The sequence below is a fragment of the Nocardia sp. NPDC057272 genome (assembly GCF_042668615.1).
GTDB lineage: Bacteria > Actinomycetota > Actinomycetes > Mycobacteriales > Mycobacteriaceae > Nocardia.
The window spans coordinates 230,687-288,357 of record NZ_JBHUYK010000001.1; the positions used below are offsets into that span (position 1 = coordinate 230,687).

The following is a 57,671-nucleotide window of genomic DNA, read 5'->3' on the forward strand; positions in this document are numbered from 1 at the left end:
GCCCAGCTTGCCGACCTGACCGAACGCGCCGCACGCCGGTCGATGACCATCACATCCACCCCGGAAGGCTGGCAACTCGCCTCGGCTTGGAGGGTGGTTGTTGTGGGTGACGTGGACGCCATCGCCGCATGGTTGAGCGCCGCAGAAACCTACGACCGCCGCCCCCGGCAGTACTTCCCGGCCGGATGCCAGGCGGACACGTGATCGTGATCGGGTGGGCGATCGTGATCGGCCTACCAGCCATCGTGTTCGTCGCAGCCGTGTGGCCAAAGCGCGACCAGTGAACATAGGTCTTGTTCGGCCACCCGAAGCGTGTGTGCGCCGATACCCTGAGCACTCAGTATCAGGGGAGTGATCGTCACCGTGGATAACAGCCGTTGTCCTACCGATCCTTACGTTCTACTTCGATGAGCTGATCCAGACAGCCGAGTGCGTGATTCTCGCCGTGGCGCTGGGGAGACTTGCTGCCGCAGGATGTGGGCAAAGTGTGGGCAGCAGGCTGAATCTGCCCGTACTCAGCGCATAAAAAAAGTCCCTGACCTGCGTTAACAGGCCAGAGACTCTTTGGTGGAGCTGCCGGGAATCGAACCCGGGTCCTCCGCCGCGTCTTCAGGGCTTCTCCGTGTGCAGTTCGCTATGTCTCTGCTCGGATCTCCAAGTCTCGCGAACAAGCCTGGATGACGATCCCAGTCGCTGTTAGATGTCCCATCCGACTCCGCGACCGAGCCGAACGGTAATTCCCTCTAGCTGATGCCAGTACCCGGGTCGAGGGACGAACCCGGACTGACAGAGACGACCTGGCTACTTAGGCAGCGAGGGCGTACTCGCGCTGATTGGAATCGGCGCTTAATTGGTTGCAGCGACGCTTACGGTGGTCTCTTGCCTGCACCGACACGCTTCCCCTGAATCAACGTACGCAGTCGAAACCGTTCAGCCCCGTACGTGCCCGCACCGTGCGGGCTAGTCATATTAACACCGGCGCGGCGTGAGATCTTCCCATTATTTCTGCCAGCTCGCGGTGTCGCCTGAGTGATCTTGTAGCGAACCCCGCCAGATGGCCTCGACGAATCCGGGTGGGGCCGCCGGTGGTGACGGGTACTGTTCTCGTTCGGCCGCCCCGGAACGGTCAAATGTCCTGGGCGACTGGAGCAAGGAGTTATCTCATGGCATTCACCAGTCACCGTGGACTGCGCCGATTCGCGGCGATCCCGGCTGTTGCGAGTCTCGTGCTGGCCGCGGCCTGCTCGTCGGGCGAGTCCACCGCCGCGCCGGGCGTCACCAGCACGCCCTGTCCCGGTTCGCCGAACACCGATAACGGCTGCATCTATCTCGGGGTGCTCTCGGATCTGGCGAACGGGCCGTTCACCCCGCTCGGTGCCTCGATGAACGACGGTCAGGTGGCGTTCTGGAAGCAGGTGAACGCGGCGGGCGGCATCGGCGGCTACGACATCGACATCAGCACCTACACCCGCAACACCTCCTACGATCCGCGCACCCATCGCAGCGCGTACGAGGAGATCGAGCCGAACGTGCTCGCGTTGTCGATGAGTTTCGGGACCGCGCAGACCGTCGCGATGCTCAACCAGATGGACGCCGACGACATGGTGAGCACCGCGGCCACCCAGTGGTCGGGCTGGAACTATCGCAGCGCCGACCGCAATCTGGTGCTCAGCGCGGGCTACTCCTACTGCACCGAAGCGGTGACCGGCCTCGACTGGTTCGCCGAAACCCATTACGCGCCGCGCAATATCGCCGTGGTCGCCTATCGCGGCAACTACGGCGGCGACTACGCCAGCGGCGCGCTGAAGTGGGCGCTGGCCAACGACGCCACCATCGCCGATCGCATCGACACCGGACCCAATGCCGAGGTCGGCAACCAGGACGGGCCCGTGGCTGAGATCCTGGCCGCGGCGCCGGACCTGGTGATGCTGGCCACCGGACCCGCCGAGACCGCGGAGATCGTGGGCAAGCTCGTGAAGTCGGGTTTCACCGGGCGATTCCTCGGCTCGCTGCCCACCTGGAACGCGGCACTGCTGCAATCGGCGGCCGCACCGGCGCTGACCGCGCTCTACAACTACACGACCCCGGTCGACAGCTGGGCCGGCGACAGCGTGGGCGCCAAGCACGCCCGCGACGCGATCACCGGCGAACCGGCCAACTTCGGCTATTCGCTGGGCTGGGCGATCACCTATCCACTCAAAGCCCTGCTCACCGCGGCGGCGGCGAACGGCGAACTCACCCGCGCCGGCCTGCGCCGCAGCGTCGGCGCGATGAAACCCGACGGTGAGGGCATGGTCGTGATCCACCCGGCGGGTGCGGCCGAACCGGATCTGGAGACGGAGTGGTCGGCGGTGTTCGAACCGGACCGGGAGGCGCCGATGGGCGCCAGAGCGGTGAGTGTCGGCTATCAGGGCAAGACGCTGGGTCGGCTGAACCTGCACGAGCCCTGCACCCGGTTGTAGGGAATCAGCTCGCGGCGATCATGGCGACCGCCGTGAGCGCGAGCACCATACCGACCTTCTGGGTGGCGCTGATGCGTTCGCCGAGCAGGACCATCGCCAGCAGCACGGTCGCCGCCGGATACAGCGAGCCGATCACGCTCACCACCGACAGCATCGCGCCGTGGAAGGCGTAGAGCAGCGCGGCATTGGCGATCACATCGAGCACGCCGACCGCCAGGGCCAAGCGCAAGGGTTCACCGTGCAGTCCGCGGAATTCGCCTGCCGCCAGCGCCGATGTCCACACGACCGCGGTGGCCGCCACCCGCTGGGCGAGCAGGGGCCACAGTCCGGCGCTCGCGCTCGTTTCGTGCAGGAAGTAGAACGCGAAACCGAACGCGGCGCCCGACCCGATCGTGAGGAGCGCGACCCGGCGGGTGAAACGCAGTTGCCTGCCGCCGGTGATCTCCTCGGTGGTTTCGTCGGGTGCCTCCCGGCTCACGAGCACCACCGCGACCAGGGCCACGGCGATGCCCGCGATCGCGATCGAGCCGGGCCGTTCGCCGAGAAAGAACCCGGCGATGACCGGTATCCCCGCGACCAGCACCGCGGTCAGCGGCGACACCACCGACATCGGACCGTCGGCGAGCGCGGCGTAGAACCACCACACCGCCAAGCCGCTGGCCACACCGGCGGCCAGACCCCACAGCACCGACGCCGTGTCGGCATGCCCGCCCACCAGCGGCGCGATCAGCAAGACCAGCAGCACGGAAAACGGGTACGACACCACAACCACACGCAGCGCCGTGACCCTGCGCGCGGCGATCCCGCCGAAGAAGTCGCTGACTCCGTAGCCCGCCGCCGCGACGAGGGCGAGCACTACGGAGATCAACGCATGCCTTTGACCCGCCGACCTACTTCACGGGTGACCTCGCGCTCGGCCTGCTTGCGGGCCAGATCCTGACGCTTGTCGTAGTCCTGCTTGCCCTTGGCGAGGGCGAGCTCCACTTTCACCTTGCCGTCGGAGAAGTACATCGACAGCGGCACCAGCGTCTGGTTGCCCTCGCGCGACTTGCCGACCAGGTGCTCGATCTCACGCTTGTGCAGCAGCAGCTTGCGGGTGCGGCGCGGCGAATGATTGGTCCAGGTGCCGTGGCTGAACTCCGGGATGTGCAACCCGCGCAACCAGACCTCACCGTGGTCGACGGTCGCGAAGGCGTCGACCAGCGAGGCCTTGCCCTCACGCAGGCTCTTCACCTCGGTGCCGACCAGCGCGATCCCCGCCTCATAGGTGTCGAGGATCGTGTAGTTGTGCCGCGCCCGGCGGTTGGTCGCGATGACCTTGCGCCCCTTTTCCTTCATAACGGTCAACTGTAAGTGACGGCGCCAGCGCTTTATTCCATGGCTGACTCAGACCCGGGCGGCCGCCCTGGCCAGTGCGCGGTCGCGCTGCTCCTCGAAACGGGCCGCCTTGACCTCGAGGTCGAGCAGGTAGGTGTGCAGCTCGTCGCGGGCGATCTCGCCTTCGGGACCGAAATCGGTGCGCTCGAAGATTCGCCAGATCCGCAGGGTCGGGCGCAAGACGACATCGAGGTGCTGGCGCAGGTCGTACACGCCGTGCTTGGCGAGCAGCACCGCGTTGCGGCGGAAGTTGGGCTGGTTGAGGCCGGGCATCTGGAAACGCAGGATCACGTCGGTGATGGCCCGCATGGCCTCGTCGGGCGTGAGGTCGAGGGCCGCCGCGCAGAGCTTGCGGTAGAAGATCATGTGCAGGTTCTCGTCGGCCGCGATCCGGGCCAGCATGCGATCGGCGACCGGGTCGTCGCACAGCGCGCCGGTGTTGCGGTGGCTGATTCTGGTCGCGAGCTCCTGCAACGTGACGTAGGCGACGCCCTTGAGGAACTGCGAACCCTTCTCCGGCTTGGCGATGCCCGCGGTCATGTGCGACATCCTGGCCTCTTCGAGCGCGACCGGGTCGACGGCGCGGGTCACGACGAGGTAGTCACGCAAAACGATGCCGTGGCGGTTCTCCTCGGCGGTCCACCGGCCGACCCAGGTGCCCCAGGCGTTGTCGAAGCCGAAGGTGTCGGCGAGTTCGCGGTGGTAGGAGGGCAGGTTGTCCTCGGTGAGCAGGTTGGTGATCATCGCCGCCTTGGCGACCTCGCTCAGTCGCGACTGCTCGGGATCCCAGTCGTCGCCGCCCATGGCCGCGAAGTTGCGGCCCTCGTCCCACGGCACGTAGTCGTGGGGGTGCCACATCTTGGCCTTGGACAGGTGGTCGTTGAGATTGGCTTCGGCCGTCGGCTCGAGCTCGGCGAGGATGTCGCTGTCGGACAGGTGGAGCGTCATGGGTCGACGCTACGAGGCGAAGGGTGGGTTCTCGGGGGTATTGCCGAGATTTCCGCGACTACTCATCACAACTGCCGACGTGCGGCGATGATCGGTCACAGCGGTGCGGGGCCGAAGCTGCCGACGTGCAGTGGCACCGAATCCCACTGGGCGCGGTCGGGCGTGAGGTCGCCGACAACCAGGACGCCCGCGTCGGCGAATGCGCCTCTGGCCCGGGCGATGTGGTCCTCGGAGGTGACCAGAACGACCGAGCGCAAGCCCTTGTCGGCGAGCACTGCCGCGGTGTTACGAGCGTTGGCCACCGTCGAGTCGGCCTCGGATTCGCGCAGGATCCGGCTCTCGTCGATGCCGGCGCCGATCAGCCACTCGGCCATGGCGTCGGCTTCGGACAGACCGGCTTGCGGGTTGCCGCCGGTGACGATGATCGGCGACCACGGCGCGAAGACGGCTTGGGCCAGGCCCGCGCGCAGTCGTCGCACGAGTTCCTCGCGCATCGTGCCCTCCGGGGTCAGGCCGTAGCCGAGGACCACGACGGCGGTGTCGGGGCCGTAGATGCCGGGCAGGGTCGGTGTGCCCAGCGCCCGCGCGAAGTCGAGACCGGGTGGGGCCGGAAAGTCGGCACCGGCGGGTACCGGCACGCAGGCCAATCCCGTGACCGCTATCGCCGCGCACACCACACGCTTGCCCCAAGTCCACCGCACCATTGCCGTCGCCTCCTCGAGCTCGGGCCGATCTCCGTGATCGGTCCCGCTCGGCAACGGTGCGCCGGGTCGTCGACGTCAGGTATCCCTTTGACCTGCGGCTACGACAACTCACATGCGTATGTCGGCCACCGCTGGTGCGTGGCATCGCAAAATTTCCGGAATCGGACGCCGGGGCATACGAGGACGTGGCGAGCACGCGATCGATCGGCGGGCAGCGAGGGCGATCGCTGGAACACGGCCGTCAGTGACACAGCACTGGATCCGGCAGCGGTGTCTGGGACGTTGTCGAACTCGGCCGATCGGGCGGCGGCGGAACGTCAGCCGGGGCTCAGTACGAGGTAGAGGACCAAGGCGGCGGTGAAGATGGCGATCAGCGCGAGGGTCGACCAGCGTGGCCTGCCACGGTGGATCGCGCCGTGGTGGGCGCCGAGGAGGGTGGGTGCGACGACCGGGTCGATGTGGCGGTGCGGCATCGGGGGTGTCGGAGTATCGGCTCCCGCACTCGGGCTGCTGCCCGACGTATCGTCGTCCGAGCCTTCACCGTTCGCCATGACTCGACAGTAACTCGGCGTCGTCCGATTCGGTGCGGGTTCCTCGCCGCCGCGCGTGTACCCCCTGCTGGGCGGGGAGGCGCAGGTGCACCGCTACTCCCCGGCCAGTGTGGTCAGCACCCCCTCGCCGTAGCGAGCCAACTTGTTCTCGCCGACGCCGGCGACGGTGCCGAGCGCGGCGAGGTCGGCGGGTTTGCGCGCGGCGATCTCGCGCAGGGTGGCGTCGTGGAACACCACGTAGGCGGGCACGCCCTGTTCCTTCGCCGTCGCGGCACGCCAGGCCCGCAGGCGCTCGAACACTCCGACGTCCGCTGCGGGCAGGTCGGCGGTCGCCTTGGCCGATTTCGCGCTGCGCGCGGGGCGGGCGGCGCGTTCGGGCTCGCGCCGCATCGGCACCTTCCTGCCCTCGAACAGCACCTCGTTGCTCTCGTCGGTCAGTGCGAGGACACCGTATTCGCCCTGTACCGCCAGCAGGCCGCCCGCGAGCAGCTGCCGCACCACCCCGCGCCATTCGGTATCGCGCAGATCGGTGCCGATGCCGAACACCGACAGCTCGTTGTGCCGATGCTGGGTGATCTTCTGGTTGGTCTTGCCGAGCAGGATGTCGACGAGGTGGCCCGCGCCGAACGATTGTCCGCGTTCGCGTTTGAGCCGCAGCACCGTGGACAGCAGCTTCTGCGCGGGCACCGTGCCGTCCCAGGTCTCGGGCGGGTTCAGGCACACATCGCAGTTGCCGCAGGCGCCACCGGTCTGACCGAAATAGTTGAGCAGCCGCGCGCGACGGCAGCCGACGGTCTCGCACAGGGCGAGCATGGCATCGAGGTGTAGTTGCAGCTGTCTGCGATGTGCCGCGTCGCCCTCGCTGGAGTCGATCATCTTGCGTTGCTGCACAACATCATTGAGGCCGTAGACCATCCAGGCTGTCGACGGCAGGCCGTCGCGGCCCGCGCGGCCGGTCTCCTGGTAGTACCCCTCGACCGATTTCGGCAGGTCGAGGTGGGCCACGAAGCGCACGTCGGGTTTGTCGATGCCCATGCCGAAGGCGATGGTGGCGACGACGATCAGGCCGTCCTCGCGCAGGAATCTGGACTGGTTCTCGGCACGGGTGCGGAAATCCAGGCCCGCGTGATAGGGCACCGCGCGGATGCCGTTCTCGTTGAGCATGGCCGCGGTCTTCTCCACCGAATTGCGCGAGAGGCAGTAGACGATGCCCGCGTCGCCGGGATGCTCGGCGCGGATGAAGTCGAGCAGCTGACGGTCGGCGCGGTTCTTCGATTCGATCCGGTACTGGATGTTGGGCCTGTCGAAGCTGGAGATGAACTGTTTCGCGGCGCCCAGATCCAGCCGTTCGACGATCTCGGCGGCGGTCTTCTCGGTGGCGGTCGCGGTGAGCGCGATGCGCGGGACATCGGGCCAGCGTTCGTGCACCAGCGACAGCGCGAGGTAGTCGGGCCGGAAGTCGTGGCCCCACTGCGACACGCAGTGCGCCTCGTCGATCGCGAACAGGGCGATCTTGCCGCGATCGAGCAGCCGTAGCGTGGCTTCCAGTCGTAGGCGTTCCGGCGCCAGGTACAGCAAGTCCAGATCGCCCGACACGAACTGCGCCTCCACGGTCCGCCGCTGATCCGGCGACTGGGTGGAGTTGAGAAAACCGGCCCGCACACCGAGGGCGCTCAGCGCGTCGACCTGGTCCTGCATGAGGGCGATCAGCGGTGAGACGACGACGCCGACGCCCTCGCGGACCAGCGAGGGGACCTGGTAGCAGAGGGATTTGCCGCCACCGGTCGGCATCAGTACCAGCGCGTCGCCACCGCCGACGACCTGTTCGACGATGGCCGCCTGGTCGCCGCGGAAACTGTCGTAGCCGAAGACGCGGCGTAGTACCTCGTCGGCTGTCTCAGCGCGATCGGGAGCCGCGACCCGGCCCGGGGTGGCCGGGGCGAGATCGTCGAAGTGGAAGCCGCCGGTATCGGCGAAATCGTGCTCGGAGACGTACCCGCCGTCGGACGGGTACGCGTCGTCGGGTGGGAAGTCCTCGGGCGGGAAGTCGTCGACATCGGGGGCTGTGGCGCCGGAATTGCTCACCGGGCCATCCTACGAGCGAGCGCCGGTCGCGCAGCCCGTCGACCGGAGCCGACGGCGGCGGATGCCGAAGTTGCGCACCTGTGGATAACTTCGATTCACCCGCGCAAACGGCCGAGGACCTCGTCTTGGAGCAGGCCGTTGGAGGCCATCGCGTCGCCGCCGTGCGGGCCGGAGCGCCCGTCCAGGGAGGTGAACGCGCCACCCGCCTCACGGACCAGGATGTCGAGGGCGGCCAGGTCCCACAGGGAGACCTCCGGCTCGGCCGCGATATCGACCGCACCCTCCGCGACCAGGCAATAGTTGAAGAAGTCGCCGTAACCGCGGACTCGCCAGACGGCATCGGTGAGGTCGATGAACTTCTCGCGTAGACCGCGCTCGTGCCAGCCGGACAGACTGGAGAAGGCCAGGCTCGCGGCGTCGAGGTCGGCGACCGCGGATACCGAGATCGGCTTGGGCGCTCCGGGGTGGACCTGTACCCATGCACCCGAACCGGCGGCGGCCCACCACCGCCTGCCCAGTGCGGGCGCGCTCACCACGCCGACCACCGGGACACCGTCCTCCAGCAGGGAGATCAGGCTGGCCCACACCGGTACGCCGCGAACGAAGTTCTTGGTGCCGTCGATCGGGTCGACCACCCATTGCCTGCCGCTGAACTCGGCGTCACCGCCGAACTCCTCACCGAGCACGGCGTCGGCGGGGCGTTCGTCGGCGAGTACGCGGCGGATCAGCTGTTCTACCGCGAGATCGGCGTCCGAGACCGGGGTGAGGTCCGGTTTCGAGTCGACTTTGAGGTCGACGGCGCCGAAGCGCTCGAGGGAGATGGCGTCGGCCTGGTCGGCCAGTCGCAGGGCAAGGTCCAGGTCAGCGGAGTAGGCAGCCACGGTGGGAGTGTATTCGCCGAGCCGGCGCGCTCGAGTTCGCGGCGCGGTGAACATCGCTGCCGTTGCCCGCCCCAGCTCAGCGGCTCCGGCCGGGTGCGTGAGAACGTGCGAAAGCCGCCCGGTCAGGCCACGACCTGGGCTGTTTTCGCTGCGACCAGAGCACTTGTCCACCAGTGCAGCTGGTCGAGCAGGGCCGTGGCGGCGGCTTCTGGTTCCTGCGGGTCGTGGAGTTGGCCGGTCTCGTCGAAGAGCATGTAGTAGCGCGGGAACGAGACGTAGTGGCGCACAGTGTGGGCGTTGAGTTCGTTGAACACCTGGCGGAGGTGTTCGATGGCCAGGAGTCCGCCGGAGCCGCCGCTGTAACCGACGAAGCCGATCGCCTTGGCGTCCCACTGGGTGAAGTGCCAGTCGATGGCGGCTTTGAGGGCGGCGGGGTAGCTGCGGTTGTAATCGGGTGTGACGATGACGTAGGCGTCGGCCGCGGCCAGGCGGTCGGTGAGGTCGCGCATACCGGCGGGGCGGACCGGGTCGGGGTCGAGGGCGGGCGGCACGGTGGGCAGGGCGGGCAGGGCGGTGTCGGCGAGGTCGATGATGTCGACCTCGAAGCGATCGTCGACCTGCTGGGCGAACCAGTTCGCGACGACGGGGCCGAATCGTCCGTCACGGACACTGCCGATGATGATCGCGAGCTTCAGCGTGGACACGATGTTCTCCTGTTCGTCGTACCGGCTCGATCAGCCGGTACGACCAAATCTCGCGGACCGCGAGCGTCGCAGGGAGACCACGCTGAGAGTGGTAGTGGCACGGCCACTCTGCGTGGCGCCGCGCTGGGTACCGTCGAAGAGGTGAGCGACAACGAACTCGGGCTGTTCCTGCGGACCCGCCGCGAAGCGGTCTCCCCCGCCGAGGTCGGGCTGCCCGCCGGACAACGCAGGCGCACGCCGGGTCTGCGTCGCGCCGAGGTCGCGATGCTGGCGGGTGTCAGCGTCGAATATCTGATCCGGCTCGAGCAGGGCCGCGACAGCCATCCCTCCGCTCAGGTGTTGTCCGCGCTGGCCGAGACGTTGCGGCTGAGTCCTCGCGAACGCGTTCACCTGCATCAACTCAGCAAAGGCGTGTCCGGTTTCAGTTGTGGCGCTGCCGAGAACGGTCCCAACCGCACGGTGCGTCCGACGATCCTGGCGATCCTCGCCCAGCTGGAACCGGCGCCCGCCGCGATCACCAACCGCTTCACCGAGATCCTGGCCTGCACCGAGGGCTACCGGAAGTTGATGGCGCCCGCGGGACTGTTCGAGCAGGGCGAGCCCGCCAACGTCGCCCGATTCGTGTTCACCCACCCGGGCGCCCGCGCGCTGTACCCGGAGTGGGGATCGGCTGCCGACAAGCTGGTCGCTTCGCTCAAGCAGGGCCCGTTCCGCGCCGATCCGATGGTCGCCGCCCTGGTCGACGAGCTCACCGTGACGGCGGGCAGCGCCTTCACCGATCGCCTCGCGACGCTGCCCGGTCTGCCCCCGTCGGGCGGGATCAACCGCATCGATCACCCCGAGGCGGGCACGCTGCGGCTGGCCTACGAATCGCTGGATCTGTCCATCGACGACGACCAGTCGCTCTACGTCCTGCTCCCGGCCGACGAGGCCAGCGCGAACGCCCTCGACCGGCTGGTCGGACGCCGCCCGGGGGGCCTGCGGTCCATCGCAAGCTGACCGAATAGGCACTGTGTCGGACGGGACCGGTAGCCTAGGACATCGTGCATCCTGACGTTATCGCCGACCTCGCAGAACTCGACACCACGCTCAAGACGGTCGAGTCGGTCCTCGATGTCGAGGAACTACGCCGCCGCATCGATGAACTCGAGCACCAGGCCGCCGATCCCGAGTTGTGGAACAACCAGGAGCACGCCCAGCAGGTGACCAGTGAGCTCTCGCACGCGCAGAGCGAATTGCGCCGTGTCGAGGATCTGCGCCAGCGGCTCGAGGACCTGCCGGTGCTCTACGAACTGGCCGAGGCCGAAGAGGACGCGGCCGCCGCCGAAGCCACCGCCGACGCCGATGCCGAGCGCGCCGCACTGCGCGTGGACGTCGAGGCGATGGAAGTGCGCACCCTGCTCTCGGGCGAATACGACAAGCGTGACGCGCTGGTCAACATCCGTTCCGGCGCCGGCGGCGTCGACGCCGCCGACTGGGCGATGATGCTGATGCGCATGTACATCCGCTGGGCCGAGCGGCACAAGTTCCCCGTCGAGGTCTACGACACCTCTTACGCCGAGGAGGCGGGCCTCAAGAGCGCCACCTTCGCGGTCAAGGCGCCCTACGCCTACGGCACGCTGTCGGTGGAGATGGGCACGCACCGCCTGGTCCGGATCAGCCCGTTCGACAACCAGGGCCGTCGCCAGACCTCCTTCGCCGAGGTCGAGGTCCTGCCGGTGGTGGAGACGACCGACCACATCGAGATCCCCGAGGGCGAGATCCGGGTCGACGTGTACCGCTCGTCGGGCCCCGGCGGCCAGTCGGTCAACACCACCGACTCCGCGGTGCGCCTGACCCACATTCCCACCGGCATCGTCGTGACCTGCCAGAACGAGAAGTCGCAGCTGCAGAACAAGATCTCGGCCATGCGCGTGCTGCAGGCCAAGCTGCTCGAGCGCAAGCGCCAGGAGGAGCGCGCCACGATGGACGCGCTCAAGACCAACGAGGGCGCGTCGTGGGGCAACCAGATGCGTTCCTACGTGCTGCACCCGTACCAGATGGTCAAGGACCTGCGCACCAACCACGAAGTCAACAATCCGACCGCGGTCCTCGACGGCGACATCGACGGCTTCATCGAGTCCGGAATCCGTTGGCGCATGCGCGATCAGGACGACGCGTAGCCAGCTGTTCGCTCACAAACCGTGCGCTTCAGCACGTTTGACCGCACGCCGTGACCGACCTGTAACCTTTCTGGTGTGCGTTCGACCGAACCGAAACTGTGCCTGTGCAGGTCCATGAAGGAGACGCGATGACCGACGTCCTCGCGGCCAGCAGCGGACCCGAGATCAGCGACTGGATGCGTTCCAGTGGGCTGGAAATCGTCCTGCTGATCGTCGGCGCGATGCTGTTCGGCCGGTTCGCCGCGTTCCTGCGCGATCGGGTGACCACCAAGATCGACTCGGGTTTCCAGACCAGTGACGCCCTGGTTCGCACCGAAGCGGCCAAGCACCGTCACGCGCTGGCACAGGTGGTCACGTGGGTGGTGCTGACCATCGTGTACGTGCTGGTCGGCATGGAGGTGTTGCGCAGGCTGGGCTTCGCGGTGACGGGTCTGGTCGCGCCGGCGGCGGTGCTCGGTGCCGCGCTCGGTTTCGGCGCGCAGCGCATCGTCCAGGACATTCTGGCCGGGTTCTTCCTGATCACCGAGCGCCAATACGGCTTCGGTGACGTGGTGCAGATCTCGGTCACCGGCTCCGCCGACCCGGCCGAGGGCACCGTCGAGGACGTGACGCTGCGCATCACCACGCTGCGTAACTCCGACGGCGAGGTGATCATCGTCCCCAACGGGCAGATCGTGAAAGTCACCAATCTGTCCAAGGATTGGGCGCGGGCCGCGATCGACGTCCCGGTGTCGGCGCAGGCCGATATCACCAAGATCAACGAGATCCTGCACGCGGTGTGCACCAAGGCCTACGAGGATCGCCGCCTCAAACCGCTGCTGCTCGACGAGCCGTCGGTGATGGGTGTCGAAGATCTCTCGCTCGACGTGATGAACATCCGGATGGTTGCCCGCACATTGCCAGGCAAACAATTCGAAGTGGGTCGCGAACTGCGCGTACGCGTCGCCGCGGCCCTGCGTAAGGAGGGAATCAGTGAAACCACGTAAGTCCACAGCGATCCTGATGGCGGCGTGGCTGTCGACGTTTGTCGTGTACCTGTTCGTCAAACCCACCGATACCGCCGCCGAGGGCCCGACGACGTTCCTCAACGCCGTACCGACCTGGGTGAATGCCGACCCCCAACCCTGATCGACGCGCCGCGTCCCGCTGAGACGGCTGGTTCGCTGGTTACACTGGCTCCCCGTGATCACCATGCGCAACGTGACCAAGTCGTACGAGACCTCGACGCGACCGGCGCTGGACAACGTTTCCGTCGATGTGGAAAAAGGCGAGTTCGTCTTCATCATCGGCCCGTCCGGTTCGGGCAAGTCGACCTTCATGCGACTCCTGCTCAAGGAAGAGGCGCCGACATCGGGCGAGATCCGGGTCGCGGATTTCCGCGTCGACCGCTTGCCCGGCCGGAAGGTGCCCAAGTTGCGGCAGCGGATCGGCTGCGTGTTCCAGGACTTCCGGCTGTTGCAGCAGAAGACCGTGGAACAGAACGTCGCGTTCGCGCTGGAGGTGATCGGCAAGCGGCGCCAGTTCATCGACCGGACGGTGCCCGAGGTGCTCGACATGGTCGGGCTCGGTGGTAAGGGACAGCGGTTGCCGTCGGAGCTGTCCGGTGGTGAGCAGCAGCGGGTCGCGATCGCGCGCGCGTTCGTCAACCGGCCGCTGGTCCTGCTCGCCGACGAGCCGACCGGCAACCTCGACCCCGACACCAGCGCCGACATCATGGCCCTGCTCGAACGGATCAATCGCGTCGGCACCACGGTGCTGATGGCCACCCACGACAATCACATCGTCGACGCCATGCGAAGGCGGGTGGTGGAACTCGACCACGGCAGACTCGTGCGCGACGAAGCGACCGGCGTCTACGGGGTGGGTCGATAATGCGACTGAGTTTCCTGTTCACCGAGGTCGTCGACGGCCTGCGCCGCAATCTCACGATGACCATCGCGATGATCCTGACCACGGCCGTGTCGCTGATGATGCTCGGCGGCGGCATGCTGTCGGTGCGGATGGCCGACAAGACCGAGAACTTCTTCATCGGCCGCCTCGAGGTGCGCTTCTATCTCGACGACGCGGTCTCCGACACCGATCCCGACTGCGCCGCCGACCCGTGCAAGTCGCTGCTCGCCGACCTCAAGCAGACCTCGGGTGTGGAGAGCGTGCAGTTCCTCAACCGCGCCGACGCGCTGGAAGAGGCGAAGAAGCTGTTCGCGGATCAGCCGGAGATGGTGCAGTACATCTCCGACTCGCCACTGCCTGCCTCGTTGCGGGTGAAGATGACCGACGCCGATCAGTATCAGCACATCTACGACAGTTTCGCGACGCGGCCGGGTGTGCGGATCGTGGCCAACGACAAGGAGTTCGTCGACCGGCTGACCAGCCTGTTCGACGGGCTGCGCAATGCCGCGTTCGGTTTGGCGCTGGTGATGGCGCTGGCCGCGATGCTGCTGGTGCTGAACATGGTGCAGATCGCCGCGTTCACGCGGCGCACGGAAGTCGGCATCATGCGCCTGGTGGGCGCGACCCGCTGGTATACCCAGCTTCCGTTCCTGCTCGAAGCGGTCGCGGCCGCCTTCGTCGGTTCGGTACTCGCGATCCTCGGCCTGGTGATCGCCCGGCCGCTGGTGATCGACCGGGCGCTGGGCCCGCTGTTCGACAGCAATGTCTTCCCGCGCATCACCGGCGACGACATCGCCGTGGTTGCCCTGACGATCGCGCCCGTCGGCATCGTCTTCGCCGCCGTCACCGCCTACCTGACCCTGCGCTACTACGTGCGCGAATAAGGTTTGGGCGCGGCGGGCCCAGCTCGATCGGTCCCGCCGCGTCGACGGCAGACGACACCAAGCGTGCTGGTTACGTCAAGCCCGTCCCGGCGTGGGCGAGGCTGGCGCCGAGTTGAGCGGCGAGTCGGGATCGCTGGCGGTCGAGGTCGGCGATGCGTCGGTCCAGTTCGGCGGTTCTATCGGCCATGATCCGCACCGACATCTCGCAGGCTTGCACCGGTCCCGCGTCCTCGGCGCACGGCATGAGCAGGGCGATGTCATCGGTGTTCAGTCCCGCGGCCAGCAGTTCCCTGATCCGGGCGACCGCCGCTACCGCCGATGCCGGATAACTGCGGTAACCGTTGCTGTCGCGGTGCGGATGCAGCAGACCCTGTTCCTCGTAGTAGCGCAGCAGCCGGGTGGCGACCCCGGTGCGTCGCGCCAATTCGCCGATCAGCATGTGACCACCGGCACCTTCGGCTTGACCTTCACATCCATGTGAATCCCTAACGTCGCCCGTATGACAACCATTCCGCTCCAGACCAGCATCCACGGCGCCGGCCCCGGCATTCTCCTCGCGCACGGCGGGGGTGGCTCGATCGAGAGCAACTTCGGCACCGTGATCCCCGCGCTCGCGGCCGGGCACACCGTGGTCGCCCCCGACTACCCCGGCGACGACACCGCGCTGACGCTCGATGACCTCGCCGATGCCCTGGTAGCGGCCGCCACCGACGCCGGTGTCCCGACCTTCACCATCGTCGGTTTCTCCCTCGGCACCGCGGTGGCCGTGCGCGCTGCCGCACGTCATCCCGACCGTGTCACGGGCCTGCTGCTCACCGCCGGGTTGGCCGCACCCGACAATCGAGCCCGGTTGGCCGTGCAGGCCTGGCGGGACCTCCTCGACCGGGGCGCGCACGAATCCTTTGCCCGCTTGGTTCTGCTCACCGGTTTCTCCACGGATTTCGTCAACAGCCTTCCGGCACCGACAGTCGACGAGATGGTCCGGCAGACGGCCGGCTCGATCCCCGGCGGTACCCGCCAACAGGCGGCCCTGATCGAAACCGTCGACACCACCGCCGATCTCGCCACTGTCTCGGTCCCGACTCTCGTCGTCGCCACCACCGCCGATCTGCTCGTCGATCCGGAGAACTCGCGGGCACTCGCCGCGGGGATACCCGGCGCCGAATACGCGGAAATCGAAGCAGGCCATGTGGTCATGGTCGAGCGTCCCGACGAGTGGCAGAAGCTGCTCACCGATTTCCTCGATCGGCACGGGCTCTAGCACCCGCGAACCACCGATCACCCGAGCGTGCGCAGCTGCGGCCATAGCTGCGACCACGGCCGGATCGGGTTCCGGCAGACGAACATCGGCTCACCCTGTTCGTCGTTGTCGATGCCGAGACCGTTGTCGAGCACACCCGCGGGTTCGACGATCGAACACAGCTCGGTGAGTCGCCGATGGTCGATGCCGACGGTGAGGACCTCTGTCGCGGTGTCGGGCGGAGGTCCCCACCACCAGTAGGCGTTGTGGCCGGAATACGGTGTGGTCAGGTCATATTCAGGTCCGTAGTGCTCGATCGCACCCGCTTCGCCGTAGTTGGCGGTGAGGATGGGGACACCGGGTGGGCGGGCAGCGGCGATCTGTTCGACGTAGCGGGGCCAGGCGATGGTCTCGCCCGCGTCGTAGTTGATCGCGAGGACCGCGGAGTCGCGCAACCACGCGACCGGCAGCACCGGCAGGAACAACACCGCCGACATCACCGCGTTGACCGTGAGCACCGAAGTGACTGCCGCCCAGCGTTTTCGGTCCTCACCCAGCCACCGGAACACACCTACAGCACCCGCCGCGAACAGCACCGGGTACATCCCGCCGAGGTAGTAGGCCTTGCCGCCGGTCACGAGAAATACCACGAACAGCACCGCGTAGGTCAGCGCAAACGCCCGCCACCGCGAATTCCACAACCGCCACAATCCGTACCCCCACAGCGGAACCAGCAGCGGCCCGAACAGCCCGAACTGCAAGAGCACGAACATGATCGGCGTATCCGAGGTACCCGACGAACCACCGGCGATGGCTCTGCTCAGCTCCCACTGCGGCCACCCGTTGCCGGCCTGCCACCACAGATACGGCGACCACACCACCAGCGCAATGCCGACAGCGAACCCGAAGTACCTGGTCGCGAACAACTTTCGTTGTCCAGTCGATGCCAGGGTCGCGGCCAGCACACCGACCGGCACGATCAGCAGTACCTTGTTCTGGAGCCCGATCCCGACGACCGATCCGAGCACCAGCCACCATCGCGGATCCCGCCCGAGCTTCAGCACGAGCAGACAGATCAGCGACCAGGCCGCCAGATCGAACACCGTCGTCCCCAGCAGATGCCCCACGCCCATCATCAGCGCGGAACTCGCGACCGCACCGGCCGCCAGGGCTCGCGCGCCACGCCCACCACCCAACTCCCCCGCCATCAGGCCGGCACACACCACGACGAACGTCGCCGCGGCGATGGCGGGCAATCTCATGACACATAACGAATCGGGATCGACCGCAGCCATGAGTCTGGCCAGAAACGGCGACAACGGCGGCTGATCGGGGTAAGACCAGTCCAGCCGCCGACCCGCGGCCAGGAAGTACAGCTCGTCGCGGTGGTAGCCGTAGCGCCCCGAGGTCACCAGCAGGACGAGCGCGAAAACCGGCGCGATGACGGGCACCCGACCAGCGTGACAGAAACCGGCGATTCGACGACGGGTCAGCACACTTCTTACTCTGGAGTAAGATAGACTTACCGAAGAGTAAGATGGTGGGGTCGAAGGCACCCCGACAGCCGAGGAAATCAGGTGATGATGAGCACTCGAGACAGCGCGACGAAGCGACGTCCGAACGACACGTCCGCGGTCGGCCTCAGCCAGCCCAAACGGGACTGGATGGGCGCCGCGATGCGCGCTTTGACGACCATTACCGGGTCGGAGCTCGCGGGCAAGTACAACCTGCGCAAGCCGATCGAGCGCGTCACCTACGAGGGCACCAAGACCGGGTTCCGTACCCTGGGCGCGGCCACTCGTACGTTCGCCAAGGTCGCGGGCGGCGGTGAGCCCAAGCGTCTGGTCGACAACGAGTCCAAGACCAAGGACTACTTCGATCTCACCCCGTCCGACGAGCAGCAGATGATCGTCGAGACGGTGCGTGATTTCGCGGGCGAGATCCTGCGTCCCGCGGCCTACGACGCCGACAATGCCGCCAAGGCCCCGCGCGACCTGCTCGAGCGCGCCGCCGAACTCGGCATCACCCTGATCAACGTGCCCGAGGAGCTGGAAGGCGCGGCTTCCGAGCGCGGCGCCGTCACCAACTCCCTGGTCGCCGAGGCGCTGGCGCACGGTGACATGGGCCTGGCGCTGCCGATTCTGGCGCCGAGCGGTGTCACCGTCGCCCTGTCGCAGTGGGGCACCGACGCCCAGCAGCAGACCTACCTACCCGCCTTCACCGGCGAGAGTGTGCCGCAGGCGTCCGTGGTGATCAATGAGCCGCGCGCCCTGTTCGACCCGTTCGCGCTGCAGACCAAGGCCGTGCGCTCCCCCAGCGGCTACAAGCTCAACGGCGTGAAGAGCCTGGTCCCGGCCGCGGCCGACGCGGAACTGTTCATCGTGGCCGCCGAGCTCGACGGGCGCCCCGCGCTGTTCATCGTCGAGTCCGACACCGCCGGGCTGTCGGTGGAAGCCGACCCGAGCATGGGCCTGCGCGCCGCGGGCCTGGGCCGGCTGATCCTGGACAACGTGGCCGTCGGCGCCGACGCCGTCCTCGGCGACAGTGACGCCAAGACCCGTGCCGCCGAGTACGGCGACGCGGTGCAGCTCGCCCGGCTGGGCTGGGCCTCGCTGGCCATCGGCACCGGCCAGGCCGTGCTCGACTACGTGATCCCGTACGTGAACGAGCGTGAGGCGTTCGGCGAGCCGATCTCGCACCGCCAGGCGGTGGCATTCATGGTCGCCAACATGGCGATCGAGCTCGACGGCCTGCGCCTGGTCACCCTGCGTGGTGCCTCGCGCGCCGAGCAGGGTCTGTCGTTCGCCCGTGAGGCGGCGCTGGCGCGCAAGCTGGCCACCGACAAGGGCATGCAGATCGGCCTGGACGGCGTGCAGCTGCTCGGCGGCCACGGCTTCACCAAGGAACACCCGGTCGAGCGGTGGTACCGCGACCTTCGTTCCGTCGGTGTCGCCGAAGGCATCGTGCTGGTCTAGGCCCGTTTCTCACCTTCCAGGAGCCCCCTCATGATCAATCTCGAACTCCCCAAGAAGCTGAAGGCGAGCGCCAACCAGGCCCACCAGGTCGCCTCGCAGATCTTCCGTCCCATTTCCCGCAAGTACGACCTCGCCGAGCACGAGTACCCGGTCGAGCTCGACACGATGGCCGCCATGATCGAAGGGCTCGCCGATTCCGGCACCCAGAAGATCGGTGGCGCCGCGGGCGGCCGTAACGACGAGGCCGCCGCGGACCTGACCGCGAATGCCAACGGCGGCAACATGTCCGCGCTGCTCAACGCCCTCGAGACCTCGTGGGGCGATGTCGGCCTGATGCTCACCATCCCCTACCAGGGACTGGGCAACGCCGCGATCGCCGCGGTCGCGACCGACGAGCAGCTCTCGCGTTTCGGCAAGGTGTGGGCCGCGATGGCGATCACCGAGCCGTCCTTCGGTTCCGACTCCGCCGCCGTCACCACCACCGCCACCCTCGACGGCGACGAGTGGGTCCTCAACGGCGAGAAGATCTTCGTCACCTGCGGTGAGCGCGCCACCCACATCGTGGTGTGGGCTTCGGTCGACAAGAGCCTCGGTCGCGCCGCGATCAAGTCCTTCGTCGTCCCGCGCGACGCTCCGGGCCTGTCGGTGGCGCGGCTCGAGCACAAGCTCGGCATCAAGGCCTCCGACACCGCGGTGCTGCTGCTGCAGGACTGCCGCATCCCCGCCGACAACATCCTCGGTTCGCCGGAAGTCAACGTGGAGAAGGGCTTTGCCGGGGTCATGCAGACCTTCGACAACACCCGTCCCCTCGTGGCGGCCATGGCCGTCGGCGTCACCCGCGCCGCGCTCGAGGAACTACGTACCGTCCTCACCGAGGCCGGGGTCGAGATCTCCTACGACACCCCCGCGATGAACCAGTCCGCGGCGGCCGCCGAGTTCCTGCGCATGGAAGCCGACTACGAATCGGCCTACCTGCTCTCCCTGCGCGCCGCCTGGATGGCCGACAACAAGAAGCCGAACTCCCTCGAGGCCTCGATGTCCAAGGCCAAGGCGGGTCGCACCGGCACCGACGTCACCCTCAAGGCAGTGGAGCTGGCCGGCACCATCGGCTACTCCCAGCGCACCCTGCTCGAGAAGTGGGCCCGCGACTCGAAGATCCTCGACATCTTCGAAGGCACCCAGCAGATCCAGCAGCTGATCGTGGCTCGCCGCGTGCTCGGAAAGACCAGCTCCGAACTGAAGTGACCACATAGACAACGAAATCCGGTGTGAGTCGATTGCCGACTTGCACCGGATTTCTTGTTTTCGACGCATTCGGTTGCCCGGCAGTAGATCTCGCTGCGTCGAAAATCTCTTCATGGTGTTTGAACCCCACGGTGCGGGCATTCCCGCAGCTGAAGAGATAGGGAACACCATGAGCATATTTCGCAATGCGAACAGATATCGGCGACGTGATCGGGTCGGGACCGATCGGCGAAGGATGTGGCGCTCCAACCGAAACCGGGGCTGGGGGCGCCGCACCTATGACCGGGCGCCGCGCAGGTCCGCCGGTTCCGGCGGAGTGGAGGCTGCCGCCCGTTTCGGTTTCGTGGCGCGTGGCGTCGCCTACATCGTGCTCGGCATTCTCGCTTTCCTGCTGGCGATCGGATCGGCCGAGCACGAGCCCGACGGCGGCGGAGCACTGGCCGCGATCGCCGCGAAACCGCTGGGCTATCTGTTGCTGTGGATCCTCGTGTTCGGCTTCGCCGCGCTCGTCGTGTGGCGCGTGGTGCAGGTGGCCGGTGCGCGGCGGACCTATTCCGGCGGACACCGCGCCTACGCCGTGATCTCCGGAATCGTTTACGCCCTGGCCTTCTGGAGCACCCTGCGGTTCGTGATGCACGGCCGGGCGCCGACGCCGAGCGATGCGGTCGCCCGCGATCTGACCGGTCGCGTCCTGAGCTGGGAGGGCGGGCAGGTGGTCGTGCTGCTGATCGGTATCGCCGTCCTGGCCTTCGGCATCTGGCAGACGGTGCGCGGTCTGCGCCTGGACTTCGCCGATGACCTCCGGATGGGCTGGATGACACACGGTATGCGGCAGGCCGCGATCTGGCTGGGTCGCGTCGGCTATCTCGCCCGGGGCGCCGTCGTGATCGGGATCGGTTTCGCGGCCATGGTGGCGGCGGTGAACTACGACGCCGCGGCCGCCAAAGGTGTCGACGCGGTCCTGCACGATTTCGCCGGAAACCCCTTCGGCCCCTGGCTACTCATGCTGATCGCGCTCGGCCTCATCGCATTCGGTGCGCTGTCCTTTCTCGAGGCCAAGCATCGCAGGACCTACGGCGGTGTCCCGGTCTGATCCGCGGGCCGGTCGTGCCGGTGTCGTCGGCGTTTGCCGGTTCAGCCCGGATCGACGGTTGCGCGGCGATACGTTGATGGTCGACTTGTCCGCGCCGGCACGAACATCGCTGGACGGCACACGACAGTGATGGGACACGCGTTTTGAAGATCGACACAACGCTGACCGGCGGGCTCGCCACGATGGGCAAGGACGCCGCCGCCGCGGAGGCCGCGGGGTACGCGGGCATCTGGACGTTCGAAGGCGCGCACGACCCGTTTCTGCCGCTGTTGCTCGCCGCCGAGCACACCGAGCGGGTCGAGGTCGGTACCTCGATCGCGGTGGCGTTCGCCCGCAATCCGCTGTTGCTCGCCACCATCGCCTGGGATCTCCAGGCCTTTTCCCGTGGTCGGTTCGTCCTCGGCCTCGGGAGCCAGATCCGCGCGCACATCACCCGGCGCTACTCGATGCCGTGGAGCCGACCGGCCGACCGGATGCGCGACATGGTGCTGGCGGTGCGTGCCATCTGGGCGAGCTGGGAGCAGGGCGGGCGGCTCGATTACCAGGGCGAGTTCTATCAGCACACCCTGATGCCGCCACTGTTTCGCCCCGCGGCCGACGAGGTGGCCGGGTTCGGACCGCCGCCGATCTATCTCGCCGGGGTAGGTCCGGGCATGACCGCGGTGGCGGGCGAGGTCGCCGACGGATTCATGTCGCACCCCTTCTGCACGCCGAGATTTCTGCGCGAGGTGACCCTGCCCGCCCTGGCGCACGGTGCGGCGCGCGCACGGAAACCCGTGGACGACATCGTGATCCACCATTCGGCGATGGTCGCGACCGGCAGATCCGCGAGCGAGCTCGCCGCGGCCAGGCAGGCCGTCCGAAAGCAGCTGGCGTTCTACGGATCGACACCGGCCTACTGGCCGATTCTCCAATTGCACGATCGTGCCGAACTCGGACCCCGCCTGAAAGCAATGTCCAAGAACGGGGAATGGGATCGGATGGCCGACCTCGTCGACGACGATTTCCTCGACGCCGTCGCGATCACAGCCACCGACCCCGCCCGCGCGGCGGCGCAACTGCACGAGCGCTACGACGGAATCGTCGGACGGCTCGGGTTCAACACGCCCTATCGGGTCGACCCAGCGCTGCTGACAGAACTGTTGCGGGAGATGTGATGTCGCGCCGGGTGGGGATCGGTCAGAGCGCCGTCGTGTCGTCGACGTGGAGTCGGCGATCGAGGCGGTGCGGATCGACTTCGAGGAGTGGGCGGTCCCAGTGGGCCAGGTCGGCCGCGGAGGCGTAGGTGGTATCGAGGAAGTGCAGGAGGGTGGCGTCGGGGTCGGGGGAATTGCGGACCACGTCGTACGGGAGGACGAATTCGCCGAGGGTGGTGTCCCACTGGGCGCCGTCGGGACCTGCGGGACGAGCGGAGTATCCATCCGGAGCCGGGTAGGAATAGGCGTAGAAGGTGCCTTCGGTGCCACCGGGCCAGAAGCCCGCGCTCGCGCATTCGCGGGAGTAGGCCTCCTCCATCACCCAGTCGGCGCAGTTGGGGGCGCCGCCGGGGTGCAGGGGCGCGGGGCGGCCGGAGAAGCGGGTGCAGGCCAGGTCGAAGGAACCCCAGAAGAATTGCACCGGACTGGATTTCCCGGCGAACCCGGCACGCCAGAGCTGGAATACCCGCTCGATCTGGACGAGCTGTTGCCAGAACAGGTGGACGGCGTCGGCGTCATAGGAGTGGTGGGTGGTGTCCTCGGCGAAGGGGATGGCCGGGTCGACCTCGTTGGGTGAGGCTTCGATATCGACGACGATGTCCAGCCGGCCGAGCACATGGCCGAGTTCGGCGTAGAAGTCGGCGACCGTGCGCGGGCGCAGGGCGATCGTGGCGCGGCGTCCGTCGCTGCTGCGCAGGACGAGTTCGTGGTCGACGAAGTCGAATTCGATGTCGAGCAGGCGGCCGTCGACGGAAATCGCGCCGGTCGTCATCCCGCGCGCGCTGACCGCGAACGTGACGTTCCACCAGTGGTTCACCAGCGGAGTGCCCGCCATGGTCAGCTTGCCGATGATCTGCGACCACATGTGCAGGGTGTCGCGCGTGTCGGACCAGGAGTCGACGCGTAGGGCAGGCCAGACGGCCTTGGCGGGAGTCGAACGTGCCATCGGATCCTCGCTCTCTCGGTGCGCGACCCCGTGGGCCCGCCCGTTCGCAGCCAGGTGCGCTGGCTGATTGGTCAACCGCTCGGCGTGTCCTGCGACGTTTCATCGTACGTCGGCGCTGGTAGATCGCGCCGCAAGGACGAACCCGACCACCAGAGGGGTTGTGTGGGACTCTGAGTCTCATATAACGTAGGAGTCGCGCCACACCAAAAGGAGACACCGCTGATGCTGTCGACAATCAAGAACACCGCCACCGATCCCGAATACCACGAGATCCTGCGCAACCTGTCCGAAGGTTCGGTCAACCGGCACTTCGACCCCTACGTCGACATCGACTGGGAATCCCCCGAGTTCGCCGTGCACAGCGACGATCCGCGCTGGATCATGCCCGAAGAGGACCCGCTGGGCCGTCACCCCTGGTACAAGGCCCAGCCGATCGAGAAGCAGATCGCCATCGGCATGTGGCGCCAGGCCGGCATCGCCAAGGTGGGCCTGGATTTCGAGCAGCTGCTGATCCGCGGGCTGATGCAGTACCTGGTGTCGGTCCCCAACGGCGACCCGGAATTCCGGTACATCACCCACGAGGCTGCCGAAGAGTGCAACCACACGATGATGTTCCAGGAGATGATCAACCGCATCGGCTACCGCGATGTGATCGGCATGGGCACCATCGATCGAAAGCTGACGATGGCCATCTGGCCCGCGGTGAAGTACTTCCCCGAACTGTTCTTCACGATGATCCTCGGCGGCGAGGAGCCGATCGATCACCTGCAGAAGTCGCTGCTGCGCGCCGGCGTCGATCTGCACCCGATGGTGCAGCGGGTGATGCAGATCCACGTGGCCGAGGAAGCCCGGCACATCTCCTTCGCTCACGAATACCTGCGCCGCAACGTGCCCGGCATGAACCCGATCATGAAATCGGTTCTCTCCGTGGCCTTCCCGATCGCCATGCGGGTGATGCTCGACATGATCATGACCCCGCCCAAGGAATTCGTCGAGAAGTTCGACATTCCGGCGGAGGTCATGCGCGACGCGTACTGGGGCAGCGAGGAATCGCAGACCACGATGCGCAATATCTTCGGCGATGTGCGCGCCCTCGCCACCAACAGCGGCCTGATGAACCCGGTCGCCAAGCTGACCTGGCGCCTGCTCGGCATCGACGGCCCGGTTACCCGCTACCGCAGCGAACCTGCCCGCAAGGTCGCCTGAGCGATCGGTCGGCGCGACTGTACACAGCGATGTACAGTTGACTATGGCCGATTACGACAGTGTGCCGCTGACCGAGTTACGTGGTCAGCTGGGTAGTGTTTTCGACGGGGTGTCCGCGAGCGGACGGCCCGTGATCGTGACGCGGGAGGGGAAAGAATTGGTCGCGGTGGTACCCGCTGAGGTGTTGCGGCACGGGGCACTGCCCCCCGCGTACTTCAACGACGATCTGCGTGAGCAGATCCTGGGCAAGCTCGACGCCAGGATCACCCAGCATTCGGCGGAAGACATCGCCGAGGCGGAAGCCAAACTGAGCAAGCTGATGGGCGCGCTGGACAGTCGCCAGTGAGCGTCGCCGACCACACCGCGCTCACCTCGCTGGCGTTGTCACCGCTGTTCGGGCAGGTGATCATGCGTCAGTTCACCCAGCAGCGCCGAATTCTGGTGGTGCCCACCGTGAGTCTGATGGCCGCGATGCGCGCCGTGGACAACATCGACGAACTCGGTCGCCTGCTCGACAATCGCGTCGCCGTGCGCTGGGCCGAACTCGACGCCCCCACCGCGATCCGCATCGGCACCACCGTGCCGATCGTCGACGACCATCTCGACTGGCCGCTGATCGCGCCCGTGGTGTTCACCGCGCAGAATCTGGACGTGCCGGTCCTCACCGCCAAACCCGAGCTCTATCGGGGCTACAAGGTAGAGATCGCGAACATGCCGTAACCGGCCCTCGAGGTCCTGGACTCGGCTTTCCCCGGGGTAGTGACAGATCCCACATCGGCTGTCGGTACCGTGCACAGGTGGTCGGCGGCTGATAGCCCGGCCGACTCGCACAGCGGACGAATCACCAGGGAAAGCAGTACCAGGAACACTCGAGGAGAGCTGGTTATGCATCATCTGAGTTTCATGCGTCGCTTCACCACCGCGGTAGCCGTCACCTCGGCCGCCGTCGCCATCGTCTTCGCGGGCCCCGCGGTCGCGGAACCGGCGACACAGACTGTCGACGTGGCCGCGGCCGTCTCGCAGCTGCGCACGTCGGTGGCCAACAATCCGGGCGCACTCGCCGCCCTCGACAAGCTCACCGCCGACGGCACGGTCGATGTCGCGTTGCCCGCGCAGCCGTTCCAGATCCCGGCGACCTCCGATATCGGCCAGAACGGTGGCGGGCCAGGGGTGTACGGCTCCGGTATCGCCCTCGATATCGACGGCTTCCGCCTCGGCTTCTTCGGCGGGCCCGGCACCATCTCGCCCAACCAGGGCAACGCCAAGCTCGAGGTCATGTGGCTGAATCTGTCCAGCGGGCAGAGCGGCACCGCGGTCCTGAGCGAACACCAGGACGTGCCGGTCGACACCACCATCCGCACAGCGGCGCTGAACACCGGCGCCGGGCTGGTCGTGGCGGCGGTGTACGGCAACCTGTGGCACCGCTGGCCGGTGCCGGTCGACGAGGCACACCCGGACGGGTTCGCCTACCAGCTCGGCACCATCCAGCAGCCCTCGTTCGGTGCTGTCACGCGCTGACGTTCGTCCACTGCGCACCCCGGGTCCACGCGGTCCGGGGTGCGTTGTCGTTTCGGTGAAGCAGCGCAACAGCTTCGGTGTGGCGTAGGTTGACCGGCGTGGAGGATCTGGTCGACCGACTCGAAGAACTGGAACGCCGCGTTGCCGCGCTGGAGAGCGCGCAACCCGAGCACGCGCAGCTGCCGTGGGCGGTGGCGCGCCTGCGGCAGGAGTTCGCCGATGCCGGGAAACGCACCGGCGGCGTGCTGCTGGCGGGCGCGTTGCAACTGCCCACCGGTGAGCGCTTCGATTGGCAGGCCCAGTACCCCACCGATGCCATCGTCGGTGATGTCTGGACCATCGAGGCGGCCAATTGTCTTGCCGCGCTGGCCGATCCGGTGCGGCTGCGACTACTTCAGGAAATCGTCTACGGACGCAGAACCGCCGCCGATCTCGCCGCCATCGCGGAACTGGGCACCTCACCCGAGATCTACCAGCACCTGCGCCAGCTAGCCGCCGTCGGCTGGTTGCAGACCGCGGGGTTGGGCCGTTTCGAGGTGCCGGAGGGCAGGCTCGTCCCGCTCCTCGCGGTGCTGGCGGCGGCCCAGCGCTGATCTTGTGGAGATGTCCCAATTGCCCGGTTAGACTACTGTGATGCACAGCACATCGACTGCTACGGTGAGCGTCGAGTGATTCAAGCTGCGGAGGTAGTCGAGTGAACCTGTCACATCTGCTCGAAAGCGTGAAGGCGATCGGTGTACTGCGCGCGCGCGGAGTCTCCGATCCCAAGACACCGCTCGAGACCCTGCGGACGATGAAGGAATCCAAGATCTACGGCCCGCAGGCCACCCTCGTGCGCCATTCGGCCCGCGTCGCCCCCGATCAGGTGGCCCTCGTGGACGAGCGCGGTGAGTTGACCTATCGCGAGCTCGATGAGCAATCCACCGCCATCGCCCGCGGGTTACGCGAAGCGGGCATCGGCGAGGGCACGGTCATCGCCGTGCTGGCCCGCGATCACCGCGGGCTGATCATGTCGATGATCGCGGCGGGCAAGCTGGGCGCGCGTATCGCGCTGATGAACACCGGCTTCGCCAAACCGCAGTTCGCGGAGGTCTGCGCACGCGAGAACGTGCGCGCGGTGCTGCACGACAGCGAGTTCCTCGGCCTGCTCGACGCACTGCCCGCCGACCTGCCGCGCTACCTCACCTGGGTCGACGACGGCACAGAACTCCCCGCGGGCGCCACGACATTCGACGACCTCATCGCGAACAACTCCACCGAGGATCTGCCCGCGCCGAGCAAGCCGGGCGGCTTCATCATCCTCACCAGCGGCACCACCGGCCTGCCCAAGGGCGCACCGCGCACCAAGGTCACGCCGATGGCGACCGCGCAGTTCGTCGACCGCGTGCCGTTCCCGAAGCGCGGAACGGCGATGATCGTGTCGCCGATCTTCCACAGCACGGGTCTGGGCACCTGGCTGGTCAACACGATCCTGTCGAACAAGATCGTCATGCGCCGTCGATTCGATGCCGAGGCCACCCTCGCCGCGATCGCCGAGCACAAGGTCGAGATGCTGGTGTGTGTGCCGACGATGCTGCACCGGATGACCGAGCTGCCCGCCGACGTCCGCGCGAAATACGACCTGTCCTCGCTGAAGGTCATCCTGTTCGCCGGCTCCGCGCTCACCCCGGAGCTGTGCATCAAGGCCACCGAGGCCTTCGGACCGGTGCTCTACAACCTCTACGGGTCGACCGAGGTCGCCATCGCGACCATCGCGAACCCGGCCGAGCTGGCCGAAGCGCCGGGCACGGTCGGCCGTTCGCCGATCACCTGCGAGGTCCGCCTCTACGACGACCAGGATCAGCGGGTCGAGACGCCGGGCGCGCGTGGCCGGATCTTCGTGCGCAGTGGCGCGCCGTTCGAGGGCTACACCGACGGCAGGCACAAGCAGATCATCGACGGCTTCATGTCCAGCGGCGACATGGGCCATTTCACCGACACCGGGCTGCTCATGGTCGACGGCCGCGATGACGACATGATCGTCTCCGGCGGCGAGAACGTGTACCCGCAGGAAGTCGAGAACCTGCTGGTCGAGCGGCCCGAGATCTTCGACGTGGCGGTGATCGGCGTCGACGATCCGGAGTTCGGCAAACGCCTGCGCGCCTTCGTCGTTCTCGAAGAAGGTCACACCCTCGACGCCGCCGAACTCCAGGCGCACGTCAAGGCGAATCTGGCCAGGTTCAAGGTGCCGCGCGAGGTGATCTTCCTCGACGAACTGCCCCGCAACGCCACCGGCAAGATCGTGCGCCGCACCCTCATCGACTATGAGGTCTCACAGGGATAGGCGCTGGCTACTACGGAGTAGACAGCGCGGCCGGATCGCTTGCTAGTGTTAGCGACAGCACTGGATCTCGAAGACGCGGTCCGGCCTGCGGTTCTGCGTGGGCTCGGTCTGCCGGAAGGCTGTTCGATGTCTCTGTCTCTGCCCGCGCTAGGTACTACCGCCCGACGTGCCGGTGACTTCGCGCTCGGCGTCAAGGTCATGGTCGATCGCAAGCTGTTCAATCCGCTGCGCCTCGACCACGCTGCCCGTTCGTTCCGCAATGTCTCGAAGTTCGGCCCGTTCGCCGGCGTCGTCATGCACGCCGCGCAGAGCAGGCCGCAGGCGGGCGCGATCGTCGACGAACTGGGTGAGATCACCTTCGGCGAACTCGACGCGCAGTCCAACGCCTTCGCCCGCGGCCTGCGCGCGAGCGGGATCAGCGAGGGCGACGTGATCGCCGTGCTGGCCCGCGACCATCGCGGCATGGTGTTGAGCCTGCTGGCGGCGGGCAAGCTCGGTGTGCGCGCGGTGCTGATGAACACCGGGTTCGCCAAGCCGCAGTTCGCCGATGTCGCCGCGCGCGAGAAGGTCAAGGCGGTGCTGCACGACAGCGAGTTCCTCGACCTGATGAGCGCCATCCCCACCGACATCCCGCGGGTACTCACCTGGGTCGACGAAGCGCACGGCGCCGACCCGTCGATCCCGACTGTGGCATCGCTGTCGGCGGATCGTTCGACCGCCGCGATCACCGCACCGAGCAAGCCCGGCGGCATGGTGATCCTGACCAGCGGCACCACCGGCACCCCCAAGGGCGCACCGCGCGACAAGGTGAGCCCGTTCGCGTCGGCGCAGTTCGTGGATCGGGTGCCGCTGCCCAACAACGGCACCATGATCATGGCGGCGCCGATCTTCCACGGCACCGGCCTGTCGCAGTTCACCCTCGGGCTCGCCCTGGGAAACCGGGTCATCTTCCAGCAGCGCCGGTTCGACCCGGAGCAGACGCTCGCCGATGTGGTGAAGTACAAGGCGGATTCGCTGGTGGTGGTGCCGACGATGCTCCAGCGCATCCTCGATCTGGACGAGCAGGTGCTGGCGAAGTACGACCCGTCGACGATGAAGGTCATCTTCGCCGCGGGCTCGGCGATCGCCCCCGACGTGGTGACCCGCACCCTCGACTACTTCGGTGATTCGCTCTACAACCTCTACGGCTCCACCGAATGCGCGGTGATGACCGTGGCCACCCCGGAGGATCTGCGCAAGGCGCCGACCACGGCGGGCAGGGCGCCCGTCGGCATCCGGATCGTGCTGCTCGACGAGAACCGCAAGCCGATCACCGCCCCGAATGTCACCGGAACGATCTTCGTGGACAACGGGTTCGCGTTCACCGGGTACACCGACGGCCGGACCAAGGAAATGGTCGACGGCATGATGTCGAGCGGTGACGTCGGCCATTTCGATGCCGACGGTCTGCTCTACATCGACGGCCGCGACGACGACATGATCGTCTCCGGCGGCGAGAACGTCTTCCCGCTGGAAGTGGAGAACCTCATCGCGGGCCGCGCCGATGTGTTCGAGGCCGCGGTGGTCGGCGTCGACGACCACGACTACGGCAAACGACTGCGCGCGATCGTGGTGCCCGGCCCGGAGTCCAAGCGCGACGCCAAGGAGATCAAGGAATACGTCCGCGAGAACCTGGCCCGCTACAAGGTGCCGCGCGAGGTGATCTTCGTCGACGAGCTGCCGCGCAACGCGACCGGCAAATTGCTGCGCAAGCCGCTGATCGAGATGCCGGTCGAGACGGACTGAGAACGGCGGGACGTAGCCCGCTCTATTGCCGCCGAGCGGGCCTCGTCGGTCGACTATCATCAGCGCGTGATCATCGGGTTCGAGCAGGCGTCCGCGCCGTCGCGTGCTGTCGGCGCGCGGCTGCGTGGTGCCTGCGCGGGCTCGATGTCGGGCGCGCTGTCGTTGGCCGCGCACGGGCTGGCCGCCGGTGGGGCGCTGCCGGGCAGCACCGCGATCGTGTTGCTGGCCGCGGCCTCGGCGGTTGTCGGCGCACTGGTCGCCGGGATCGGACCACTGCGTCACGGTGCGCTGGGTTTGGCGGCGGTGCTGCTGGGTGGTCAGCTGGTCGGCCACACCACGATGAGCTGGTCGGGGCACTCGCACTCGGCTGACGATTCGCTCGGACTCGGCATGCTCACCGCCCACACCGTCGCCGCGCTGCTCGCGGCCGCCGTCATCGTGGGCGCCGAGGCCGCCTATCGGGTCGGCGGCGCTGTGCTGGCGCGCATCCTGCCGCTGCGCTACCGCACTCCCCGCATCCCCGACCCGGCGCCGTTGCGCCTTGCCCACCGCGACCGCGTCATCCTGCGGATCTTCGCCACGTCGTCGCTGCGCACCCGCGCTCCCCCGCTCGCTGTTCCTTTCTGAACCTTTCCCTCACCCGGTGCACGGACTCGTCGTGCGCTGTCTCCGTGTCGAACACGCGCCTCGTTGTCGCCTCCGCACGCTGACGTCACCCGTTGTCTCGACGTGAGCGTGGCGCTCGACGTGCGCCGCCGGTCGGCCGTGTTCGTCCGGCTCCGCTCAGACGAAGTCCGCGCCAACGATCGGCAGGCTCCACGCCGCACCAGGTCGACAGCCTTCGCGTGCCGTCGTCGATGCGGGTGCCGAGCCGGACCTGTCCGCGCGCACCGGGTTCCAGTACTCCAGAAATGAATCAGCATGAGCATCACGGACACTCGTCCGGCCGAGAAGAACTCCCCCTCGGCACCACCGATCCCCGGTGACAGTCCCCGTTCCGGCGCACGCCGGGGCTTACGTCTGTCTCCGCTGGCCCTGCGCCTGCACTTCTACGCGGGGTTCTTCGTCGCCCCGTTCATCCTGATCGCCGCGCTCACCGGCGCGCTGTACGCGATCGCGCCGACGATCGAAGGGTTCGTCTCGCGCGATCTGTTGCAGGTCGACACCACCGGGCCCGACCAGGCCCTGTCCGCCCAGGTCGGCGCGGCAGTCGCGGCGCGCCCCGACCTCACCCTGGTCGCGGTCGCCCCCGCCCCGAACGAGGGCGACACCACGCGCGTCCTGTTCAACGATCCGGCGCTCGGCGATTCCGAGCGGCTGTCGGTGTTCGTCGACCCGCACACCGCCCAGCCGGTCGGCGAGTCCGTGGTCTACGGAAGTGGTGGCGCACTGCCGCTGCGCACCTGGCTCAGCGAGTTCCATCGCAGCCTGCACCTGGGCGAACCCGGCAGGCTCTACAGCGAACTGGCCGCGTCGTGGCTGTGGGTGATCGCGCTGTTCGGGCTGGTGCTGTGGGTGCACCGGGTGCGCAAGCGGCGCGACCGCAGGTCGGCGCAGTGGCTGCTCAAGCCGGATCTGTCCCAGACCAGGCGTCGAAAGATGAACTGGCACGGCGCGATCGGCGTCTGGATCCTGCCCGTGGTGCTGCTGCTCTCGGCCACCGGCATGACGTGGTCGACCTATGCCGGTGAGAACGTCACGAAGCTGCGCGAAGAACTCAGCTGGACCACCCCCGCGGTGAGTGTGAAGCTGCCGGGCACCGCCGGTCCCGCCCAGTCCTCGGGCGGCGACCACCACAGCGGTGGGCAGACCGTCCCAGCCCCGGTCGACTCCTCGGCGCGGATCGCGCAACTCGATCGCGTACACGAGGTCGCTCGTGCCGAGGGCATCACCCAGGGCGCCGAAATCGCCATCCCGGCGACACCGGAGACGGCGTTCGGCATCAAGGAACTGCGCCTGCCCGGCACCTACACCGTCGACTCGCTCGCCGTCGACGGCGCGACCGGCACGGTCACCGACCGGCTGGCGTTCGCCGACTGGCCGCTGATGGCCAAGCTCACCAACTGGGGCATCGCCTTCCACATGGGTCTGCTGTTCGGCCTGGTCAACCAGCTGCTGCTGCTCGCGATCATGATCGGCCTCGTCACCGTGATCGTGCTCGGTTACCGCATGTGGTGGCAGCGTCGACCCACCCGCAGGGCCGCTCTGCCCGTCCCGCCACGGCGTGGGGTGCTGCGCCGCACGTCGCCGTGGATCACCGTTCCGCTGGTCGGTGCGGCGGTCGCTATCGGCTGGTTCCTCCCGCTCATCGGCGTGAGCCTGATCGTTTTCCTGCTCATCGATGTCGCCTTGGGCCTGGCCGCTCGCGCGGACAAGGTGTAACGCATGGCTAACTATCGAGGAAACATCCCATGTAACCCATGACCCCCGATGATCGGAGCTTCCCCATGAGAACCTCAGCTCGCGCAGTAGCGATGTGCTTGGCCGCTCCGGCCATCGCGGTCGCCTTGACCGGTGTCGCCGCGGGGACAGCCGCCGCTGATCCCGGCTGCCAGGGGTCGATGAACGGCCCGTGGGCGTTCAATGGTGGTTGTTACGGCGGTGAGGGCACCTACCGGCTCGAGGTCGACTGCATCGGTTACAACATCGCGCCCTTCGCCGTCGGGCCGTACACGATCCGCCAGGACCTGCCGGTCGGCCAGGCGGGCACCGTGGCGTGCTTCGGTCCGAACTGGTCCAGCGCGGGGTGGGCCGTCGGCTCGCGGATCTTCCGGCTCTGACACCAGCATCGCGACGCCGAACCGGACACGATCGGTGGATGGTTCGGATCCGCGGTGAAAGGATCAGCGGATGACGCTGTCTCGCCGACAACTCCTGCACGGCGGCATCGGCGGTTCGATCGCCGCTCTCGTGGGGGTCTCCGCGGTGAGCAGTGCGCGGTTCGCCGCGCCACGGTGGCTCGGCGAACCGTTCTCGCTCGGGGTCGCTTCCGGCGAACCGACCCCGGACGGAGTGGTGCTGTGGACGCGACTCGCCCCCGATCCGCTCGCCCCCGACGGGTACGGCGGGATGACGGTCGCCCCGGTGACCGTCGACTACGAGGTCGCCGAGGACGAACGATTCACGAAAGTCGTGGTCAGTGGCTCGGCGGTGGCGACCCGCGAGCTCGGGCACAGTGTGCATCCCGAGGTCGCCGGGCTGGCGCCGGATCGGTGGTACTACTACCGGTTCCGGGCCGGTTCGGCGATCTCGCCGGTCGGGCGCACCCGCACCGCGCCCGCGCTCGACAGCCCGACCGCGCGGCTCCGGTTCGCCTTCGCGTCGTGCCAGTCGTGGAGTTCGGGTTACTACACCGCCTATGAACATCTCAGCGCCGAAGATCTCGACCTCGTCGTGCATCTCGGCGACTACATCTACGAATCCTCCTGGGTGCTGGCCCGCCGCGGCGCGCACCTGCCGCCGCAACTCGCCGGCGAGGCAGTGGATCTGGCGGGCTACCGACTGCGCTATGCCCAGGCCAAAGGCGAAGCGCCGCTCCAGGCCGCGCACGCGGCGTTCCCCTGGCTGGTCACCCTCGACGATCACGAGCTCGACAACAACTGGGCCGGTGACAGTCCCGGCCTCGGCTTCGACGTGTACCGCCTCGCGCCGCTGTTCCGCCGCCGTAAGGCCGCTGCGTTCCAGGCCATGTACGAGCACCAGCCGATGCGCCTGGCGCAGCTGCCCGCCGGCCCGTCGATACACCTGCACCGCCGCTACCGATTCGGCGATCTGGCCGAATTCACCATGATCGACACCAGGCAGTACCGCACCCCGCAGGCCTGCGGTGACGGCTCGGCGGTCATCGGATGTGCCGACCGCTTCGCCACCGACCGCACCATTCTCGGTGCGGCCCAACGTGACTGGCTCGTCGACGGCTTCGCCACCTCGCCCGCCCGCTGGCAGGTACTCGGCAATCAGGTCGCCATGGCCCAGTCCGACTACGACCCCGGCCCCGACCTGCTGCTCGGCACGGACGCCTGGGACGGCTATGTCGCAGACCGCAATACGGTGCTGGCCGCGGCCACCGACCACGCGGTCGACAACCTGGTCGTGATCACCGGCGACCGCCACGAGAACTACGTCGCCGACCTACGCCGCGACTACGCTGATCCCGAATCACCCGTCGTGGCAACAGAATTCACCGGAACGTCGATCAGTACCGGCAGCGACGGCGCGGACCTCACCGACGCGGGCCGTACTCTGCTGGCTGCCAACCCGGACCTGAAGTTCTACAACCGGCAACGCGGCTATGTCCGCGTCGACCTCGACCATCGCCAGTGGCGCAACGACTTCCGCGTGGTTTCCTATGTGAGCCGTCCGGGTGCCCCGATCAGCACGCGGGCGAGTTTCGTCGTCGAGGACGGAATCCCCGGCGCCATCGAAGTCTGAGCCCTGCGTTTCCGGCTGTGGGGCACTGCGCGTCAGGTCAGCGTGAGCACGACTTTCCCCTCGGTGGCGCCGCCACGCAGGCGTTCCAAGGCCGCGGCCGCATCTGCGAAGGGGTGCACGCTGTCGATGACAGCCGCGATCCGGCCGTCGGCGACGGCGGGCAAGACGACCGGTGTCAGGGCGGCGAGCCGCTCGCCGATCACCTCCGGCGGGGTGAAACCGTAGGACACCGATTGCAGGCGGACCCGACGGCGCGCCAAACCGAACAGGTCGATGGTGGCTTCGGCGCCGCCGAGCCTGCCCACACTGACCACGACACCACCCGGTGCCGTCGACCCGATCGCGATGTCGACCATCGCGCCACCGATATGGTCGAGCACGACATCGACCCCGGCACCGTGGGTGGCTTCGAGTACCTCATCGGCCAGGTCGGCGCCGTCTACACACAGCGCGAGGTCGGCGCCCGCCCGCTGGAGCAGCGCGCGTTTACCCGGCGTCCGAGTCGTGGCCAGTACCCGTGCGGCGCCGAGTACGCGGGCGACCTGGATGCCGATCAGTCCCAGCGCCGATGAGCCCGCCGTGACCAACACGGTCTGCCCGGGTGCCGCACCGGCGACAGTGAGCGCGCCGTGCTCGGTGAACAGCGCCACCGGGAGGGCGGCGGCGGCCGTCGGCGACAAGTGCGCGGGCACCGGCACCACGTGACGGCTGTCCACCACGACGAATTCGGCGAAGGCGGCGGGCGCTGTCCCCATCACCCGCTGTCCGCGCAGGGAGTCGTCACCGCCGACCACCTCACCGCTGAACTCGTACCCGGCGACCCGCTCGACACCGTCGGAGCTCGCGTCGGCACCGGCATCGGCGTTGTTCAACGACACCGCCGCGACCCGGACCAGCAGCTGACCCGGCTCCGGCACGGGAACCGGCACCGTGCCGACCCGCAGCGATCCGGCACCGGTCAGCAACGCGCGCATCGTGTTCGCCATGGTCTCGACGCTACCGCGCCCCGCACACCGACCCGGGCGCACACGCGTCACTGATCCGGGGTGAATTCCTCCATCGTCATCGTCGCGACCTCGGGGACCTGGACCGGGCGCAGCAGCGCCCAGCCGATGAACACGACGGCGAACCCGATCATGCCGAGCCCCGCCCAGAGATTCACATCGATCCCGCCGGTCTTGACCTCCTGGGCCGCACTGTCCTGCACCAGCGAGGTGATCACCAGGATGACGCCGTAGCTGCCGAGCAGTGCACCGACAATGGTGCGGATATCGAAAAGCATGGTGCTGACTCCTTATCCGACGATGATGTTGAGGGCGATCACCAGTACGAGGGCGATCCCGGCGAGCAGGGCCGGCCGCTGGTACCAGGGCAGCGAGTCGGCATCGGCGTCGGTGCGCATCGCCTTCGGCGTCTCGGAATACACCAGGCCGACCAGTTCGGCGGCCGGCTTCGGCCTGGTCACCAGGGTGACCGCGACGCTGACGGCGATGTCGACCACGAACGCGGCGCCCGCGGCGACGAAGCTGGCGCCCTGCCCGGACAGGTTCGTCACCCCAGTCTCGTTGAGCAGGAACACGAACACCGCGGCGAGCGTGCCACTGACCAGGCCGACCCAGCCCGCGGTCGGCGACATCCGCTTCCACAGCATGCCGAGGATGAATGTCGCGAACAGCGGTGCGTTGAAGAAGCTGAACAGGGTCTGCAGGTAGTCCATCATGTTGCTGAATCCGCCCGCGATGAACGCGGTGAAGATCGCCGCCACCGTCGCACCGACCGTGGCCAACCTGCCGACCTTCAGGTAGTACCCGTCGGGTCGTCCCTTCCGAACGTACTGCTGCCACAGATCGAAGCTGAACACGGTGTTGAAGGCCGAGACATTGGCCGCCATTCCGGCCATGAACGCCGCCAGCAGACCCGCGAGCCCGACACCGAGAAGGCCGTTGGGCAGCACCTCTTTCATCAAGTACAACAACGCCTGGTTGTAGGTGACGTCGCCCTCGAAATCGGGATTCGCGGTGACCTGCTGCTTGTACTCGATCATCTGTGGCACCAGGACCGCGCTGATCATGCCGGGGATCACCACGATCAGCGGGATGAACATCTTCGGATAGGCGCCGATGATGGGGGTGCGCTGGGCAGCCGAGATCGAGTGAGTGGCCAAGGCGCGCTGTACTTCTACGAAATTGGTTGTCCAATACCCGAAGGAGAGAACGAATCCCAGACCGAACACGATGCCCATGATCGAGGCGAAGTTGTCGGTGAAACCGCTCATCGCGTTGCCCGGCCAGGTCTGCAACTGATCGGCGCCACCCGGCGAGCCGGACACCTTGTCCTGCAAGCCGTCCCAGCCACCGACACGGTGCAGGCCGACCAGGGTCAGCGGCAGCAGTGCGGCCACGATCACGAAGAACTGGAGCACCTCGTTGTAGATCGCGGCCGAGAGCCCGCCGAGGGTGACGTAGGACAGCACGATCACCGCGGCCACGACCACCGAGATCCACAGCGGCCAGCCCAGCAGCACGTTCACGATGGTGCCGAGCAGATAGAGGTTCACCCCCGCGATCAGCACCTGGGCGACCGCGAAGCTCAACGCGTTCACCAGGTGCGCGCCGGTGCCGAACCGCCTGCGCATGAATTCCGGCACCGAACGCACCTTCGAGCCGTAGTAGAACGGCATCATCACCACGCCGAGGAACAGCATCGCGGGCACGGCGCCGATCCAGAAGTAGTTGAAAGTCGGGAAGCCGTACTGGGCACCGTTGGCGGACATACCCATGATCTCCACCGCGCCGAGATTGGCGGAGATGAACGCCAGGCCCGTGACCCACGCGGGCAATGAGCGCCCGGACAGGAAGAAGTCGATACTCGACGACACCCGGCGCCGGGCGATCAGGCCGATGCCGAGGACGAAGACGAAATACAGGGCGACCAGCGCGTAGTCGACCGGAGCGGCGTCGAGCCGCAGTGTCGATGAGGCTTCTGGGGTGGCGAGCGAAAAGGCAAGCGGCACAGCGTGTCCCTCCTGACCTGGAGCCGGACGGCACACGAGCGTCGTTCACACGGCGCGGGTCGCGTCGTCCGTCGAACTGTTTCGGGTGCTTCCACTGTGCGCGCCCGTCCTGCGCCTCACAGCGAAATCGCACAGAACAAAATGGACAACTGTTCACTCCAGTTTGCGCGCTCCCGCTGCCGGTTCGACGGCGAAGACGCGGGGCGGGGCGAAACCTGTGGTGGCGAAACGGTGCATGATGTTCTCGGCCACCCGGTCGACGTGCTCGACCAGGGCGATGATGCTGCCGCCGAAGCCACCGCCGACCATGCGCGCACCGTGTGCGCCCGCGTCGAGTGCCGCGTCGACCGCGAGATCCAGTGCGGGCGCGGAGACCTCGAAGTCCTCGCGCAGCGAGTCGTGCGAGGCCGTGAGCAGCTCACCGATCGCCCGCGGGTCCGCACCGGCGCGCAGCCGGTCGACGACGGCGAGCACCCGCGCGTTCTCGGTGACCACGTGCCTCGCGCGACGCCGCAGCACTCGATCCCGTAAGCGTGGCAGGTCTTCGGAGGTGGCATCGCGCAGGGCGGACAGATTCAGCGCGGCGGCGGCGGCTTCGCACTGGGCTCTACGCTCGGCATATCCGCCGTCTGCCAGATCGTGCGGGTGGCCGGTGTCGGCGACGATCAATGCCAGACCGGCAGTGGCGAGATCGAACGGAATCTGTTCTGCGGCGACTGATTCCGTGTCGGCGAAGGCACGGATGTCGAGGAACAGGGCGTGGCCTTCGGTACACAGGATCGAGGCGGACTGGTCGAGCAGGCCCGTCGGCACTCCGGCGAAACCGTTCTCCGCCGACCTGGCGATCTCGATCATGCGCCGATCGGTGAGCGCGGGCGCGAACAGGTCGCGCAGCGCGATCGTCACCGCGCAGCACAGGGCCGCCGACGAGGACAGGCCCGCGCCGATCGGCACCGTGCCGTCGAGTTCGAGGTCCACCCCGGTGACGCGGTGACCGCCACGAACGAACTCGTCGACGACACCGAGCGGATAGCGGGCCCAGCCCGGCAGCCGATCCCGTTGTGCCGCAAGAGTATCGATGCCCACCTCGACGACCTCACCGGGCCGTTGCGCCGAGGTGAGCCGCACCAGCCCGTCACCGCGCGGTCCGGCCGCGCAGACGACGCCGAGCGGCAGGGCGATCGGCAACACGAACCCGTCGTTGTAGTCGGTGTGCTCGCCGATGATGTTCACCCGGCCCGGCGCGATCCACTTCTCCACCCGTACTTCCCTCCGCTTGCTGCGACGATGTCATCACCGAACACCGCGGCGGGCAACTGTCGAGCACCGGGTGCCGAATCGGTATGCGGCAATGCTCTCAACGCATCGACAGCAGGGCCGTGGACGTGTCATGATCGACTGAGTTGTAAAGGTTTTGAGCGTCGGCACTGCCGGCTGGGGATCGTGCTCGGACAACAACACTCGGTGCTCTCGGCCGATACTTCGAGTGATTCACCGGCCTCACATTCGATCGACGCTCGTCGCGTGCGCAGCAAGATCGAGGGGGGCTGATGACCATCAGCGAGACACGCTACGGGAGCCTGCGACGGTGCGTGGTGCTGCTCGGCGCGGCGGGGGCCGTGCTGATCGCGCCGCTGGCGGGCGGCCGGGCGCTGCCGTTTCTGCTGCTCATCGTGATCGTCGCGGGATCGCTGGCGATGATCGGGTACGGCATGTACTGCCATCGACCCGCACACCGGCTGCCCTGGTACCTGCTGGCCGCATCGGTGCCGCTGTTCGCCGCGGGCACCGCGATACGCGCGCTCGGGCTGCACCCGAGCTGGCACCCGGTCGACGATCTGTGCACCTTGGCGGCCTCGCTGTGCCTGGGCTTGGCCGCCGTCGGCTGGTTGCAGCCGCACCGCCTCCGCAATGCCCGTGACCTCTGGCTGGATTCGACGCTCATCGGGCTCAGCGCGCTGCTGGCCTCGTGGACATTCCTGATCTCGCCGATCCTGCGGCACAGCACCGGGTTCGTCGATACCTCGCTGGCCGCGAGCTATCCGCTGATCCACGCGCTGCTGGCTACCGTGCTCGCGCATTCGCTGGCGACGGTGGTGCGCTCGGAGACATCGCTGCGGTTGTTGCAGGCCGCACTGATCGCCGTGCTCATCGGTGGGTTGATCGAAAGTCTCACTGCCGCAGGCACGATCGCGATCGATCCCGAAGTCGCGCTGGTGCCGCAGCAGTGGGCGTATCTGCTGGCCGGGCTGGCCGCGGTGCAGCCGACGATGGGCGGATTGCGCGACGCCGAGGATGTGGGACCGCATCGATCGCGGCAGCGGGCCGGGATGATCGCGGTGGCACTGGTGGCGGCCTCGCTGGTGAGTGTGGTCGGCGCCGAGCTCGGGGTGGTCGACCGCGTGGTGATCTGCGCGCTGCTCACGTTGCTGTTGGTCGGTGTCCTGGTGCGCAGCGAACGCGCCATCGCGCGCAGCATGCGCAGCGAACGCCGCGCCCAGTACCAGGCCGACCACGACCTGCTCACCGGGCTGTTCAACCGGGCCGCGCTGCTGCGCGCACCACACCGCTATCGCGATCAGTGGGCCGGAAAACCACTGTGCCTGCTGTTCATCGACCTCGACGGCTTCAAAATGGTGAACGACAGCTACGGTCACGCCGTCGGCGACGAACTCATCGCCAACGCCGCGTCCCGCATCCGCCGCACCACCGCCAGCGCCGATCTCACGGCCCGCTACGGCGGCGACGAATTCGTGGTCCTGGCACCACGCACCCGCACCGAAGCCGCCGTGCTGGCCGAACACATCCTCGGCGCCTTCATCCGCCCCTTCGAACTGAGCTGCGGTGAAATCCCCATCACCGCCAGCATCGGCGTCGCCTGCGTGACCACCCGCCCCACCGAGACAACCATCTACGACCTGATCCGCACCGCCGACGCCGCCATGTATCACGCCAAGGAATACCGCCTCGGCCTCAGCTTCCACGACGAACTGAGAAAGCCGTCGACGCGGCGGCGCGTCTCCGCCTCCCCGCGGATTGAGCGGGTGGCCCAGTAGGTCAGTCCCCCAACTCCTCCAACAGCTTCCGAGCCGCCTCCAGCTCGGCCTGCAACTGCGCGACCTTCGCCTGCTGAGCCCCCCGCGCAGCCTCCAGAATCCCGGCGACCACTTCCTCCACCTCGGGGTGCAGGATCTTCGCGGCCTGAGCGACGGCCGCACTGCTGACCGCCAACCCCTTCACACTGCGCTTCTTGCCGTTGATCACATCGACAGTCCACTCACCATCGGCGGTTCCGGTGAGGGTGACGGTCACCTCGGCCACCTTGGCCTTGCGCACCGCGGGCGCCTTCGCCGGCCGCGGCGTTGCCGGGGCGGGCTTGGGATCATCGGCTACCGGGGCGAGCGACCTCGGCGCGGGCGTAGCAGCGCTCGGCAGGGTCGACGGCTGGGTCACAGTGTTGTCCTTTCGGTTGCTCGGCGCGGGGGCACTGTCCGGGCGGGTCCGTGCGGATCCGCCCGGCGCTACGGTAGTCCCGCGGGCCGGCTTGGTCAGCGTCACCTCGCTCGGGCCGAACGAGAGCACATCTTTGGAACCGGTGGGCCGCACCTGCAGGAAGTCGCCCGCGGACGGGTCGTCGAGCGCGACAACCTTGCCCGACTTCCCCTCGGCGACACCGACAGCGGCGGCGGTGAACCACACCATCGGCGGTTTGCCCTCGGCGAGCTCGCCTGCGATACGCGCGAGCTCGGCGTCGGATAGTACCGGCGGTGCTGATCGGCGGGATGCGGACTTGGTGCTCGGCGAGGACATCGTGGACTCCGGGGGTTGGTGCTACAGCGTGGTCTTCGCACCGATGATGCCGCACAGCACCGACAAGTTCTCCCCCGAGCCGCCCACACGGCCCGAAAGACCCTCCTGCTCGGGGCTTCCGGGCCGCGACACCGTCAGCCGAGAGTGGCGCGCCCGCGCGTCGTCGGCCGGATGTTCTCGCGCACCGCGGCCACATCGCGATAGCCGTTGACCGCCATCAGCAGATCCGCTTCGGCCGCGTAGCTGCGCAGCAGATGCACCAGGCCGCGCACACCACCCAGCGCGAGCGCGTACACATACGGCCTGCCGAGCCCGACCATCGTCGCGCCGAGTCCGAGCGCCTTCACCACATCGGCGCCCGAGCGCACCCCGGAGTCGAACAGCACCGGCACCCGGTCGTCACAGGCGGCCACGACCGCGGGCAAGGTCTCCAGCGCGCTCAGCCCACCGTTGGCCTGGCGCCCACCGTGATTGGAGCAGTAGATGCCGTCGGCGCCGAAGTCGATCGCCTTGCGCGCGTCCTCGGGATGCGAGATGCCCTTGAGGATCAGCGGCAGATCGGTGATCGAGCGCAGCCAACCGAGATCATCCCAGGTCAGCGAATTGCCGAAGGTCGCGATCCAGTGCAGGACAATCAATTTGGGATCGTCGGAGCCGACCATCTGCTGGAAGACCGGGTCGCTGGTGTAGTTCTTCAGCACGTGCCCACGCAGCTGCGGGAAGTTCCCGCCGGCCAGGTCGCGCGGCCGCCAACCGGGCACCCAGGTGTCGAGGGTGACCGTGATTCCCGCGTACCCCGCGGCCTCGGCCCGGTGCACCAGACTCTCGGCGAGCTCACGGTTCTTCGGCGTGTACAGCTGAAAGAAGGAAGGCGTGTCGCCCGCGTGCGGCCGCACGTCCTCGAGCGGGTCCTCCATCAGCGTCGAGTACATCGCGGGCACACCGGTCTGTGCCGACGCCTCGGCCACCGCGATGTCACCGTGGCCCTTCTCGCCGACCAGACCGATCACCCCGACCGGCGCGAGGAACAGCGGGTTGGCGAAGGTGTGGCCGAAGGCGGTGACGGCGAGGTCGCGCTCGGTGGCGCCGACCAGCATTCGCGGCACCAGACCCCAATCGGCGAACGCTTCGGCGTTGCGCCGCTGTGTGAGCTCGTCGCCCGCCCCGCCTGCGATATAGTTCAGCAACGAATCCGGCAGTGCCGCAGTGGCTTTGCGCTCGAGCGTCGCGTAATCCATGGGAAATTCGGGCTGGATCCCACCGAGCGCGGCCAGGTAGATCTCGTTCTGATAGTCGGCGAACTGACTCATTGCTGCACTTTCGCACGCCGACCGGGGTTCACGGACCGCAGGGTGGATGTAAGGTGCGTCATACTCGAAAATACGAGATTGTGAGTGCCCCTGCCGTGACCGTCGTCGAACACTCGGCCGCGCCCGCCGACCCGGACGCTCTACTCGCCGACCTCTTCCATTGCGATGCCATCCGTCACCTGACCCGCCTCGCGCTCGGGCTGTCCCAGGATTCGATGGATCTGCTGACCTCGGTCACCGATCGCCTGCGGGCCGCCGAGGGCGCCCTACGCGATCCGCTCACCAGCGACCTCGGCTTCGACTGAACCTCACCGTCGTCGCGCGGTGAGCACCGCCAGATCGGCGAGCCGATGCGCGCGGGCGATCTCCGCGGGGGTGAACGGTTCGTCGGGGCGTACGAAACCCCAGCGACGATCGTCACGGTCCAGTTCCAGCAGCGTGCCCTCGCCCGGTTCGCTCACCTCCGGCGTGCCGGGCGCGAGGTAGCGCGCGCCCAGCAGTTCGGCGACGGCCAAGGGTAATTCGTCCGGATCGCCGACGATGCGGGCGGCGATGGCCAGCGCCTTGGTCTGACCATCGATCAGCGACAGCACGGTCGCGGGCCAGACCCGCACTCCGGACCCTCCCGCGTGTTCGGCGGCGGAGGTGATCGCGTGCGCGGTGACCTCGGCGGGCGCGGCGACGACGAGTTCGTCGAGGACGGCGTCCTCGAGCTGGTGCACGTGCACGGTGAGAATGTTGGCGTCGCGGTGGGCGAGATGTTTGGCCAGCGTCTCGAGCGCGCCGGGACGGTCGGCCAGGCGCACGCGGATCCGCCAGAGCGCGGGCGCGGAGTCGATGCGGTCGCGGTGCCGTAGTTCCGGGCTGTGCAGCCAGCCGCCGAGCATTCGCATCGCCGACGGCTCCACCACCCAGATCACCAGGATCGTGGTGGTGACCGTGAGCAGGGCGACGGTCAGCAGGTACGGCGGGTGCAGGTGGACGACCAGCGCGTGCAGCGCCAGCTCCACCGGGAACACCGCCGCGAGTTTGGCCAGCGTGAGCCTGGTCCGGCCGGGATGCGGCAGTCTGCCGCATACCTCGCAGGCCAGGACCGTGACACGGGGTCGCACTGCGAATCGCCACATGGGGTCAGCGTCTCCGGCCTTCGTGTCGATCTTGGACGAGGTGCGTAACAGCGACGTGAAAGCGCGAGCGAAAGCCGTTGACCTGCACTGATTTCCGCGGTGATGTCGAGCACCCGCACTGTTGTGGTGTGACTGTCGGCACCATTCGCCCGATAGGCAGAGGGCAACAGTTGTGACTCGGATCACCAAAATTCATTGACAAACCCACACAAGTGGGCATAAAACAACATAAGTAAAGATTCATCGAGGCCGGAGGAACTCCATGTACGCCGAGGAACGGCAGCAGGCGATCGCGACCCTGATCGGGCATCGCGGGCGCGTCTCCGTCGCCGAACTCGCCGACCAGTACGGGGTCACCACCGAAACCGTGCGCCGCGATCTGGCGGTACTCGACCGACTCGGGGTGATCCGGCGGGTGCACGGGGGCGCGGTCGGTTCCGGCGCGCTCACGACCTTCGAACCGGGCACCGCCGAGCGCGACAGCACTCGCGCCGCGGAGAAGGACCGGATCGCCGAACTCGCGCAGCGGTACCTGCCGCGAACGGGCGGCAGCGTGCTGTTCGACGCGGGCACGACGACCGTGCGGGTGGCCGCGGCCATGCCGGCCGACGTCGACCTGGTCACCGTCACCAACTCGCTACCGGTCGCCGCGCGCCTCACCGGGTTCGCGGGTGTCCGGTTGCACCTGCTCGGCGGGCGGGTTCGCGGCGTCACCCAGGCCGCCGTCGGCGCCGAGTCCTTGCGGCTGCTCGGCGAACTACGGGTCGACGTCGCGTTTCTGGGCACCAACGCGCTGACGGTGCGACACGGGCTGTCCACCCCCGATCCGGAGGAAGCCGCCGTGAAACGCGCGATGATCGCCGCCGCCGACCGGGTCGTCGTGGTCGCCGACGCGAGCAAGATCGGGCGCGAGGACTTCGTGCGCTTCGGCAGTGCCGCCGAGGTCGACGTCCTGGTCACCGATACCGACATCCCGGCCACCGCACACGCGGAACTGGTCGCCGAAGGAATCGAGGTGGTACTCGCATGATCGTCACGCTGACCGCGAACCCGAGTGTCGACCGCACGGTCACCCTCACCGAGCCGTTGCGGCGCGGGCAGGTGCATCGCGCGGCGAGCGTCACCTCGCACCCCGGCGGCAAGGGAGTCAATGTCGCACGGGTGGTGTCCGGGGGCGGGGCGGCGGTCACGGCGGTGCTGCCGGGGGCCGACGACGACCCCGTGGTGCACGGATTGCGTACGGCGGGCATCGAATTCCGCACGGTACCGGCGCCCGGCGGGCCGAGGGTGAATCTGACCATCGCCGAATCCGACGGCACCACGACCAAGATCAACGAGCCCGGCCGTCCGTTGTCGGCGCGCGAGCTGGCCGAGCTCACAGCGCTGCTCGTGGAGGTGGCCGCGGGAGCCGAGTGGATCGTGCTGTCCGGATCACTACCGCCGGGCGTGCCCGTCGACTGGTACGCGCAGCTCGTCGCGATGTTGTCCACACCGCCCGTCTCGCCGGACGGTATGCGTCGCACCCGCGTCGCCGTCGATACCTCCGATGCGCCGCTGCTCGCCCTGTTCGCCGAATCAGCGCGCGCCGCACCGGATCTCATCAAACCGAACTCGGAGGAGCTGGCTCAGCTCACCGGCCTCGACGCCGTCGACCTCGAAAACCCCACGGCCGCCGCCGAAGCTGCCACGATGCTGATCGACCGTGGCGTCGGCGCGGTGCTGGCAACCCTGGGCGCGGCGGGCGCGGTCCTGGTCACCGCCGAGGACACGTGGTTCGCCGCCGCCCCGCCGATCGTCGCGCGCAGCACCGTCGGCGCGGGCGACTCGGCCCTGGCCGGCTACCTGCTCGCCGACCTCGCGGGCGAATCCCCCGCCGACCGCCTGCGCACCGCCGTCGCCTACGGCAGCGCCGCCACCGCACTCCCCGGCACCGAACTCCCCGGCCCCGCCGACATCGTCCTCGAAGCCGTCACCGCGCACCCACTCACCGCCGACCGACCATCGGCCCCGGCATGAGCGTCCCCACGATCGGCGCCCGGCGCCTTCGCCCATCGCCGAACTCGAACCGCTGCGACTTGCGCGTTCGTCCGCCGCTGATCCGAGATCCGACCGCAGACGGCGATCACCACCGCCACACATCCATCACCCAGCGCTACCCCACCGGCCGACGCCGATAACCGCGCCGATCGACACCGCTGGACCCGACAAGCTCCTGCTCCACCCCCACTCCGGAAAGACACGACGATGGCCGATTCGATCATCACCCCAGAACTGATCGCGCTCGACGCCGACCTCGGCGCCGACAAGGGCGCCGTGATCACCGCGCTCGCGGACAAGCTCGCCGCCATGGGCCGCGCGACCGACGTCGGCGCGGTGGCCGAAGCCGCCCTCGCCAGGGAGTCGCAATCGGCCACCGGGCTACCCGGCGGCATCGCGATCCCGCACTGCCGATCGGCCGCCGTCACCACCGCCTCGCTGGTTTTCGCCCGCCTCGCACCCGCCGTCGATTTCGGCGCTCCCGACGGGCCCGCCGATCTGGTCTTCCTGATCGCCGCTCCGGAAGGCGCGGGCGCCGAGCACATGAAATTGTTGTCGTCGTTGGCTCGCGCACTGGTCCGGCCTGCCTTCGTCGCCGACCTACGCGCGGCCGCGACACCGGCGGACGTGGTCGCCCTGGTCGACGGCGTCATCAATCCCCCACCGACCGCGACCACACCTTCCCCCGGTGGCACAGCGGCGACGGGATCGGCTGGTGCGGCCGGGTCCGGTTCGCCCGCCGACGGCGGAACGGGGACCTCCTCCGCCGCGGACGATAAGGACGCGACTCCCGTCTCCGAGTCATCGGCCGCCGGAGTCGGCGCGGCGGCAGCCGGTACCGCCGCAGTGGGCGTGGCCGGTTCCGGCGCGACAACCGATGGCGCGACGACGGCCCCCACCGGACACCCGGGCGACAACCCAGCGTCAGCTGGAGACAGCGCTGCGGGCGATGCACCGGCTGTCAGCACAGCGAAGTCCGGTGCGCCGAAGAAGATCGTCGCGGTCACCGCCTGCCCGACCGGCATCGCCCACACCTACATGGCCGCCGACTCCCTGGTCGCCGCGGGCGAACGGGCCGGAGTCGACGTGGCGGTGGAAACCCAGGGCTCGAGTGGTGGCGACAAGCTCGACCCGGCCACGATCGCCGCCGCCGACGCCGTCATCTTCGCCACCGATGTCGGGGTGAAGGACCGAAGCCGGTTCGCGGGCAAGCCGGTGATCGAGTCCGGCGTCAAACGCGCCATCAACGAGCCCGACACGATGATCGCGGAGGCCGTCGCGGCAAGTACCGCCGCGGACGCCGCCACCGTCGGCGGTACCGCACCCGCACCCGCGCAGGCGGCGGCCAAGGGCATCGGCTGGGGCACCCGCCTGCGCCAGATCCTGCTCACCGGCGTCAGTTACATGATCCCGTTCGTCGCCGCGGGTGGTCTGCTGATCGCACTGAGCTTCCTGCTCGGCGGCTACGAGATCTCCGACAGCGCGAAGGCGATCGTGCTCGACAACTCGATCACCGACCTGCCCGACGGCGGTCTGGCCACCTATTTCGGCGCCGTGCTCTTCCAGATCGGCTCGCTCGCCTTCAGCTTCCTGGTCCCGGCACTGGCCGGATACATCGCCTTCGCGATCGCCGACCGTCCCGGCCTGGCACCGGGTTTCACCGCAGGCGCGATCGCGGTCTTCGTCGGCGCGGGATTCCTCGGCGGCCTGGTCGGCGGTCTGGTGGCCGGATTCGCGGCGCTGTGGGTGAGCAAGCTGCCGGTACCCACGTGGGCCCGCGGGCTCATGCCGGTGGTGCTCATCCCGCTGCTGGCCTCGGCGATCGTCGGCATCGTGATGTTCGTGCTGCTCGGCAAGCCCCTCGCCGCCGTGACCAACGGACTCACCGACTGGCTCAACGGCCTGTCCGGCACCTCCGCCATCGCGCTCGGCGTCATCCTGGGCGTGATGATGTGCTTCGACCTCGGTGGTCCGGTCAACAAGGCCGCCTATTCATTCGCCGCCGCCGGACTCTCGGTCACCGATATCGCGACCCTGCGGATCATGGCCGCGGTGATGGCCGCGGGCATGGTGCCGCCGCTGGCGATGGCCCTGTCGACCGTGCTGCGCCCGCGCCTCTACACCGAGGCCGAACGCGAGAACGGCAAGGCCGCCTGGCTGCTCGGCGCCTCGTTCATCTCCGAGGGCGCGATCCCGTTCGCCGCCGCCGACCCGCTGCGGGTGCTGCCGTCGATGATGGTCGGCGGCGCGGTGACCGGCGGGCTGATCATGGCTACCGACGTCACCTTGAGCGCACCGCACGGCGGCATCTTCGTGTTCTTCGCGATCGGGCATCTCGGCTGGTTCCTGGTGTCGCTGGTCGCCGGCACGCTCGTCGCCGCGGCCTGCGTCACCCTCGCCAAGGAAGTCACCCGCAAGCAGTCCGTCGCCCCTGTTCTCACCACCGCGTAATCCATTCGCACACAAGGAGATATCCCATGGCAAGCACCACCGTCACCGTCGGCTCCTCGGTCGGCCTGCACGCCCGCCCCGCGGCCCTCATCGCCGAAGCGGTCGGCGCGGCAGGAGTTCCCGTCACCATCGCTGTCACGGGCGGCGACCCGGTAGACGCGGGCTCCGCGCTGATGATCATGACCCTCGGCGCAGGCCAGGGCGCCGAGGTGGTGATCACCAGCGACGATCAGCCGACTCTGGACAAGATCGCCGAGCTCGTCGCCAGCGACCTCGACGCCTGAAGCGACCCGGAGAAATGGAAAAGGCCCGGAACCAGTGGTTCCGGGTCTTTTCTTTGTAGCGGGGACAGGATTTGAACCTGCGACCTCTGGGTTATGAGCCCAGCGAGCTACCGAGCTGCTCCACCCCGCGTCGGTGTGAACACAACATTACACACAGGTGTGCGCAGGCGCCAAATCGCGAGGTCAACAAGGGTTTCGTGACCAAAAATCCCAATCCTCGACGAGCAGCACCGCACATCCAACCCTTTGACTGTGGCAGCCATCACACATTCCGGCAACTACACGCGCCGGGCCCGAGTTTCGGTGAGCGGCGTCACTATCACCCCGTGATCCCGAACACATAACGGTCCAATAACAGACCGACCGGAATCTAGGTATTCCCACTGGTTATGCGGTGTAAACATTGAAAAGGCGACTATTCCGTTCACAGAATCAGCTCGTTATCAAGATGTGATCGGCGTCGATTCTTTGGTTAGCGTCTCCCCCATGACTGAGACCCGGAAATTCAGCACCCGCGCCCTTGGCGTCGCCGCCATCGCCGGCGCCCTTGTTGCCGTTCCGTTCGGCCTCGCCACCGGCACCGCCTCCGCCGCCGCCTACAACTGGGACGGCGTCGCCCAGTGCGAGAGCGGTGGCAACTGGGGCATCAACACCGGCAACGGCTACTACGGCGGCCTGCAGTTCTCGCAGAGCACCTGGGCGGCCAACGGCGGCCAGGGTTCGGCGCACAACGCCAGCAAGGAAGAGCAGATCCGCGTCGCGGAGAACGTGCTCGCCAGCCAGGGCGTCGGCGCGTGGCCGCACTGCGGTCAGTTCCTCCAGTCGGGCGCATCCGAGCCCGAGGTGGTCGAGGAGCCCGCCGTCGAACTGCCGGTCGAACTGCCCGCCGAGGCCAAGACCGATGTCCAGGCTGCCGTCGACCAGGCCAAGGCCGCGGGCAAGACGCTGGCCGACCAGTACGGTGTCGCGGGTCAGTACCAGGCCCTGCTCGACGCCAACGCTCCGCTGATCGCCTCGATCGGCGGCTGATCCACCGTTCCCCCTGCACAAGAAAGGCCCCGTCGACCAGACGGGGCCTTTCTTGCTGCTGCGCGGCGGCCGGCTACCGGCCGCCTGCGTCCTGATACGCCTTCACCGCGGCGTCCAGTTCTTCCAGCGCCTTACCGAAATCGGTGAAGTTGCCCGTCCGCATCGCCGTGCGCACCGCCTCGATCTTGCGGCTGAGCTCGGCGGCCGCGGCCTCCTGCGTCGACCCCGCGGGCGGAGTCGTCCCCGGCTGCGGTGTGGTGCCGTTACCGGGCGGGGTGACGGTGCCCTGGTCGACCGGCGGGATCGCCCCCGGTTTCGGCTTCACCGACGGATCGCCACCGAACGGCGTCGCCAGCGAACCCGCACCCGGCATCACCTGGTTCAGCGCCTCGGCCAGTGTCGGCGCGTAGCCGACCTTCACGCTGCCCGCCGCGTCGCGATAGCTCACCAGCACGCGAAGCAGCTGCGGGAACGTCGACGAACCGGTGTTGCGCTCGTTGTAGAACGGTTCCACGTAGAGGATGCCGCCGTCGGCCACCGGCAGCGTGAGCAGGTTGCCGTAGCGGATCTTGTTCGAGTTCGACAGCAGGGTTTTCTCTCGGGAGACCGCGTCGGCGGTGGTCATCGAGTTCTGCGTCTGCTGCGGGCCCTGCGTCTGCGTTTCCACCGGCAGCTGCAACACGGTGAATTTGCCGTACCCGTCGGGGTCCGACCGCACCGAGATGTAGGCCGAGAGGAACTGCCGGTTGTAGCCGACCATCGCCGAGGTCAGGTTGAACACCGGCTTGTTGGTCTTCGGGTCACCCAGCAACACGTAATACGGGGGCTGGTTGAACGTGCCGCCCTCGATGGTCGGATCACTGGGCACCGACCAGAACGCGTTGTTGGTGAAGAACTCACGCGGATTGTCCACATGGTACTTCGTGAGCATGTCGCGCTGGACCTTGAACAGGTCCTCCGGGTAGCGGAAGTGCGCGCGCAGCTCGGGCGAGATCTCGCTCTGCGGCTTCACCGCGTCGGGGAACACGCCACGCCAGGCCTTGAGCACCGGGTCGGTGGTGTCGGTCTCGTACAGGGTGACGGTGCCGTCGTACGCGTCGACGGTGGCCTTCACCGAGTTACGGATGTAGCTGACCTCCTTGCGCGGGATGACCCGCCCGGTCTTCTTGTCGATACTGTCCTCGACCGCGCCGTCGAGCGATGTCGGCTGGGCGTAGGGGTACTTGTCCAGCGTGGTGTAGGCGTCGACGATCCAGACCACGCGCTCGCCGACGACCGCCGGGTAGGCGTTGCCGTCGGTGGTCAACCACGGCGCGACCTTCTGCACCCGGTCGCGCGGGCCACGGTTGAACAGGATCTTGGAGTCCTCGCTGATCGCCGAGGAGAACAAGATGTTGCGCTCGGCGTACTTGGCCGCGAAGGCCAGCCGGTTGAACCAGTTCCCGATCGGCACGCCACCGCTGCCGTCATAGGTGAACTGCGCCTGATCGGAGTCGTACTCGCGCGGCGCCTGGCCCTCCGCGGTGCCGACGATGGCGTAGTCGGGATCGGTCTGCGCGATCAGCTCGCCGTAGTAGATCCGCGGCTGCTCGACCTTGATCTGCTGGTCTTCGACCTTGGTGAACAGGTCGCTCACCATGAACAGCGGATAGCCCGAATCACTGCCGCCCGTGGCACTCTGGGCCTCGGACTGCGGCTTGTTGACCCGGTTGGCGGGCGCGGCAACGAAGCCGTTGCCGTGGGTGTAGACGGTGTGCTGGTTGATCCAGTCCTTCTGGTTGCCCGACAGCGCGGCCGGGTGCAGCTCACGCGCGGCCACGATGTAGTCCTGGACGTCGCCGTTGAGGCTGTAGCGGTCGATGTCGAGTGACTCGGGGAAGCCGTAGAAGTTCTTGCGCTGCTGGAGCTGGGTGAAGGTAGGCGAGAGGATGTTCGGGTCGAGCAGGCGGGCGTTGCCGATGGTGGCCGCGTCGGCAGGCACCTCGAGCGGGCTCTTCCTGCTCTCACCCTGGTAGTTCTGATACTCGACCTTGTCGTCGGTGATCCCGTACGCCTCGCGAGTCGCCTGGATGTTGCGCTCGATATACGGACTTTCCTTCTCCGCGGCGTTGGGACGCACCGAGAACTGCTCGACCACCATCGGCCACACCGCACCGACCAGGATCGACGACAGCACCAGCAGCGCGGCCGCCATCGCGGGAACCCGCAGATCGCGCAGCACGATCCCGGCGAAGAACGCCATCGCGCAGATCACCGCGATCGACAGCAGGATCAGCTTGGCGGGCAGCACCGCGTTGATATCGGTGAACGACGGACCGCCGAACGTCGGCTCCTTGCGCGTACTCGACAACAGGTCGTACCGGTCGAACCAGTACGCCACCGCCTTGAGCAGCACGAAGATCCCCGCGATCACCGCGAGCTGCACGCGCGCGGCCCTGGTGAGGGTGCCTTCACGCCCGGCCAGCCGCAGGCCGCCGAACACGTAGTGGGTCACCAGGTTCGCGAAGAACGCGATCACCACGGCGACGAACAGCCAGTTCAGCACCATCCGGTAGAACGGCAGATCGAAGGTGTAGAAGCCGATGTCGAGATGGAACTGCGGGTCCTGCTGACCGAACTCGCCACCGTGCAGGAACAGCTGCACCGTCGCCCAGTTCGACTGCGCGACCAAACCCGACAGCACGCCGAGCAGCACCGGGATACCGACGCCGAACAGCCGCAGCTTGCTCATCACGGTCGTGCGGTAACGCGCGATCGGATCGTTGGGCCCGGCGACCGGCACGAACACCGGACGCGACCGATAGGCCAGCAGCAGCGCCGCCCAGACCACCAGGCCGACGAGCAACGCGACGACCACGAACAGCATCAGCCGCGTGCGCAACACGCCGAGATACACACTGCGATAACCGACCTCACCGAACCACAACCAATTGGTATAGGCATCGGTGAAGCGGGGCCCGAGCAGCAACAGCGCCGCGAGGACGACTGCTGTCACCAGCAGCACACGGCTGCGTCGGGACAACGAAGGTAAGCCGGTGGGGGGCCGCATGCCCACGGTGCCACTCTCCATGCTCCGGCGGTTCCACACCGTGATCGGCGCAGTCACCGCAGTCCGAATGTTGCGGGTGATCCGTTGCCGGACCGTTGGCGCCCACTCTACGGAAATCGGACACCGTGCAAGCGTCTGGGCCGAAAATGATTGGATGTGCGGGTGACCGAAGACGAGCACGCCGAAGTTCTCCTCGCCCGCTGTGTGCGCGAGGTCGTCGAGTTCGCCGACGCCGAGGGCTGGGGAAACCCGCCGCAGATGTTCGCGTTGGTGCCGACCGCCGACCTGGCCGCGGCCGAACCGGACCTGCAAGACCAGCTCGACGACGGCAGCGAGCTGACCCCGGTGGCCCAGGAAGCCTTCCCCGACGACATCACCGGCGGGTCGATGGCGTTGGACGAGTTCCTGGCCACCACCACCTGGCCGCCCGCGGTCGAAGGCTGCGTGCTGGTGCAGGAGATCGTGGTGCTGCCGCCCGACGCCGAGAGCGATCTCGACGAAGCGCTGGTTCCGCTACTCGCCGATGACGAAGCCGCCGACGCGGCCGGGCGCGCCGCCGCGCACGCGCATCCGGGTCGCCGCGACGCCCGGCTCATCGCGGGTGTGCTGCGCCAGGGCGCCACCCTGTGCCTGCTGCAGATCCGTCCCGAGGACGATGACGGCTTCGGCGACCTCGACCTGCGCACCTACCCCAACCTGGCGCCGGGCCTGGTCGAGGCCCTGCACCACACGCTGGAGTGACTACCCGCAGCCGATCGCCTCGCGACCCGCGTTGATCTCGGCAAGTCCGGCGATCGCGCTGTCGAGGGTGTCGACCTTCACCAGGCGCAGACCCTCCGGAGCACGCTGACCGGCCTCGTTGCAGTTGTCGGCGGGCACGAGGAACGTTTCCGCGCCTGCCTCGCGCGCCGCGATCATCTTGTATTGGATGCCACCGATCGGGCCGACCTTGCCGTCCTGGTCGATAGTCCCGGTGCCCGCGACGAACTTGCCGCCGTTGAGTTCGCCCGGCGAGAGCTTGTCGATCAGCGAGAGGCTGAACATCAGACCGGCCGACGGTCCGCCGATATCGGCGAGGTTGAACTCGACCTGCAACGGCGGGCGTCCGCCTTCGCCCGGGGTGATCCCGAGGTAGCCCTTGGTCTCGTCGCCGGGGCGCGGCGCCAGGGTGATCGGACTGGTCAGCTCGGCGTCGCCGCGACGGTGGACGACGGTGATGGTGGCGCCGGGCGCCTTGGTGCCGACGATGTCGATCACGTCCTTGGGCGTGGTGATCGGGGTGCCGTCGATGCTGATCAGCTCGTCACCGACCTCGAGCACGCCGTTGGCCGGCCCGTCCTCGCCGAGTCCGCGGACCAGCACGACCGTCGGCATCTTCAGGTAGTGCAGCGCGGCGACCTCGGCATCGCTCTCGGAGTCCTTGAAGTCCTGCTGGTTGGACTTGTCGACCTCCTCGCGTGACACGCCGGGTGGGTACACCTCGGCGCGCGGGACAAGGCCGTGCTCACCGCTGGCCCAGAACCCGAACGCCTCGAACAGGTTCAGCCCGTCGCGCACCGACACGGTCGTCATGTTCAGGTGCCCGCTCGTGGGATCCAGTGGCGCGCCGGTGACATCGACCACCTGCTTGCCCTCGACCTGGCCGAGGGTGTCGAAGGTGGGGCCGGGGCCCAGCGCGACGAACGGCACGGTGACCACGCTGCCCGCCACACCGAGCATGAGGACAGGGACGAGGGCGACGATCAGGGTGAGGATCCGACGATTCACTCGGACCACAGTAGTGATCAACGGCCGTGACCGACGGCAGTGGCACGCTTTACGGCGTGGGCGTCGTCGCGCGATTTCGCGATGCGCGAACACCGTGGGCCCGGGGGTCCCGCGTAACGTAAGAGGTATGAGCGATCTCCCCTTCGGCTTCTCGACCGGCGACGACGACGATTCCGGCAAGCGTCGCGACGAGGGCAACGGACCCGGCGGAAACGATCCGTTCGGGTTCGGAGCGGGCGGCGCCGGCGGTGCGGGCGGCTTCGATCCGTCGCAGCTGGGCCAGATGCTGAGCCAGCTCGGGCAGATGATCAGCGGCATGGGCCAGGGCATGGGTCCCGGCGGCTCGCAGTCCGGCCCGGTCAACTATGACGTCGCCAAGCGACTGGCCCGCCAGCAGCTCGGTTCCACCATCGCCCCTATCGCGTCGGGGACCACGACCGCGGTGACCGACGCGGCGCACCTGGCCGAACTGTGGCTCGACGGCTCCACGGTGCTGCCCGCGGGCGCCACCAAGACGGTCGCGTGGACCCCGAACGACTGGATCGAAGAGACGCTGCCCACCTGGAAGCGCCTGTGCGATCCGGTGGCCGAGCAGATCTCGGGCATGTGGACGGCGCAGTTGCCCGAGGAGGCCAAGCAGTTCGCCGGGCCGATGGTCGGCATGCTCGGTCAGATGGGCGGGCTGGCGTTCGGCTCCCAGCTCGGTCAGGCGCTCGGCCAGCTGGCCAAGGAGGTGCTGACCTCCACCGATATCGGTCTGCCGCTGGGCCCGGCCGGTACCGCGGCACTACTGCCGACCGCGATCTCGGCGTTCAGCGAAGGGCTCGAGCAACCCGAGAGCGAGATCATGGTCTTCCTGGCCGCCCGCGAGGCCGCCCACCAGCGGCTCTTCGCGCACGTGCCCTGGCTGCGTCAGCAGGTGCTCGGCGCCGTGGAGGACTACGCGCGCGGCATCAAGATGGACTTCTCCGCGATCGAGGAAGCCGCGCAGGGCATCGACCCGATGTCGCTGAGCGACCCCTCCAAGCTGGAGGAACTGCTCTCCCAGGGCACGTTCGAACCGCAGACCACACCGGAGCAGAAGCAGGCGCTCGAGCGCCTGGAGACCCTGCTTGCGCTGATCGAGGGCTGGGTCGACGTCGTGGTCAGCGACGCGGTGGGTGAGCGTCTGCCGGGCGCGAACGCGCTGTCGGAGACGCTGCGTCGCCGCCGGGCGACGGGCGGACCCGCCGAGCAGACATTCGCCACGCTCGTCGGCCTGGAGTTGCGGCCGCGCAAGGTGCGTGAGGCCTCGGCGCTGTGGCGGCGGCTCACCACCGACGCGGGGATGGAGCGGCGCGACAAGGTGTGGGAACACCCCGATCTGCTGCCCGACTCCACCGATCTCGACTCCCCTGCCGGGTTCATCGACTCCATCATCGGTGGCAGCACCGGCGCTTTCGACGACCCGCTGGCGCAGCTGGCCGCGACCGAAGCGCGGGAGCGCGACGCGGCCGGTCTCGGCAAAGCCGAGGCCGAAGAGTCCGATTCCGACGAAACCCCGCGCGACGAGGGTGATTCCGACTCGGATTCCGGCAAGGCCTGATCCACCTCGCCGCCGAGGTCGGTGAGAAACTTCCGATCTCGGTGGCGCGACACGGTTCCGAGGCTAACGTTCGTCGCGAAACGCGGCGGCGACCCGCGGTACAGCGGTTGTTCACACTTCGGAATCCGCGGGCCGACACGCCGAAAGCCTGTGGATAACTGCACTTTCGGCGCACCTCGCGCCGCTGCCGGGTGCCGATACTTCTGGCATGACGACCACTTCCCCACTGCGCGGGCCGATGCTCAACCCGCGAGTGACCACCCTGGTTCGCCCGTCCGGCACGGTCCAGCTCGGTTGGGACCCCGAACGCGCGCTGCTCCTGGAAACCACCGATCACGACACCGGTACCGTGCTCGCCTTCCTCCGCCTGCTCGACGGCTTGCAATCGTGGCCCCAGATCATCTGGCGGGCAGGCGAATTCGGCATCAGCCCCGATCGCACCATGGGCATGCTCACCGCGATCGAGCGTGCGGGCCTGCTGCTCGAGCCCGAACCCGCACTGGGCAAGATCCGCGGTATCACCGTGCACGGCCTCGGTCCGCTCTCGGACGCGGTAGCGATCGGATTGCGGCGCATGGGTTTTCGCCCCACCCGCTCGCGCGCGTACCGGCCCGACCATCCGCTCGGTACCGCCGCGGGCGATCTGGTGGTGCTCACCGACGCGTTGATGATCGACCCCGGACTGTCGGTGGATCTGGTGTTGCGCAGGGTGCCGCACCTGCAGGTCCGAGTTCGCGACGGGGTCGGCGTGGTCGGCCCGCTCGTGCTGCCCGGCGAGACCAGCTGCCTGCGCTGCGCCGACCTGACCCGGGCCGGATTCGACAACGACTGGCCGCATCTGGCCGCCCAGCTACTGGGCCGCACCGGGCACGCGTCCCCGGCGGGCATCGCGGCGACGACCGCGCTGGCGCTCGGCGAGCTGGAGGCGATCGTCGCCTGTTCACCGCGGCGTCCACCGCGCACTCTCGACGCTACCGTGGAATTGAATCTCGACACCCACGAGATCCAGCGCCGGCCGTGGCTGCCGCATCAGGAATGCGGGTGCCGGAACATGACCTCACGCGCGCCGGAAACCGCCCGGTGACGGGCGTCGCATCAGCCGGTGTGAGCATTCTTATGGCACACACCCCGCGAGTTCGGCCATGATGGGTACCGTGTCCGAGATCGTGCGCCGCAGTTCCAGCCGCAATGCCAAGTTGGCCAAGATTCCGCTCGGCATCGCCGGACGAGCCGCTGTCGGGTTCGGCAAGAAGCTCGTCGGTGGTGACAAGAAGCAGATCAACGCGAACCTGAACCAGAAAGCAGCCGAGCAGCTGTTCACCGTGCTCGGTGAGCTCAAGGGCGGCGCGATGAAGTTCGGGCAGGCGCTGAGCGTGATGGAGGCCGCGGTCCCGGAGGAGTTCGGCGAGCACTATCGCGAGGCGCTGACCAAGCTCCAGGCCGCCGCACCGCCGATGCCCGCCGAGACGGTGCACCGCGTGCTCGACCAGCAGCTGGGCACCAAGTGGCGGGAACGCTTCACGTCCTTCGACGACACCCCGGCCGCCTCGGCCAGCATCGGCCAGGTGCATCGCGCGGTCTGGTCCGACGGTCGCGCGGTGGC

At 67.8% G+C, this 57,671-nt stretch carries 55 protein-coding genes, 1 tRNA gene and 1 other RNA gene (2 of these 57 running past the window's edge); 35 read left to right on the forward strand and 22 right to left on the reverse strand.

The annotated features are described in order from the left end of the window. On the forward strand, nt 1–204 hold the 3' portion of the coding sequence (locus ACFULV_RS01020) for a hypothetical protein (protein WP_378651801.1). It extends 18 nt beyond the left edge of the window; only the last 204 of its 222 coding nucleotides appear in the window; its start codon lies beyond the left edge, outside the window; the stop codon is at nt 202–204. Between the two features lie 361 nt (nt 205–565). Here the strand turns inward: ACFULV_RS01020 and ssrA are convergent. Then, nucleotides 566–938, reverse strand: a transfer-messenger RNA (tmRNA) gene (gene ssrA / locus ACFULV_RS01025). Between the two features lie 225 nt (nt 939–1,163). Between ssrA and ACFULV_RS01030 the strand changes: the two genes are divergently transcribed. Next, nucleotides 1,164–2,462, forward strand: a complete 1,299-nt coding sequence (locus ACFULV_RS01030; protein WP_378632978.1) for an ABC transporter substrate-binding protein — start codon at nt 1,164–1,166, stop codon at nt 2,460–2,462. Between the two features lie 4 nt (nt 2,463–2,466). Here the strand turns inward: ACFULV_RS01030 and ACFULV_RS01035 are convergent, their stop codons facing one another. From ACFULV_RS01035 to ACFULV_RS01070, 8 genes are all read right to left on the reverse strand, one after another. Continuing rightward, nucleotides 2,467–3,330, reverse strand: coding sequence for an EamA family transporter (locus ACFULV_RS01035; protein WP_378632976.1), 864 nt, complete (start codon nt 3,328–3,330; stop codon nt 2,467–2,469). Next, nucleotides 3,327–3,800, reverse strand: a complete 474-nt coding sequence (smpB, locus tag ACFULV_RS01040) for an SsrA-binding protein SmpB (protein WP_378632974.1) — start codon at nt 3,798–3,800, stop codon at nt 3,327–3,329. The genes ACFULV_RS01035 and smpB overlap by 4 nt, the downstream gene beginning before the upstream one ends. Nucleotides 3,801–3,848: 48 nt before the next feature. Next, nucleotides 3,849–4,787: an acyl-ACP desaturase gene (locus tag ACFULV_RS01045; RefSeq protein ID WP_378651804.1), complete on the reverse strand. Its 939-nt coding sequence runs from the start codon at nt 4,785–4,787 to the stop codon at nt 3,849–3,851. Between the two features lie 95 nt (nt 4,788–4,882). Then, the gene (locus ACFULV_RS01050) at nt 4,883–5,491 is read right to left on the reverse strand and encodes a YdcF family protein (RefSeq protein ID WP_378632968.1); all 609 of its coding nucleotides are present in this window, start codon (nt 5,489–5,491) and stop codon (nt 4,883–4,885) included. 317 nt (nt 5,492–5,808) lie between these two features. After that, nucleotides 5,809–6,042 carry a hypothetical protein gene (locus ACFULV_RS01055; RefSeq protein ID WP_378632965.1) on the reverse strand — a complete coding sequence of 78 codons (234 nt, stop codon included), beginning with the start codon at nt 6,040–6,042 and terminating at the stop codon, nt 5,809–5,811. Nucleotides 6,043–6,135: 93 nt separating this feature from the next. Then, complete coding sequence (gene recQ / locus ACFULV_RS01060; RefSeq protein ID WP_378632962.1) at nt 6,136–8,127, reverse strand: DNA helicase RecQ; 1,992 nt, start codon at nt 8,125–8,127, stop codon at nt 6,136–6,138. A gap of 95 nt (nt 8,128–8,222) precedes the next feature. Beyond that, entirely contained in the window at nt 8,223–9,008 is a 786-nt protein-coding gene (hisN, locus tag ACFULV_RS01065) for a histidinol-phosphatase (RefSeq protein WP_378651807.1), read from the reverse strand. A gap of 122 nt (nt 9,009–9,130) precedes the next feature. Further along, a complete protein-coding gene (locus tag ACFULV_RS01070) occupies nt 9,131–9,712 on the reverse strand; it encodes an NADPH-dependent FMN reductase (RefSeq protein WP_378651810.1) in 582 nt (193 codons plus the stop codon). 141 nt (nt 9,713–9,853) lie between these two features. Between ACFULV_RS01070 and ACFULV_RS01075 the strand changes: the two genes are divergently transcribed. The 6 genes from ACFULV_RS01075 to ftsX all read left to right on the forward strand — a co-directional run bounded on the left by ACFULV_RS01075 (nt 9,854) and on the right by ftsX (nt 14,648). Next, nucleotides 9,854–10,711, forward strand: coding sequence for a helix-turn-helix transcriptional regulator (locus ACFULV_RS01075; RefSeq protein ID WP_378651813.1), 858 nt, complete (start codon nt 9,854–9,856; stop codon nt 10,709–10,711). 44 nt (nt 10,712–10,755) lie between these two features. Continuing rightward, nucleotides 10,756–11,874, forward strand: coding sequence for a peptide chain release factor 2 (gene prfB, locus ACFULV_RS01080; protein WP_056812604.1), 1,119 nt, complete (start codon nt 10,756–10,758; stop codon nt 11,872–11,874). A gap of 128 nt (nt 11,875–12,002) precedes the next feature. Continuing rightward, entirely contained in the window at nt 12,003–12,860 is an 858-nt protein-coding gene (locus ACFULV_RS01085) for a mechanosensitive ion channel family protein (protein ID WP_378632949.1), read from the forward strand. Then, a complete protein-coding gene (locus ACFULV_RS01090) occupies nt 12,847–13,002 on the forward strand; it encodes a hypothetical protein (protein WP_378632946.1) in 156 nt (51 codons plus the stop codon). The genes ACFULV_RS01085 and ACFULV_RS01090 overlap by 14 nt, the downstream gene beginning before the upstream one ends. A 54-nt stretch (nt 13,003–13,056) precedes the next feature. Continuing rightward, complete coding sequence (gene ftsE / locus ACFULV_RS01095) at nt 13,057–13,746, forward strand: cell division ATP-binding protein FtsE (protein ID WP_378632943.1); 690 nt, start codon at nt 13,057–13,059, stop codon at nt 13,744–13,746. Next, nucleotides 13,746–14,648 carry a permease-like cell division protein FtsX gene (gene ftsX, locus ACFULV_RS01100; RefSeq protein ID WP_378632940.1) on the forward strand — a complete coding sequence of 301 codons (903 nt, stop codon included), beginning with the start codon at nt 13,746–13,748 and terminating at the stop codon, nt 14,646–14,648. Before ftsE ends, ftsX begins: the two co-directional genes overlap by 1 nt. Before the next feature lie 70 nt (nt 14,649–14,718). Here the strand turns inward: ftsX and ACFULV_RS01105 are convergent, their stop codons facing one another. Then, nucleotides 14,719–15,087, reverse strand: a complete 369-nt coding sequence (locus ACFULV_RS01105; protein WP_378632937.1) for a MerR family transcriptional regulator — start codon at nt 15,085–15,087, stop codon at nt 14,719–14,721. Nucleotides 15,088–15,147: 60 nt separating this feature from the next. Between ACFULV_RS01105 and ACFULV_RS01110 the strand changes: the two genes are divergently transcribed. Further along, entirely contained in the window at nt 15,148–15,909 is a 762-nt protein-coding gene (locus ACFULV_RS01110; RefSeq protein ID WP_378651816.1) for an alpha/beta fold hydrolase, read from the forward strand. Nucleotides 15,910–15,926: 17 nt separating this feature from the next. Here ACFULV_RS01110 and ACFULV_RS01115 read toward each other — a convergent pair whose 3' ends face one another. Further along, nucleotides 15,927–17,339 carry a glycosyltransferase family 39 protein gene (locus tag ACFULV_RS01115; protein WP_378651819.1) on the reverse strand — a complete coding sequence of 471 codons (1,413 nt, stop codon included), beginning with the start codon at nt 17,337–17,339 and terminating at the stop codon, nt 15,927–15,929. Between the two features lie 126 nt (nt 17,340–17,465). Here ACFULV_RS01115 and ACFULV_RS01120 point away from each other — a divergent pair, with 126 nt between their 5' ends. The 4 genes from ACFULV_RS01120 to ACFULV_RS01135 all read left to right on the forward strand — a co-directional run bounded on the left by ACFULV_RS01120 (nt 17,466) and on the right by ACFULV_RS01135 (nt 22,358). Then, the gene (locus tag ACFULV_RS01120) at nt 17,466–18,863 is read left to right on the forward strand and encodes an acyl-CoA dehydrogenase family protein (protein ID WP_378651822.1); all 1,398 of its coding nucleotides are present in this window, start codon (nt 17,466–17,468) and stop codon (nt 18,861–18,863) included. Between the two features lie 30 nt (nt 18,864–18,893). Beyond that, complete coding sequence (locus ACFULV_RS01125) at nt 18,894–20,108, forward strand: acyl-CoA dehydrogenase family protein (RefSeq protein ID WP_378651825.1); 1,215 nt, start codon at nt 18,894–18,896, stop codon at nt 20,106–20,108. Between the two features lie 316 nt (nt 20,109–20,424). Continuing rightward, nucleotides 20,425–21,201 (forward strand): DUF1206 domain-containing protein, encoded by a 777-nt coding sequence (locus tag ACFULV_RS01130; RefSeq protein WP_378632925.1) that lies wholly within the window; start codon nt 20,425–20,427, stop codon nt 21,199–21,201. A 143-nt stretch (nt 21,202–21,344) separates the two neighbouring features. Then, nucleotides 21,345–22,358 carry a TIGR03617 family F420-dependent LLM class oxidoreductase gene (locus tag ACFULV_RS01135; RefSeq protein ID WP_378651828.1) on the forward strand — a complete coding sequence of 338 codons (1,014 nt, stop codon included), beginning with the start codon at nt 21,345–21,347 and terminating at the stop codon, nt 22,356–22,358. A gap of 22 nt (nt 22,359–22,380) precedes the next feature. On the opposite strand, the gene ACFULV_RS01140 is transcribed toward ACFULV_RS01135, so the two are convergent. Beyond that, on the reverse strand, nt 22,381–23,343 hold the full coding sequence (locus ACFULV_RS01140) for a DUF5996 family protein (RefSeq protein ID WP_378632920.1): 963 nt from the start codon (nt 23,341–23,343) through the stop codon (nt 22,381–22,383). Between the two features lie 222 nt (nt 23,344–23,565). Between ACFULV_RS01140 and ACFULV_RS01145 the strand changes: the two genes are divergently transcribed. From ACFULV_RS01145 to ACFULV_RS01195, 11 genes are all read left to right on the forward strand, one after another. Continuing rightward, nucleotides 23,566–24,549: a diiron oxygenase gene (locus ACFULV_RS01145; protein WP_378651831.1), complete on the forward strand. Its 984-nt coding sequence runs from the start codon at nt 23,566–23,568 to the stop codon at nt 24,547–24,549. A gap of 43 nt (nt 24,550–24,592) precedes the next feature. Then, nucleotides 24,593–24,895 (forward strand): type II toxin-antitoxin system prevent-host-death family antitoxin, encoded by a 303-nt coding sequence (locus ACFULV_RS01150; RefSeq protein WP_266292300.1) that lies wholly within the window; start codon nt 24,593–24,595, stop codon nt 24,893–24,895. Continuing rightward, nucleotides 24,892–25,269: a hypothetical protein gene (locus ACFULV_RS01155; RefSeq protein ID WP_378651833.1), complete on the forward strand. Its 378-nt coding sequence runs from the start codon at nt 24,892–24,894 to the stop codon at nt 25,267–25,269. The genes ACFULV_RS01150 and ACFULV_RS01155 overlap by 4 nt, the downstream gene beginning before the upstream one ends. Before the next feature lie 165 nt (nt 25,270–25,434). Then, a complete protein-coding gene (locus ACFULV_RS01160) occupies nt 25,435–26,067 on the forward strand; it encodes a hypothetical protein (RefSeq protein WP_378651836.1) in 633 nt (210 codons plus the stop codon). A gap of 98 nt (nt 26,068–26,165) precedes the next feature. Beyond that, on the forward strand, nt 26,166–26,660 hold the full coding sequence (locus ACFULV_RS01165) for a helix-turn-helix transcriptional regulator (protein WP_101468527.1): 495 nt from the start codon (nt 26,166–26,168) through the stop codon (nt 26,658–26,660). A gap of 101 nt (nt 26,661–26,761) precedes the next feature. Beyond that, nucleotides 26,762–28,390 (forward strand): acyl-CoA synthetase, encoded by a 1,629-nt coding sequence (locus tag ACFULV_RS01170; protein WP_378651838.1) that lies wholly within the window; start codon nt 26,762–26,764, stop codon nt 28,388–28,390. 126 nt (nt 28,391–28,516) lie between these two features. Continuing rightward, nucleotides 28,517–30,175 (forward strand): acyl-CoA synthetase, encoded by a 1,659-nt coding sequence (locus ACFULV_RS01175; protein ID WP_378651840.1) that lies wholly within the window; start codon nt 28,517–28,519, stop codon nt 30,173–30,175. 66 nt (nt 30,176–30,241) lie between these two features. After that, nucleotides 30,242–30,802: a hypothetical protein gene (locus tag ACFULV_RS01180; RefSeq protein WP_378651843.1), complete on the forward strand. Its 561-nt coding sequence runs from the start codon at nt 30,242–30,244 to the stop codon at nt 30,800–30,802. A gap of 294 nt (nt 30,803–31,096) precedes the next feature. Then, on the forward strand, nt 31,097–32,557 hold the full coding sequence (locus tag ACFULV_RS01185; protein WP_378651845.1) for a PepSY-associated TM helix domain-containing protein: 1,461 nt from the start codon (nt 31,097–31,099) through the stop codon (nt 32,555–32,557). A gap of 65 nt (nt 32,558–32,622) precedes the next feature. Next, nucleotides 32,623–32,955, forward strand: a complete 333-nt coding sequence (locus ACFULV_RS01190) for a hypothetical protein (RefSeq protein WP_378632903.1) — start codon at nt 32,623–32,625, stop codon at nt 32,953–32,955. 70 nt (nt 32,956–33,025) lie between these two features. Continuing rightward, nucleotides 33,026–34,606 carry an alkaline phosphatase D family protein gene (locus ACFULV_RS01195; protein WP_378651848.1) on the forward strand — a complete coding sequence of 527 codons (1,581 nt, stop codon included), beginning with the start codon at nt 33,026–33,028 and terminating at the stop codon, nt 34,604–34,606. A 32-nt stretch (nt 34,607–34,638) separates the two neighbouring features. Here ACFULV_RS01195 and ACFULV_RS01200 read toward each other — a convergent pair whose 3' ends face one another. The 4 genes from ACFULV_RS01200 to galK form a co-directional block, all read right to left on the reverse strand. Beyond that, a complete protein-coding gene (locus tag ACFULV_RS01200) occupies nt 34,639–35,592 on the reverse strand; it encodes a zinc-binding alcohol dehydrogenase family protein (protein ID WP_378651850.1) in 954 nt (317 codons plus the stop codon). 47 nt (nt 35,593–35,639) lie between these two features. Beyond that, complete coding sequence (locus tag ACFULV_RS01205) at nt 35,640–35,888, reverse strand: hypothetical protein (protein WP_378651853.1); 249 nt, start codon at nt 35,886–35,888, stop codon at nt 35,640–35,642. A gap of 12 nt (nt 35,889–35,900) precedes the next feature. Further along, nucleotides 35,901–37,619: a sodium:solute symporter family protein gene (locus ACFULV_RS01210; RefSeq protein ID WP_378651856.1), complete on the reverse strand. Its 1,719-nt coding sequence runs from the start codon at nt 37,617–37,619 to the stop codon at nt 35,901–35,903. Nucleotides 37,620–37,772: 153 nt separating this feature from the next. Continuing rightward, the gene (gene galK / locus ACFULV_RS01215; protein WP_378651858.1) at nt 37,773–38,879 is read right to left on the reverse strand and encodes a galactokinase; all 1,107 of its coding nucleotides are present in this window, start codon (nt 38,877–38,879) and stop codon (nt 37,773–37,775) included. 290 nt (nt 38,880–39,169) lie between these two features. Between galK and ACFULV_RS01220 the strand changes: the two genes are divergently transcribed. After that, complete coding sequence (locus ACFULV_RS01220) at nt 39,170–40,675, forward strand: diguanylate cyclase (protein ID WP_378651861.1); 1,506 nt, start codon at nt 39,170–39,172, stop codon at nt 40,673–40,675. Nucleotide 40,676: 1 nt separating this feature from the next. Here the strand turns inward: ACFULV_RS01220 and ACFULV_RS01225 are convergent, their stop codons facing one another. Beyond that, the gene (locus tag ACFULV_RS01225; protein ID WP_378632887.1) at nt 40,677–41,429 is read right to left on the reverse strand and encodes a DUF6319 family protein; all 753 of its coding nucleotides are present in this window, start codon (nt 41,427–41,429) and stop codon (nt 40,677–40,679) included. Between the two features lie 134 nt (nt 41,430–41,563). Then, nucleotides 41,564–42,739, reverse strand: coding sequence for an alpha-hydroxy-acid oxidizing protein (locus tag ACFULV_RS01230; protein WP_378651864.1), 1,176 nt, complete (start codon nt 42,737–42,739; stop codon nt 41,564–41,566). Between the two features lie 80 nt (nt 42,740–42,819). On the opposite strand from ACFULV_RS01230, the gene ACFULV_RS01235 reads away from it, so the two are divergent. Beyond that, complete coding sequence (locus ACFULV_RS01235; protein WP_378632882.1) at nt 42,820–43,044, forward strand: hypothetical protein; 225 nt, start codon at nt 42,820–42,822, stop codon at nt 43,042–43,044. Between the two features lie 3 nt (nt 43,045–43,047). Here the strand turns inward: ACFULV_RS01235 and ACFULV_RS01240 are convergent, their stop codons facing one another. After that, the gene (locus tag ACFULV_RS01240) at nt 43,048–43,866 is read right to left on the reverse strand and encodes an amino acid-binding protein (protein WP_378651866.1); all 819 of its coding nucleotides are present in this window, start codon (nt 43,864–43,866) and stop codon (nt 43,048–43,050) included. Between the two features lie 262 nt (nt 43,867–44,128). On the opposite strand from ACFULV_RS01240, the gene ACFULV_RS01245 reads away from it, so the two are divergent. The 4 genes from ACFULV_RS01245 (at nt 44,129) to ACFULV_RS01260 (ending at nt 48,638) form a co-directional block, all read left to right on the forward strand. Beyond that, entirely contained in the window at nt 44,129–44,896 is a 768-nt protein-coding gene (locus ACFULV_RS01245; protein ID WP_378632878.1) for a DeoR/GlpR family DNA-binding transcription regulator, read from the forward strand. Then, the gene (locus ACFULV_RS01250) at nt 44,893–45,882 is read left to right on the forward strand and encodes a 1-phosphofructokinase family hexose kinase (protein ID WP_378651869.1); all 990 of its coding nucleotides are present in this window, start codon (nt 44,893–44,895) and stop codon (nt 45,880–45,882) included. Before ACFULV_RS01245 ends, ACFULV_RS01250 begins: the two co-directional genes overlap by 4 nt. Before the next feature lie 228 nt (nt 45,883–46,110). After that, complete coding sequence (locus ACFULV_RS01255) at nt 46,111–48,354, forward strand: fructose-specific PTS transporter subunit EIIC (RefSeq protein WP_378651872.1); 2,244 nt, start codon at nt 46,111–46,113, stop codon at nt 48,352–48,354. A gap of 26 nt (nt 48,355–48,380) precedes the next feature. Further along, nucleotides 48,381–48,638 (forward strand): HPr family phosphocarrier protein, encoded by a 258-nt coding sequence (locus ACFULV_RS01260; RefSeq protein ID WP_101466146.1) that lies wholly within the window; start codon nt 48,381–48,383, stop codon nt 48,636–48,638. Between the two features lie 56 nt (nt 48,639–48,694). Here ACFULV_RS01260 and ACFULV_RS01265 read toward each other — a convergent pair. Beyond that, nucleotides 48,695–48,768 (reverse strand) — tRNA-Met (locus ACFULV_RS01265). Between the two features lie 356 nt (nt 48,769–49,124). Between ACFULV_RS01265 and ACFULV_RS01270 the strand changes: the two genes are divergently transcribed. Then, nucleotides 49,125–49,667 carry a transglycosylase family protein gene (locus tag ACFULV_RS01270; protein WP_378651875.1) on the forward strand — a complete coding sequence of 181 codons (543 nt, stop codon included), beginning with the start codon at nt 49,125–49,127 and terminating at the stop codon, nt 49,665–49,667. A 73-nt stretch (nt 49,668–49,740) separates the two neighbouring features. On the opposite strand, the gene ACFULV_RS01275 is transcribed toward ACFULV_RS01270, so the two are convergent. Further along, the gene (locus tag ACFULV_RS01275) at nt 49,741–52,722 is read right to left on the reverse strand and encodes a UPF0182 family protein (RefSeq protein ID WP_378652411.1); all 2,982 of its coding nucleotides are present in this window, start codon (nt 52,720–52,722) and stop codon (nt 49,741–49,743) included. A 156-nt stretch (nt 52,723–52,878) separates the two neighbouring features. Here ACFULV_RS01275 and ACFULV_RS01280 point away from each other — a divergent pair, with 156 nt between their 5' ends. Beyond that, the gene (locus ACFULV_RS01280; RefSeq protein WP_266292347.1) at nt 52,879–53,457 is read left to right on the forward strand and encodes a PPA1309 family protein; all 579 of its coding nucleotides are present in this window, start codon (nt 52,879–52,881) and stop codon (nt 53,455–53,457) included. Here ACFULV_RS01280 and ACFULV_RS01285 read toward each other — a convergent pair whose 3' ends face one another. Beyond that, nucleotides 53,458–54,483, reverse strand: coding sequence for a PDZ domain-containing protein (locus tag ACFULV_RS01285; RefSeq protein ID WP_378651878.1), 1,026 nt, complete (start codon nt 54,481–54,483; stop codon nt 53,458–53,460). A gap of 127 nt (nt 54,484–54,610) precedes the next feature. Between ACFULV_RS01285 and ACFULV_RS01290 the strand changes: the two genes are divergently transcribed. The 3 genes from ACFULV_RS01290 to ACFULV_RS01300 form a co-directional block, all read left to right on the forward strand. Beyond that, a complete protein-coding gene (locus ACFULV_RS01290; RefSeq protein WP_378651880.1) occupies nt 54,611–56,068 on the forward strand; it encodes a zinc-dependent metalloprotease in 1,458 nt (485 codons plus the stop codon). A gap of 208 nt (nt 56,069–56,276) precedes the next feature. Further along, nucleotides 56,277–57,152: a TOMM precursor leader peptide-binding protein gene (locus ACFULV_RS01295; protein ID WP_378651883.1), complete on the forward strand. Its 876-nt coding sequence runs from the start codon at nt 56,277–56,279 to the stop codon at nt 57,150–57,152. A 61-nt stretch (nt 57,153–57,213) separates the two neighbouring features. After that, nucleotides 57,214–57,671, forward strand: the start of a protein-coding gene (locus ACFULV_RS01300; protein WP_378633455.1) for an ABC1 kinase family protein. 892 nt of this gene lie beyond the right edge of the window; only the first 458 of its 1,350 coding nucleotides appear in the window; the start codon lies at nt 57,214–57,216; its stop codon lies beyond the right edge, outside the window.

Coding starts and splice junctions, on each gene's coding strand:
- ACFULV_RS01030 (WP_378632978.1), top strand. CDS start 1,164: ATGGCATTCACCAGTCACCGTGGACTGCGCCGATTCGCGGCGATCCCG.
- smpB (WP_378632974.1), bottom strand. CDS start 3,800: ATGAAGGAAAAGGGGCGCAAGGTCATCGCGACCAACCGCCGGGCGCGG.
- ACFULV_RS01045 (WP_378651804.1), bottom strand. CDS start 4,787: ATGACGCTCCACCTGTCCGACAGCGACATCCTCGCCGAGCTCGAGCCG.
- ACFULV_RS01050 (WP_378632968.1), bottom strand. CDS start 5,491: ATGGTGCGGTGGACTTGGGGCAAGCGTGTGGTGTGCGCGGCGATAGCG.
- ACFULV_RS01055 (WP_378632965.1), bottom strand. CDS start 6,042: ATGGCGAACGGTGAAGGCTCGGACGACGATACGTCGGGCAGCAGCCCG.
- ACFULV_RS01085 (WP_378632949.1), top strand. CDS start 12,003: ATGACCGACGTCCTCGCGGCCAGCAGCGGACCCGAGATCAGCGACTGG.
- ftsX (WP_378632940.1), top strand. CDS start 13,746: ATGCGACTGAGTTTCCTGTTCACCGAGGTCGTCGACGGCCTGCGCCGC.
- ACFULV_RS01105 (WP_378632937.1), bottom strand. CDS start 15,087: ATGCTGATCGGCGAATTGGCGCGACGCACCGGGGTCGCCACCCGGCTG.
- ACFULV_RS01110 (WP_378651816.1), top strand. CDS start 15,148: ATGACAACCATTCCGCTCCAGACCAGCATCCACGGCGCCGGCCCCGGC.
- ACFULV_RS01125 (WP_378651825.1), top strand. CDS start 18,894: ATGATCAATCTCGAACTCCCCAAGAAGCTGAAGGCGAGCGCCAACCAG.
- ACFULV_RS01140 (WP_378632920.1), bottom strand. CDS start 23,343: ATGGCACGTTCGACTCCCGCCAAGGCCGTCTGGCCTGCCCTACGCGTC.
- ACFULV_RS01145 (WP_378651831.1), top strand. CDS start 23,566: ATGCTGTCGACAATCAAGAACACCGCCACCGATCCCGAATACCACGAG.
- ACFULV_RS01150 (WP_266292300.1), top strand. CDS start 24,593: ATGGCCGATTACGACAGTGTGCCGCTGACCGAGTTACGTGGTCAGCTG.
- ACFULV_RS01160 (WP_378651836.1), top strand. CDS start 25,435: ATGCATCATCTGAGTTTCATGCGTCGCTTCACCACCGCGGTAGCCGTC.
- ACFULV_RS01175 (WP_378651840.1), top strand. CDS start 28,517: ATGTCTCTGTCTCTGCCCGCGCTAGGTACTACCGCCCGACGTGCCGGT.
- ACFULV_RS01185 (WP_378651845.1), top strand. CDS start 31,097: ATGAGCATCACGGACACTCGTCCGGCCGAGAAGAACTCCCCCTCGGCA.
- ACFULV_RS01190 (WP_378632903.1), top strand. CDS start 32,623: ATGAGAACCTCAGCTCGCGCAGTAGCGATGTGCTTGGCCGCTCCGGCC.
- ACFULV_RS01195 (WP_378651848.1), top strand. CDS start 33,026: ATGACGCTGTCTCGCCGACAACTCCTGCACGGCGGCATCGGCGGTTCG.
- ACFULV_RS01200 (WP_378651850.1), bottom strand. CDS start 35,592: ATGGCGAACACGATGCGCGCGTTGCTGACCGGTGCCGGATCGCTGCGG.
- ACFULV_RS01205 (WP_378651853.1), bottom strand. CDS start 35,888: ATGCTTTTCGATATCCGCACCATTGTCGGTGCACTGCTCGGCAGCTAC.
- ACFULV_RS01220 (WP_378651861.1), top strand. CDS start 39,170: ATGACCATCAGCGAGACACGCTACGGGAGCCTGCGACGGTGCGTGGTG.
- ACFULV_RS01225 (WP_378632887.1), bottom strand. CDS start 41,429: ATGTCCTCGCCGAGCACCAAGTCCGCATCCCGCCGATCAGCACCGCCG.
- ACFULV_RS01230 (WP_378651864.1), bottom strand. CDS start 42,739: ATGAGTCAGTTCGCCGACTATCAGAACGAGATCTACCTGGCCGCGCTC.
- ACFULV_RS01240 (WP_378651866.1), bottom strand. CDS start 43,866: ATGTGGCGATTCGCAGTGCGACCCCGTGTCACGGTCCTGGCCTGCGAG.
- ACFULV_RS01245 (WP_378632878.1), top strand. CDS start 44,129: ATGTACGCCGAGGAACGGCAGCAGGCGATCGCGACCCTGATCGGGCAT.
- ACFULV_RS01250 (WP_378651869.1), top strand. CDS start 44,893: ATGATCGTCACGCTGACCGCGAACCCGAGTGTCGACCGCACGGTCACC.
- ACFULV_RS01255 (WP_378651872.1), top strand. CDS start 46,111: ATGGCCGATTCGATCATCACCCCAGAACTGATCGCGCTCGACGCCGAC.
- ACFULV_RS01260 (WP_101466146.1), top strand. CDS start 48,381: ATGGCAAGCACCACCGTCACCGTCGGCTCCTCGGTCGGCCTGCACGCC.
- ACFULV_RS01270 (WP_378651875.1), top strand. CDS start 49,125: ATGACTGAGACCCGGAAATTCAGCACCCGCGCCCTTGGCGTCGCCGCC.
- ACFULV_RS01290 (WP_378651880.1), top strand. CDS start 54,611: ATGAGCGATCTCCCCTTCGGCTTCTCGACCGGCGACGACGACGATTCC.
- ACFULV_RS01295 (WP_378651883.1), top strand. CDS start 56,277: ATGACGACCACTTCCCCACTGCGCGGGCCGATGCTCAACCCGCGAGTG.